General features: G+C 68.6%; 36 protein-coding genes and 1 tRNA gene (1 of these 37 running past the window's edge). 22 read left to right on the top strand and 15 right to left on the bottom strand.

Annotated features, from left to right (window positions below):
• The 3 genes from BR07_RS25670 to BR07_RS0119965 all read left to right on the top strand — a co-directional run.
• Positions 1-3,840, top strand: the 3' portion of a protein-coding gene (locus BR07_RS25670) for an IniB N-terminal domain-containing protein (protein WP_051613625.1). The gene continues 1,818 nt to the left of window position 1, outside the view; 3,840 of the gene's 5,658 nt are visible here — the last part of the coding sequence; its start codon lies beyond the left edge, outside the window; it ends in the stop codon at positions 3,838-3,840.
• 146 nt (positions 3,841-3,986) lie between these two features.
• A complete protein-coding gene (locus tag BR07_RS25665; RefSeq protein WP_051613624.1) occupies positions 3,987-5,909 on the top strand; it encodes a dynamin family protein in 1,923 nt (640 codons plus the stop codon).
• A complete protein-coding gene (locus BR07_RS0119965; protein ID WP_027506933.1) occupies positions 5,906-7,375 on the top strand; it encodes a dynamin family protein in 1,470 nt (489 codons plus the stop codon). The genes BR07_RS25665 and BR07_RS0119965 overlap by 4 nt, the downstream gene beginning before the upstream one ends.
• A 2-nt stretch (positions 7,376-7,377) precedes the next feature.
• Here the strand turns inward: BR07_RS0119965 and BR07_RS25660 are convergent, their stop codons facing one another.
• Positions 7,378-7,935 (bottom strand): hypothetical protein, encoded by a 558-nt coding sequence (locus BR07_RS25660; RefSeq protein ID WP_051613623.1) that lies wholly within the window; start codon positions 7,933-7,935, stop codon positions 7,378-7,380.
• A 223-nt stretch (positions 7,936-8,158) separates the two neighbouring features.
• Here BR07_RS25660 and BR07_RS0119955 point away from each other — a divergent pair, with 223 nt between their 5' ends.
• Positions 8,159-9,412 carry a lipase family protein gene (locus tag BR07_RS0119955; RefSeq protein WP_027506932.1) on the top strand — a complete coding sequence of 418 codons (1,254 nt, stop codon included), beginning with the start codon at positions 8,159-8,161 and terminating at the stop codon, positions 9,410-9,412.
• A 24-nt stretch (positions 9,413-9,436) separates the two neighbouring features.
• Here the strand turns inward: BR07_RS0119955 and BR07_RS0119950 are convergent, their stop codons facing one another.
• The gene (locus tag BR07_RS0119950; RefSeq protein ID WP_027506931.1) at positions 9,437-10,270 is read right to left on the bottom strand and encodes a hypothetical protein; all 834 of its coding nucleotides are present in this window, start codon (positions 10,268-10,270) and stop codon (positions 9,437-9,439) included.
• A gap of 151 nt (positions 10,271-10,421) precedes the next feature.
• On the opposite strand from BR07_RS0119950, the gene BR07_RS0119945 reads away from it, so the two are divergent.
• Entirely contained in the window at positions 10,422-11,138 is a 717-nt protein-coding gene (locus BR07_RS0119945) for an SDR family oxidoreductase (protein ID WP_027506930.1), read from the top strand.
• Positions 11,139-11,143: 5 nt separating this feature from the next.
• On the opposite strand, the gene BR07_RS0119940 is transcribed toward BR07_RS0119945, so the two are convergent.
• Both BR07_RS0119940 and BR07_RS0119935 read right to left on the bottom strand, forming a co-directional pair.
• A complete protein-coding gene (locus BR07_RS0119940) occupies positions 11,144-12,271 on the bottom strand; it encodes an ABC transporter permease (protein ID WP_027506929.1) in 1,128 nt (375 codons plus the stop codon).
• 1 nt (position 12,272) lies between these two features.
• Positions 12,273-13,130 (bottom strand): ABC transporter ATP-binding protein, encoded by an 858-nt coding sequence (locus BR07_RS0119935; protein ID WP_037186932.1) that lies wholly within the window; start codon positions 13,128-13,130, stop codon positions 12,273-12,275.
• 452 nt (positions 13,131-13,582) lie between these two features.
• On the opposite strand from BR07_RS0119935, the gene dnaK reads away from it, so the two are divergent.
• The 4 genes from dnaK to BR07_RS0119915 are packed head-to-tail and all read left to right on the top strand — an operon-like array spanning position 13,583 to position 17,707.
• The gene (gene dnaK, locus BR07_RS0119930) at positions 13,583-15,427 is read left to right on the top strand and encodes a molecular chaperone DnaK (RefSeq protein WP_027506927.1); all 1,845 of its coding nucleotides are present in this window, start codon (positions 13,583-13,585) and stop codon (positions 15,425-15,427) included.
• On the top strand, positions 15,424-16,032 hold the full coding sequence (gene grpE / locus BR07_RS25655; protein WP_051613622.1) for a nucleotide exchange factor GrpE: 609 nt from the start codon (positions 15,424-15,426) through the stop codon (positions 16,030-16,032). The genes dnaK and grpE overlap by 4 nt, the downstream gene beginning before the upstream one ends.
• Positions 16,033-16,075: 43 nt before the next feature.
• Entirely contained in the window at positions 16,076-17,257 is a 1,182-nt protein-coding gene (dnaJ, locus tag BR07_RS0119920; RefSeq protein WP_027506926.1) for a molecular chaperone DnaJ, read from the top strand.
• Positions 17,258-17,284: 27 nt separating this feature from the next.
• A complete protein-coding gene (locus tag BR07_RS0119915; RefSeq protein ID WP_027506925.1) occupies positions 17,285-17,707 on the top strand; it encodes a heat shock protein transcriptional repressor HspR in 423 nt (140 codons plus the stop codon).
• A gap of 3 nt (positions 17,708-17,710) precedes the next feature.
• On the opposite strand, the gene BR07_RS0119910 is transcribed toward BR07_RS0119915, so the two are convergent.
• The 3 genes from BR07_RS0119910 to BR07_RS25650 form a co-directional block, all read right to left on the bottom strand.
• Complete coding sequence (locus BR07_RS0119910; RefSeq protein ID WP_027506924.1) at positions 17,711-18,466, bottom strand: FAD-binding oxidoreductase; 756 nt, start codon at positions 18,464-18,466, stop codon at positions 17,711-17,713.
• Between the two features lie 13 nt (positions 18,467-18,479).
• Positions 18,480-19,955, bottom strand: coding sequence for an alpha,alpha-trehalose-phosphate synthase (UDP-forming) (locus BR07_RS0119905; RefSeq protein ID WP_027506923.1), 1,476 nt, complete (start codon positions 19,953-19,955; stop codon positions 18,480-18,482).
• 119 nt (positions 19,956-20,074) lie between these two features.
• Entirely contained in the window at positions 20,075-20,293 is a 219-nt protein-coding gene (locus tag BR07_RS25650) for a hypothetical protein (protein ID WP_037186929.1), read from the bottom strand.
• 112 nt (positions 20,294-20,405) lie between these two features.
• On the opposite strand from BR07_RS25650, the gene BR07_RS0119890 reads away from it, so the two are divergent.
• From BR07_RS0119890 to BR07_RS0119875, 4 genes are all read left to right on the top strand, one after another.
• Positions 20,406-21,218 carry an alpha/beta fold hydrolase gene (locus BR07_RS0119890; RefSeq protein WP_027506922.1) on the top strand — a complete coding sequence of 271 codons (813 nt, stop codon included), beginning with the start codon at positions 20,406-20,408 and terminating at the stop codon, positions 21,216-21,218.
• 31 nt (positions 21,219-21,249) lie between these two features.
• Positions 21,250-37,356: a non-ribosomal peptide synthetase gene (locus tag BR07_RS25645; protein WP_037186926.1), complete on the top strand. Its 16,107-nt coding sequence runs from the start codon at positions 21,250-21,252 to the stop codon at positions 37,354-37,356.
• A gap of 86 nt (positions 37,357-37,442) precedes the next feature.
• Entirely contained in the window at positions 37,443-38,816 is a 1,374-nt protein-coding gene (locus BR07_RS25640; protein WP_081821437.1) for a lysine N(6)-hydroxylase/L-ornithine N(5)-oxygenase family protein, read from the top strand.
• Entirely contained in the window at positions 38,813-39,061 is a 249-nt protein-coding gene (locus BR07_RS0119875; protein ID WP_027506921.1) for an MbtH family protein, read from the top strand. The genes BR07_RS25640 and BR07_RS0119875 overlap by 4 nt, the downstream gene beginning before the upstream one ends.
• A 3-nt stretch (positions 39,062-39,064) precedes the next feature.
• On the opposite strand, the gene BR07_RS0119870 is transcribed toward BR07_RS0119875, so the two are convergent.
• Positions 39,065-40,534, bottom strand: coding sequence for a threonine/serine ThrE exporter family protein (locus tag BR07_RS0119870; RefSeq protein WP_373425300.1), 1,470 nt, complete (start codon positions 40,532-40,534; stop codon positions 39,065-39,067).
• Between the two features lie 203 nt (positions 40,535-40,737).
• Between BR07_RS0119870 and BR07_RS26380 the strand changes: the two genes are divergently transcribed.
• The 3 genes from BR07_RS26380 to BR07_RS0119855 all read left to right on the top strand — a co-directional run bounded on the left by BR07_RS26380 (position 40,738) and on the right by BR07_RS0119855 (position 43,223).
• Positions 40,738-41,829, top strand: a complete 1,092-nt coding sequence (locus BR07_RS26380; RefSeq protein WP_155957117.1) for a GGDEF domain-containing protein — start codon at positions 40,738-40,740, stop codon at positions 41,827-41,829.
• Between the two features lie 160 nt (positions 41,830-41,989).
• Positions 41,990-43,126, top strand: coding sequence for a GGDEF domain-containing protein (locus tag BR07_RS0119860; RefSeq protein ID WP_027506919.1), 1,137 nt, complete (start codon positions 41,990-41,992; stop codon positions 43,124-43,126).
• Between the two features lie 25 nt (positions 43,127-43,151).
• Positions 43,152-43,223: transfer RNA gene (locus BR07_RS0119855), tRNA-Thr, on the top strand.
• Positions 43,224-43,364: 141 nt separating this feature from the next.
• Here BR07_RS0119855 and BR07_RS25630 read toward each other — a convergent pair.
• Entirely contained in the window at positions 43,365-44,369 is a 1,005-nt protein-coding gene (locus tag BR07_RS25630) for a tyrosine-type recombinase/integrase (protein WP_231476454.1), read from the bottom strand.
• Between the two features lie 296 nt (positions 44,370-44,665).
• Complete coding sequence (locus BR07_RS26375; RefSeq protein ID WP_155957116.1) at positions 44,666-45,163, bottom strand: XRE family transcriptional regulator; 498 nt, start codon at positions 45,161-45,163, stop codon at positions 44,666-44,668.
• A 273-nt stretch (positions 45,164-45,436) separates the two neighbouring features.
• Here BR07_RS26375 and BR07_RS0119840 point away from each other — a divergent pair, with 273 nt between their 5' ends.
• Positions 45,437-45,634, top strand: a complete 198-nt coding sequence (locus BR07_RS0119840) for an excisionase family DNA-binding protein (RefSeq protein WP_027506918.1) — start codon at positions 45,437-45,439, stop codon at positions 45,632-45,634.
• Positions 45,635-46,349: 715 nt separating this feature from the next.
• Positions 46,350-47,270: a ParA family protein gene (locus BR07_RS0119835; RefSeq protein WP_231476453.1), complete on the top strand. Its 921-nt coding sequence runs from the start codon at positions 46,350-46,352 to the stop codon at positions 47,268-47,270.
• Between the two features lie 378 nt (positions 47,271-47,648).
• Here the strand turns inward: BR07_RS0119835 and BR07_RS0119830 are convergent, their stop codons facing one another.
• Positions 47,649-48,683, bottom strand: coding sequence for an SDR family NAD(P)-dependent oxidoreductase (locus tag BR07_RS0119830; RefSeq protein WP_231476452.1), 1,035 nt, complete (start codon positions 48,681-48,683; stop codon positions 47,649-47,651).
• Here BR07_RS0119830 and BR07_RS26370 point away from each other — a divergent pair.
• Complete coding sequence (locus BR07_RS26370; RefSeq protein WP_231476451.1) at positions 48,682-49,182, top strand: TetR/AcrR family transcriptional regulator; 501 nt, start codon at positions 48,682-48,684, stop codon at positions 49,180-49,182. The genes BR07_RS0119830 and BR07_RS26370 overlap by 2 nt on opposite strands.
• A 406-nt stretch (positions 49,183-49,588) precedes the next feature.
• Here BR07_RS26370 and BR07_RS0119820 read toward each other — a convergent pair whose 3' ends face one another.
• Genes BR07_RS0119820 through BR07_RS0119805 form a run of 4 tightly spaced genes read right to left on the bottom strand, consistent with a single transcriptional unit; the run spans position 49,589 to position 53,667 of the window.
• Positions 49,589-50,944, bottom strand: a complete 1,356-nt coding sequence (locus tag BR07_RS0119820; protein WP_027506915.1) for an MFS transporter — start codon at positions 50,942-50,944, stop codon at positions 49,589-49,591.
• Positions 50,941-51,843, bottom strand: a complete 903-nt coding sequence (locus tag BR07_RS25615; protein WP_051613618.1) for a fumarylacetoacetate hydrolase family protein — start codon at positions 51,841-51,843, stop codon at positions 50,941-50,943. Before BR07_RS25615 ends, BR07_RS0119820 begins: the two co-directional genes overlap by 4 nt.
• 4 nt (positions 51,844-51,847) lie before the next feature.
• Positions 51,848-52,612, bottom strand: coding sequence for a hypothetical protein (locus tag BR07_RS26365; protein ID WP_051613617.1), 765 nt, complete (start codon positions 52,610-52,612; stop codon positions 51,848-51,850).
• The gene (locus tag BR07_RS0119805; protein WP_051613616.1) at positions 52,612-53,667 is read right to left on the bottom strand and encodes an NAD-dependent epimerase/dehydratase family protein; all 1,056 of its coding nucleotides are present in this window, start codon (positions 53,665-53,667) and stop codon (positions 52,612-52,614) included. Before BR07_RS0119805 ends, BR07_RS26365 begins: the two co-directional genes overlap by 1 nt.
• A 125-nt stretch (positions 53,668-53,792) precedes the next feature.
• Between BR07_RS0119805 and BR07_RS0119800 the strand changes: the two genes are divergently transcribed.
• The 3 genes from BR07_RS0119800 to BR07_RS0119790 form a co-directional block, all read left to right on the top strand.
• Entirely contained in the window at positions 53,793-54,953 is a 1,161-nt protein-coding gene (locus tag BR07_RS0119800; RefSeq protein ID WP_155957115.1) for a PucR family transcriptional regulator, read from the top strand.
• Between the two features lie 173 nt (positions 54,954-55,126).
• Complete coding sequence (locus tag BR07_RS0119795; RefSeq protein ID WP_027506912.1) at positions 55,127-56,284, top strand: iron-containing alcohol dehydrogenase; 1,158 nt, start codon at positions 55,127-55,129, stop codon at positions 56,282-56,284.
• A gap of 85 nt (positions 56,285-56,369) precedes the next feature.
• The coding region (locus BR07_RS0119790; RefSeq protein WP_027506986.1) for an ATP-binding protein at positions 56,370-57,671 on the top strand (1,302 nt) is incomplete at its 3' end.

Genomic DNA, 57,671 nt, shown 5'->3' with positions numbered 1-57,671 from the left:
GGCGGTTCCCTCGAGGCTCTCCTCGGTGCGGGCGGCCTGCTCGGTGGCGATCTGACCGCACTGCTCGGTGCCGATCTCGGTGCTCAGCTCGCTGCCGCGCTGGCCGGCGCTCTCGCCGTCGGCGGCGACCTGGGCGGCGACCTCGGACTCGCCCTCGGCGGCGTGCTCGCCGGACTCGTGGACGTGGCGGGCGGTCTCGACGTCGACGCGGTGGCCGGACTCGGTGCCACCCTCGCCGCAGCCCTCGCCGCAGCCCTCACCGGCGCACTCGGTGTCGGCGCAGGACTCACCGGTGGACTCGCAGCGGGCCTCACCGCTCAGCTCGGTGCCGCTCTCGACGGTGTCCTCGGCCTGGCCGGCGATCTCGACCTGCTCGGCGGACTCGGCGTGCTGGGCGACCTGAACGTGCTGAACGACCTCAGCGTCCTCGGCGACCTGGACCTCGCGGCCACCCTCGGTACCGCACTCTCCGGCGCTCTCGCCGCCGGCGGCGCGGTGGCAGCCAACCTCGGTGCCACGCTCGGCGCGGCCCTCGGCGGTGTCCTGTCCGGCGACCTCGGCGCCGAGCTCGTCGGCCTGCTCGCCGGTGGTCTGAACCTCGGTGCCGGCCTCACCACCCTGCTGGGCGGTGTCCTCGATCCGTCCGGTGCCCTCGGCCTCGGCGGCGACCTCGTCGCCACGCTCGGCACCTCGCTCGCAGCCGTGCTCGGTGCGGGCGGTCTGCTCGACGCCGATCTCGCGGGCCTGCTGACCGGCGGCCTCGCCGCGCAGCTCTCCGCCGCACTCGCGACGGCTCTCGCGGCCGGCGGCGACGTGGCGGCGAACGTGGGCCTGGCCCTGGGCGACGTGCTCGGCACGGTCACCGCGGGTCTGGACCTGGACGGCGTCCTCGGCGCCGACCTCGCAGCGGCGCTCACCGCGGCCCTCGGCCTCGACGGCGACCTGACCGGTGGACTCACCGCGCAGCTCGCCGGCGCGCTCGACGCCGCACTCGGTGTGGTCGGAGGCGCCGACATCACGGCTGCGCTCACGGGCGCACTCGCCGCCGGTGGCGACGTCGCCGCAGGACTGGGCGCGACACTCGGCACCACCCTCGCTGCCGTGCTCGGCGCCGACCTCGGCGCCCAGCTCACCGGACTGCTGGCAGGCGGCGCCGATCTCGGTACCGCACTGACCGCCGTCCTGGGCGGCGCTCTCGACCTCGACGGGGTCTTCGGCATCGGTGCCGACGCGGCCGCCGGCCTGGTCGGCACGCTCGGCACCACGCTCGCCGCCGCACTGAACGTCGGCGGCCTGACCGACGTCGACCTCACCGCACTGCTCGGCGGCGACCTCACCGCCGTTCTGGGTGCCGCACTCTCCGGCGCCCTGGGCGCCGGCGGCGCACTGGGTGGCGACCTCGGCCTGGCACTGGGCGGGCTCGTCGGTGCTGCCACCGACCTGACGGCCGGCGCCGATCTCGGACTGGTCCTCGCCGGTGCACTCGGTGTCACCGGCGATGCCGCCGCCACGCTCTCGGGCGCACTCGACGCGATGCTGGGAGCTGCGGGCGGTCTCGACCTCACCGCGATCCTCGGTGCCGACGCGGACGTCGCCGCCACCGTCGGAGCCGCGCTCAGCGCAGCACTGTCGGCCGGTGGCCCGCTGGCCGCGAACGTGGGCGCCGCCCTCGGCGGCGTGCTCGGGACCGCCCTGTCGGGCGACCTCGGCGCACAGCTCGCGGGTCTGCTGGGCGGCGGCGTCGATCTGGACGCCGCACTCGGCACGGTCCTCGGCGGCGCACTCGGACTCGGCGGGCTGGTCGATCTCGACGGGCTCGCGAATCTGGACGGGCTCGGAGCCGTCGGCGGTCTGCTCGACGCCGACCTGCTGGGCGGCCTGACCGGCGCACTGGACACCGACATCGTCGGTGCGCTCGCCGGTTCGCTCGGCGCTGCCCTCGGCGCCGGCGGGCTGCTCACCGGTGACCTGCAGGCACTGCTCGGCGGCGATGTGGCGGCGCAGCTGTCCACCGCCCTCGGCGTGGCTCTCGGCCTCGGTGGCGACGCTGCCGGTGAACTCGGACTCGCCCTCGGCGGCGTCCTCGCCGGCGTCACCGACCTGACCGCGGGTGCCGATCTGGGTGCCGCTGTCACCGCCGCTCTCGGCATCACCGGTGAGGGTGCGGCCACCCTGGCCGGCGCCCTGAACACGGCGCTCGGACTCGGCGGGGCGCTCGATCTCGACGGCCTGGTCGGCGGAGATCTGGCCGCCACGGTCGGCGCTGCACTCGGCGGTGCTCTGGCCGCCGGCGGCGATGTCGCCGCCACGGTCGGCGCCACTCTCGGTGCCGCTCTCGGGGGCTCCCTGACCGCCGATCTGCAGGCCCAGCTCGGTGCACTGCTGGCCGGTGGGCTGGACCTCGACGCCGCGCTCGGCACGGTGCTCGGTGCGGCTCCGGATCTCGATCTGGACGCAGACCTCGCCGGCCTGCTCGGCGGCGCTGTCTCGACCGGCCTCGGCCTGGTCGCGGGAGTCGGCCTGCCCGACACGGAGCTGCCGGACCTCACGGGCAGCCTGGCCGCGGCACTGGGACTGGGCGGCGCAGCCGCAGCAGGACTGGGAACCGCACTGGGCACGGTGCTCGGCGGCACGGTGCTCGCCGATCTGGATGCGAACGGACTGCTCGAGGGTGACCTCGGCGGCATCGTCTCCGCCGCACTCGGCGACGCACTGAACGTCGGCGGTGTCCTCGACCTGGAGACCGACCCGGTCGGCCAGTTCGGCACTGCGCTCAACGGGGCGCTCGGCCTCGTCGGCGGCGTGGACACCGGCGCCCTGGGCGACCTGCCCGCGACGCTGACCGCAGCTTTCGGCGTCGGCGGCACGGCGGGTGCGGAGCTCGGCGGAGCCTTCGGCGCTCTGCTCGACATCGCCGGCGGCGGCGATCCGGTGGCGTCCCTGGGAACGGCACTCGGAGCCACGGGTGACCTCACCACGATGCTCGACGCCGCACTCGACACGGCGGTCTCCGCCGGCGGCGCGCTCGACGCCGAGGGTCTGCCGATCAGCGGACTGCTCGACGCGAACACCGGCCTCGACGGCAGCCTCAGCGCACTGACCACCCTCACCGGTGGCCTCGGCGCCGTGGGTGCGGTCGCCGGCGGACTGGACGGCACCCTCACCGGTGTCGGCGGCGCGGTCACCGATCCCGACGCGGTCACCGGTGCGGTGGCGAGCCTGGGCGGCGGCCTCGCCAGCGGCCTCGGGCTGGGCCTGAACAGCGTCACGCAGGGCGGGCTCGAGCTCGGCTCGGAGCTGCAGGGCGGCCTGACCGGCGCTGCGACCGGCGCGGGCGGCGTCTTCGGCGGCTTCGAGATCTCGCCCGACGGCGAGGTCACCGGCGGACTGGACAACACGTCCGAGTTCACCGGCGCACTCGACGGCGGCATCGACGCCACCGCCGACGCGGTGGGCCAGTTCCAGAACTCCACCGACGCCGTGCTCGGCGGCGTCACCGGAGCGACCGACGGACTGGGCCTGAGCGCGGTCACCGACGTCACCGGCGACGCGCTCGGCGCAGTGACCACGGACGGCGGACTCGGCGGCGACATCGCCGGCGAGGCCACCTCCTGGCAGGACGTCGACGCCGAGGGTGCCTTCGACGGCCCCGCGGCGGCGGTCGGCGGAGTCGGCGACGGCCTCACCGACACCGTCTCCGGGCTCGGCGGCGGACTCACCGGTGGCCTGACCGACGGCCTGTCGAACACCCTCGGCGGTGGACTGAGCTCCGCGGACGACGGCCTCGACACCGGCGCTGTGGCCGATGACAACGCGGCCGACGCGGGAGACGCCAACTGATCACCCGCGCTCTGTAACACCGACGACCCCGTACGCGCTTATGCGTACGGGGTCGTCGGCGCTTACCGTGAGGGTCACACCGCCGCAGATGGTGAATGCTCACAGACGCGCTCGACCCGTTGCCACCGCAGACAGATCGGGACCACATGCAGAACGACGCACCACCCGCCGTGCAGACCGGCGCCGGGAAGACCCCCGCGCCGACGCAGGCGACGCAGCTGGCCGAGCTCCTGTCCCGGATGGGCGAGGTGGCGTCCGGTGCCGGTCGCCGCGACCTTCTCGACCGGTTGACGGCGGCGCGTGAGCGGGTGCTCGATCCGCGCCTGCGCATCGTCGTGGTCGGACCGCTCAAGCAGGGCAAGAGTCAGTTCGTGAACTCGCTGCTGGGCCTCGACGTGTGTTCGGTGGGCGACGACGAGACCACCGCGGTGCCCACGATGGTCGCGTACGCGGAGACCGAGCGGGCGGAGCTGGTGGTCGGCGAGATCGGTGCCGACCCGGTGCACATCGACATCCCCATGGCGGACATCCATGCCGTCACACCGACCGACCCGCGCGCGGAGGGTCGCGAGATCCTGCGCCTCGAGATCTCCGTGCCCAGCCCGCTGCTGAAGGACGGGCTCGTCGTCATCGACACCCCCGGCGTCGGCGGCCACGGCAACCCGCACGCCAACAGCACCCTGGGTCTGGTCACGTCGGCGGATGCCGTTCTGGTGCTGTCCGATTCGAGTCAGGAGTTCACCGAGCCCGAGGTGGCCTTCCTGCGCCAGGTGGTGACTCTGTGCCCGGCGGTCGCGTGCCTGGTGACCAAGACCGACCTGTACCCGCACTGGCGGCGCATCGTCGAGGCCGATCGCGGGCACCTCGCGCGGCAGGGCATCGACGTTCCGCTGATGCCGATCTCGTCGATGCTCCGCTCGCACGCGCTGCGGCTGAAGGACGATTCGCTCGACAAGGAGGCCGGCTTCCCGGCTCTCTACGACTTCCTCCGCGGTGTGGTGCAGCGTGCCGACGCCACCACTCGCAAGGCCGTCGCTCTCGACGTCCGCTCGGTGTCCGAGCATCTCGCCCTCGCCCTGGGCAGTGAACTCGCGGCGCTTCGCGATCCGGAGACCGCCGCCGCGGCGGTGGCCGGTCTGCAACAGGCGCGGGCCAACGCCGAGGACATGCAGAAGCGCAGCAGTCGGTGGCAGCAGACACTCAACGACGGCATCACCGATCTGGCCGCCGACATCGACCACGACCTGCGAGACCGGCTGCGCGTCATCACCCGTGAGGCGGAGGAGGCGGTCGACGGGGGAGACCCGGGCAAGGACTGGCCGCGCATCGGTGAGTGGCTCGAGGACCAGATCGCCTCCGCCGTGGGGGACAACTTCGTCTGGGCGCACGAGCGGTCCCTGTGGCTCGCCGAGACGGTCGCTCGGCACTTCGCCGAGACGGCCGATGCGCACATCCCGGCGATGAACATCGCGAACGTCGACGGCGTCATGGACCCGGTGACCTCACTGGGGGACCTCGAGTCCGGCCGGATGGGCATCACCTCGAAGGTGCTCGTGGGCATGCGCGGCTCCTACGGCGGCGTGCTCATGTTCGGACTCATCACGACGATGATGGGACTGGCGCTGCTCAATCCGATCTCGCTCGGCGCCGGAGTCCTGTTGGGCAGCAAGGCCTACAAGGACGACAAGGAGGCGCGGGTGCTCAAGCGGCGGGCCGACGCGAAGGTCGCCATCCGCAAGTTCACCGACGACGTCAGCTTCCAGGTGGGCAAGGAGTCCAAGGACCGCCTGCGGCTCGTCCAGCGCCAGCTCCGTGACCACTTCACCGACATGGCCGATCAGACGGTGCGCTCGGTGAGCGACTCGCTGCGTGCCGCGCAGGAGGCGGCGACCGGCGCCTCGTCCGAGCGTGCCGCGCGCACAGCCGAACTGGAGCAGTCACTGAAGAAGATCTCTGCACTGCGCAGCATCGCGCAGAAGCTCGACCCCGAGGCCGTCGAGGCCGCCGAGGCAGACAAGGTCGTCGAGGCGGCTCGTGCGGACCGCACGCAGATCGGTACCGGCTCGTGAGTGTCACGCTCGACCGTGCGCGGGAACTCGTCGCGGCGGCGCAGGCGGAGTACGTGCGGGAGCCGGACGTCCGGGATGCGTTGCGCGTCTGCGCGGACCGGCTCGACGAGCCGCTGCGCGTCGCGCTCGCCGGATCACTCAAGGCCGGCAAGTCGACGCTCCTCAACGCGCTCGTCGGACAGGACATCGCCCCCACCGACGCGACCGAGTGCACCCGCGTGGTCACGTGGTACCGCCGCGGGACGTCTCCCTCGGTGACGGCCCGGTACGACGGGGACCGCTCGATGAGCATCCCGGTGTTGCGACGGGGTGGTCGACTGTCGTTCGACTTCGGCGATCTCACCGCCGACCGCGTGGACCGCCTCGACGTCGAGTGGCCGGCGCGAACCCTGGCCCGCAACACCATCATCGACACCCCCGGCACGTCGTCGCTGTCCCTGGACGTGTCCGAGCGGACGTTGTCGATGTTGACGCCCGAGGACTCCGCGTCCGGCGCCGACGCCGTGGTCTATCTCCTGCGCACCCTGAGCGCGTCCGACACGTCGTTCCTCACCCGCATCAACGACGCGGTCGGTGGCGACTCCGGCCCCCTCGGCGTGGTCGGCGTCGTCTCGCGTGCCGACGAGGTGGGCGCCGGTCGCATGGACGCGATGATGTCGGCCAAGGAAGTGGCGTCCCGCTTCGCGGTGGAGCTCGAGAAGACCGGTCTGTGCCAGGCCGTCGTGCCCGTCGCCGGCCTGCTCGCCCTCGGGGCACGGACGTTGCGGCAGAGCGAGTTCGGCGCGCTCGTCGCGTTGGCCGACGCTCCGCCCGACGACCTCCAACTGGCGATGCTGTCGGCCGACCGCTTCTCCCGCCCGGACATGCCACTCCCCGTCGATGCGGAGACGCGCGCCGGACTCGTCGACCGTTTCGGGCTCTTCGGCATCCGGATGGCCGTCACGCTCATCCGCATGGGCACGCGCGATTCGCCCTCGCTCGCAAGGGAACTCGTCGAGCGCAGTGGACTCGAGGAGCTACGGCACATCATCGACGTTCAGTTCGGCGAGCGAGCCGACCAGCTCAAGGCGCACTCGGCCCTCGTCGCTCTCGATCGCGTGCTGCGCGCCTCACCGGCCGCGGGATCGCGCGCCATCATCGACGAGGTGGGATCCACCCTCGCCGACGTCCACGGGTTCAAGGAACTGCGTCTGCTCGGTCAGCTACGGGCACGCGAGGTGCGGCTGCCCGAGCCGGAGAAGGCGGAGCTCGCTCGACTGGTGGGTGCGCAGGGCACCGAGACGACGACGCGGTTGGGGCTCGATCCCGACGACTCGGTGGAACTGCAGCGCAAGACGGCCTTCGACGCGGTCCGCAGTTGGCGCTCCCGCGCGTCCCATCCGCTGCTCGACCGGTTCACGGCGCGGGCGTGCGACATCGCCGCGCGCAGCGCCGAGGGCATCCTCGCGGAGCTCGACCGCCGCTGAGATCAGCGCCGGACGGGAGCGGCCGCGAGCCATCGCCCGACGGCGGGGACGAACAGCGGAGCGGTGCCCAGCAGAGCGAGGGCCGCGACGACGAACGGCGCATACGTCGTGGGCTGCTCCAGCGCATCGGAGGTCGCGATCCAGAACGCGATCGATCCCGCGGCGGCGACGATGCCGACCAGGGTCAGCGTGGATCGTCCGGTGGGGCGTCGGCCGCGGATCTGCAGGATGCCGGCCAGTCCCACCAGGAGAACAACGGCGCCGACGGCAGCACCGGCGACGAGCGTGATGAGGACCGTCGAGTCGATGTCCTCCGCCGAGGTGCCGGGGGCGTCGGCCGAGAGGACGTCGGCGAGGCGCGACCGTAGTCCCTGGTGGTCGAGTCCCAGCAGCGCGCCGGTGGCCGCCAGGACGACGAGGCACAGACTCCACAGGATCACGGCGGCATCGACGGCGCGTGGGCGCTCGTCGGGAACCGGCTCCCGCATGGGCGTCACGTGCACCGACGGGCGGGGCGGCTTCGGGGGTTGCGAGCCTTCGACACTGTCCGACGCGTTCATGGCTTCAGGCTAGAGGGTCTGTTTCCGCCCGACCCTGTTGTGGTCCGGCCCCGTCCGCTCGGGCTCGGAAAGTGATCGAGCACGAAGTCCGCGGTCGGGGTCACACCGGCTTCTCGGAAGTGGGCCCCATCACTTACGGTCAGGGCGGTAGTGGGCCCGCCAGGGCCCCGTTGTCGATGGGATGAATGTGCGGAAACTGCGGTCTGCCGGCGTCGGTCTGGTGATGTGTCTCGGTCTGTTCGGCGCGGTGGTGCCCACGGCGACCGCCGAACCCCCCGGCCCGGCCTCGAGCTTCTACACGCCCCCCTCGCCGCTTCCCGCCGGGAACGACGGTGACCTCATCCGTACCGGGCCGTCGAATCTCGCACTGTCGCTTCCCTTGCCGCAGGGACCGATCCCCGGCACCGCGACGCGCCTGATGTACCGGTCGCAGGACGCCAACGACGCGCCGGTGGCCGTCACCGGGACGTACATCGACCCGTCGGCCGAGTGGACCGGCCCCGGTCCGCGCCCGCTCGTGGTGATCGCCCCCGGCACCCACGGCCAGGGCGACCAGTGCGCGCCGTCGCACCAGTTGAACAACGTCCTCACCTACACCCCCGTACTCGGACTCATGGTCGAGTACGAGCTGCTCTCCACCTACGCGTTGCTGGCCCGCGGCTACGGCGTCGTCATCACCGACTACGACGGTCTGGGCACGCCGGGTGCGCACACCTACGTCAACCGCGCCGCCGAAGCGCACGCGGTGCTCGACGCGGCGCGCGCCGCGCAGCAACTCGGCAACACCAAGGTCGGACCCGAATCCCCGGTCGGCCTCTGGGGTTACTCCCAGGGCGGCGGCGCCGTGGCAGCAGCCGTGGAGCTCGCTCCCGAGTACGCACCGGAGCTGGACATCAAGGGCACCTACGCCGGTGCCCCCGTCGCCGATCTGGCAGCGACGCTGGCCCAGGTCGACGGCACCATCCTCACCGGTGTCATCGGCTACACCCTGAACGGTCTGCGCCGGTCCAACCCCGAGTTGGGCCCGATCATCGACGCGTCGACCAACCCGGCCGGCAAGGCTGCGCTGGCGGCACTCGAGAATCAGTGCGTCGTGGAAAGTGCACTCACCGTGGGCTTCCACCGCACCAACGAGTGGATCACCACCGGCGAGTCGCTGTCGGACTACCTCAAGCGCATTCCCGAGGCGCAGACAGTTCTCGCCGAGAACAAGATCGGTAACCGCACGCCCACCACGCCGGTCTACATCGACACCGGCACGGGCGACGACATCGTTCCGCACGGCCAGGCCGTCGATCTCGCCGCAACCTGGTGTGGAAAGGGCTCGAACGTCCAGCTGAACACTCAGCAGCTGCCGTTCTTCCTCCCCGGGCTCGCGCTCGGCCACGTCCTGCCCGACTTCATCGGACTCGGCGCCGGCACCAATTGGCTCGACGCCCGGTTCCGCGACGTTCCGACAGCGGGCAACTGCGCCTGACCCGTCACCGCCGAAGCGCCTCGATCACAGTCGATCGAGGCGCTTCGTCGCGTTCCGGACCCTCGAGGTCGACGCGTCCTTCTCCGACGCCGCCTCGGAACGCGCGTCCTGCGCCGCCTCCAGGTCCTCGCGGGCCTTCTCGAGTTGCTCGGTGAGGGCGTCGACCGACTCCTGCAGGTCGTCGACGCGATGGTCGGCGTGCTCCAGCGCCTCGGTCGCATCCTGCAGCGCAGCCTCGGCGTCGTCGAGTTCGGCCTGTGCGCGGGCTCGCTGCTCTTCCATCTCCCGTTCGGCGGTGTCGTCGGGTTCGGGTTCCGGTTCTTTCGCGGGTTCGGGATCGACGGACACCAGCCCCATCGGGCCGAACCCGCTGTACTCGGCGGCCCCCAGCATCCGGCCGCGCCGCACCTCGTCGGCGATGTCCGCATCGGACAGCGCCGCATTCAGGCTCTGCGTCACCTCGCGCCCGACGTCCTCGCCGATCGGGTGACCGCGATCCTCCGCGATCTCCGCAGCCCGGCTCGCCAGCGCGCGCACCGCGCGTTGCCGCTGCTTCGTCAACGTGCGGAGGGTGGCACCCGACGGTCGACCGGCCGGCCTCCGGCCTTCCCGCAGATGTTGCTGCGCCTCACGAAGTGCTTCGCCGAGGTCGAGCAGGTCTGTGACGTCGTCCTCCGCGTCGCGCACCGTCACGTTCAGCACCCACCCGACGATCGTCGGTTTGCGCAGCGCACCGATCTGCTTGGCCAGGTCCTTGTCGCCGTCGGAACGCGCCTGCTTCTGCCGGCCGGTGCGCGCGGCGACGAAGTCGGACGGGTCCAGCCCGTACAGCTCGTCGGCCACCTCGTCGAACGTCATGCTGGTCGATTATGCCGCCACGCTGTTGTCATAGAGAGTATGGATGGCAAGTCGCGAAACTATCGATAGCGCGACGGGATGATGCTGCGGGCCCGGTGCGCTGAACCTTCCGTGGCCGCGAGAGACGGGGCCGCGGAAGGGACACACCGTCATGAGCACCCTGCAGAACACCCGCATCCTTCTCGTCGGCGGCTCGTCGGGCATCGCGCGGCGCATTGCCAAGGACGCGCTCGCCGCCGGCGCGGAAGTCGTCCTCGGCAGTCGACGCCCGGAGGCCCTGGCCGACACTGTCGCCGAGCTCGGCTCGGGCGCATCGGCGGTGCACCTCGACCTCGACGACGAATCGTCCATCGCCGCCGCCGTCACCACGCTCGGACCTCTCGATCACGTCGTGTCGCTCGCGGCGAACCACGCCAACGGCCCGGTCGCAGACCTCGACCGCGCCGCCGTCGAGCGCGCGTTCGCAGCCAAGGTCGTCGGACCGATCCTGCTGGCCAAGCACTTCGCGCCCACGCTGCGGGACGGCGGCTCGTTCGTGTTCTTCTCCGGTGTCGCCGCATGGAAGCCGGCGCCGGGCCTCGCCGTCATGGCCACGACCAACGGTGCTGTCGCATTCCTCGCGGAAGCGTTGGCCGTCGAACTGGCACCGTTGCGGGTCAACGCCGTCTCGCCCGGCATCGTCGACTCGGGTGCGTGGGACGGCATGGGGGACGGCAAGCAGGCGATGTTCGACGCGACGGCTGCCAAGAACCCCGCTCGGCGAGTGGGTCGACCCGACGACGTCTCGGCCGCAGTACTTCTCGCGCTCACCAACGGCTTCGTCACCGGAACCACCCTCCACGTCGACGGGGGTGGACGGCTGAGCTGAGCGCCTCAGGCGATCCGTACGCCCCTCGGCAAGGTGCGGGCCGGAACGCGGAGTCGGCGCGCGGCGACCGTGAGTCCGAGAGCTCCCAGGATGACATTGACGGCCAGCCCGAGGTACCAACTGTCGCCGATCTTTCCGGATTCGAACGCGACCTGCTCGTCGTAGAAGCTGCGGTTCGAGGCGCTCACGCGGTAGGTCGACACGGTGTCCGCGCAGGTCGGCTCCGTCAGGTACGGGCCCGTGCGCGCCGTCGAGAGCGTCTCGGCTATCGGGCGCGCCACGCTGGGATCGGGTGGCCGCTCGTCCGACGTCCAGACACGTACGCTCGGATTGTCATGTGGGGCCACCACATCCGGGAGAATGAGAAACGGGTTGGGCGCCAACAGCCACCAGATACGCTCGGTGTGCTCGTAGGAGCGCACCGTGGCCACGTCGCGACAGTCCGGAACGGTGTCGAACGAATCGTCCACGTACGTGTACTCGGCGCCCACCACCTCGTGGTCCTCCGCCGTGGTCGAGTAGAGCAGGCCGAACAGCGCCGGGAGGCCCAGCACGAGGAAGAACACGGTGGCCTGCGTCAGGACGGCCGAACCTGCCGGCCGAGCGGTCAGGGCCGAGTACCCCAGCCCGATCCCGCAGTAGCACAGAAAAATCACGCAGAGAACGATCACGCCCAGCACCGAGGTGCCGATGCCGTAGGGCGCGGCGACGATGCCCCACACCAGGTACGGCGACGCCACGGCGACGAGGGCAAGGCAGGACACCCACGACCCGAGAAGTTTGCCGACGGCCAACTGCCAGTGGCTGATCGGCGTCGCCTGCACCACGGCGAGCGTCGCGTCCTTGCGGTCACCGTTGATCGACGTCGCCGTGAGGGTGGGGGCGAGGACCACGCCGAGGAACAGCTCGACTCCCAGTACGACCGCGTAGAGATTGCGCGCCCAGCCGTCGTAGTTCGCATCGGCCTCGTCCACCGACAGTGCCAGATACATCGACCCGAACACGGCCAGCGACATGACCGTGAACGTGACGGCCAGGGTGACGCGCCACCGCGTGGTGCGCAGTCGCTGCCGGAGTTCGAGGCCGATCAGTACGCCGACCACCGACGACCAGCTGCTCATCCGTGCCGCCATGTCATGTCCTGTCCGCGTCGAGGGCGAGGTACGCGTCCTCGAGTTCCGAGTCGACGCGGGCGAACTCGGCGACGAGCACTCCCGAGTCGACGACCGTGCGCAGGTGTCGCGCCGCGGCCTCCTCGTCGGGGAAGCGCAGGATGTCGGCCGACGAAACAGGCCGGCCCACCGCGCGTAGTCGCCACGATCGTTCGGTGGCGGGTGCCGACTCCCGCGTGCGCCCGTCCGTCATCACGAGCACGTCGTCCACCATCTCCGACAGTTCGGTGAGGATGTGGCTCGACACCAGCACTGCGCATCCGTTGTCGGCGAGCCGGCGGACCTCGTCGCGCAGTTCGACTCGCGAGCGCGGATCCATGCCGGACGCCGGCTCGTCGAGCAGCAGGATGCGCGGTCGGTGGACCAGAGCGCGGGCGAACCCGAGCCGCTGCTTCTGGCCGCGGGACAACTCGTGCGCGGGTCGGTCGGCGCGATCGTCGAGGTGGACCTGCTGCAGCAGTTCGGCGGCGCGGGCACGGGCGTCCTTCGACGACAGCCCGTGCAGCCGTCCGAACGTGGACAGGATCTCGGTCGCCGTGAGGCTGTCCCAGGTGCCGAAGACGTCCGGCATCCACCCCACGGCCCGCCGGAGTGCGACCGTCTCGACCGAAGACCCGTCCAGCTCGAGGGTCCCGGAGTCGGGAGCCAGGAGGCCGGCGAGCATCAGCAGCAGCGTCGTCTTTCCGGCGCCGTTGGGTCCGACCAGCCCGGTCGCCCTGCCGGGGGTCAGAGTGACGTCGGCGTGGGCGACTGCTGTGTGGCGTCCGAACGTGCGGGTGAGACCTCGGGCCGTCAGGGTCGTGCCGGGAACCGGTGACATGCCGTGGACCCTAACCGTCGGACGCGCGTGCTCAGCCACACTCTCGCGTCGAATTCCGCGGATCTGCAGAAAGCCTCGCGATCGGGTGGGTTCACACGCGCCGACCATGCGTGAGTGCCCTCAACTCGCTGCCGGAGGCGGGATCCCGTCGATCCGGTCGACCTGTGGATGCTGAGGCACGGCCGAGTGCAGGTTTTGCCACATTTTCGCGTCGAATGCTGCCGATCCGCAGAAAGCCTCGCGATCGGGTGGGTCCAGACGCGCGGACCACAGCCGGCCGACCACTCCGGGAACAAACTCGCACACCCCTCCGTTGAGCCGTACGACTGCCATTGAGCGTGGGTCACTCAAGTACGACTTGACGGAGCGAGAATCCGGCAGGCAGACTTGAGCGCAGTTCGCTCAGGCAGACGCTCGAACGATCACAGCAGCATCTATCAGGAGGTCTTCACATGGCTCGTGCGGTCGGAATCGACCTCGGGACCACCAACTCGGTCGTGTCCGTCCTGGAGGGCGGCGAACCGGTCGTGGTGGCCAACTCCGAGGGTGCACGCACCACCCCGTCCATCGTCGCGTTCGCCAAGAACGGAGAGGTTCTCGTCGGCCAGTCCGCGAAGAACCAGGCCGTCACGAACGTTGACCGGACCATTCGCTCCGTCAAGCGCCACATCGGCACTGACTGGACCGTCGGCATCGACGACAAGAAGTACACGTCGCAGGAGATCAGCGCGCGCACGCTCATGAAGCTCAAGCGTGACGCCGAGGCGTACCTGGGCGAAGAGATCACCGACGCGGTCATCACGGTGCCCGCGTACTTCGAGGACGCACAGCGTCAGGCCACGAAGGAAGCCGGCCAGATCGCCGGCCTCAACGTCCTGCGCATCGTCAACGAGCCCACCGCCGCCGCTCTGGCGTACGGCCTGGACAAGGGCGAGAAGGAACAGACCATTCTCGTGTTCGACCTCGGTGGCGGCACGTTCGACGTGTCCCTGCTCGAGATCGGCGACGGTGTCGTCGAGGTCCGCGCCACGTCCGGCGACAACCACCTCGGTGGCGACGACTGGGACGAGCGCATCGTCACCTGGCTCGTCGACAAGTTCAAGGCTCAGAACGGCATAGATCTGACCAAGGACAAGATGGCTCTCCAGCGCCTGCGTGAGGCTGCGGAGAAGGCCAAGATCGAGCTGTCCTCGAGTCAGAGCACGTCCATCAACCTGCCGTACATCACGGTGGACTCGGACAAGAACCCGCTCTTCCTCGACGAGCAGCTCAGCCGCTCCGAGTTCCAGAAGATCACCGCCGACCTGCTCGACCGCACCCGCGCGCCGTTCCAGGCCGTGGTCAAGGACTCGGGCATCGCGGTCAAGGACATCGACCACGTCGTGCTCGTCGGTGGCTCCACCCGTATGCCGGCAGTCTCCGAGCTGGTCAAGGAGCTCTCCGGTGGACGCGAGCCCAACAAGGGCGTCAACCCGGACGAGGTCGTGGCCGTCGGCGCCGCACTGCAGGCCGGTGTGCTCAAGGGTGAGGTCAAGGACGTTCTGCTCCTCGACGTCACGCCGCTGTCCCTCGGCATCGAGACCAAGGGTGGCGTGATGACCAAGCTCATCGAGCGCAACACCACCATCCCCACCAAGCGGTCCGAGACCTTCACCACGGCGGACGACAATCAGCCGTCGGTGCAGATCCAGGTCTTCCAGGGTGAGCGCGAGATCGCGTCGCACAACAAGCTTCTCGGCTCGTTCGAGCTGACGGAGCTGCCTCCCGCACCGCGCGGTGTGCCCCAGATCGAGGTCACGTTCGACATCGACGCCAACGGCATCGTGCACGTGACGGCGAAGGACAAGGGCACCGGCAAGGAGAACACGATCAAGATCCAGGAGGGCTCCGGCCTCTCCAAGGAGGAGATCGAGCGCATGGTCAAGGACGCCGAGGCTCACGCCGAGGAGGACAAGACCCGTCGCGAGGAGGCCGAGACCCGCAACCAGGCCGAGTCGCTCGTCTACCAGACGGAGAAGTTCGTCAAGGACAACGAGGACAAGGTTCCTGCGGAGACCAAGGAAAAGGTCGAGTCGGCCATCGCGGAGGCTCGCACTGCCTTGAACGGCACCGACATCGCCGCCATCAAGGCAGCGGTGGAGAAGCTGAGCACGGAGTCGCAGGCTCTGGGTCAGGCACTGTACGAGTCGGCAGCAGCCGACGGAGCAGGTGCCGACGGCGCAGCCCCGACCGACGGTAGCGACGATGTCGTCGACGCCGAGGTCGTGGACGAGCCGGTCGACACGGACAAGAAGTGAGTGCTGAGGACACCGGGAAGGTAGACGCACCCGACGTCGACCCCGCCGTGGAGGAGTCCCTCGCGGGCTCCGCCACGGCGCCCCAGCCCGGTGACGTGGAGGACGAAGCAGAGGTTCTCGAGGCAGAGATGTCCGAGGGTTCCGTGGATTCCGAGACTGCGCCCGAGAAGGACGAGCTGTCCGAGCGGACGGCCGACCTGCAGCGCCTCAGCGCCGAGTTCGCCAACTACCGGCGACGCGTCGCTCGGGACAAGCAGGTGGACATCGACAACGCCAAGGCGTCGGTGTTGGCCGAGTTGCTGGGTGTGCTCGACGATCTCGATCGGGCGCGCAAGCACGGTGACCTCGAGACGGGGCCGCTGAAGTCGGTGGCGGACAAGCTCGAATCCGTCATCACCGCACAGGGTCTCGTCGCCTTCGGTGACGAGGGCGACGCGTTCGACCCTGCGCTGCACGAGGCCGTGCAGCACGAGGGCGACGGCAACGATCCTGTCGTCGGCAGCGTGTTCCGCAAGGGGTACAAGGTGCGTGATCGAGTTCTGCGCACCGCCATGGTCGCCGTCGTCGACGGTTCGGGCGCCGACGCGGCATCCGACCAGGCATAGTTCGACCACAACGAAGATGTGATGTGAGAGGAGGAGGCGACCGGTGAGCCAACGGGAGTGGATAGAGAAGGACTTCTACAAGGAGCTGGGCGTCTCCTCCTCCGCGTCGCAGGACGAGATCAAGAAGGCGTACCGCAAGCTCGCGCGCGACAACCATCCGGACTCCAATCCGGGGGACGCGAAAGCGGAGGAGCGCTTCAAGGCGGTCAGCGAGGCCAATGCGGTGCTCTCCGACCCCGCGAAGCGCAAGGAGTACGACGAGGCCCGATCACTGTTCGCCAGTGGTGGTTTCGGACGCGGCGGATTCTCGCCGGGCGGCGGAACCAACTTCGGCGGCGGGGGTACGGCCGGCGGGTTCGACGTCGGTGACCTCTTCGGAGGTGCCGGTGGCGGAGCCGATCTCGGTGATCTGTTCGGCGGGTTGTTCAACCGTGGCGCGGCCGGTGGTCGTACCCAGGCCGCGTCGTCGCGTCCCCGGCGTGGGAGTGATCTCGCGGCCGAGGTGACGCTCGACTTCCGTGACGCGGCGGTGGGAACGTCTGTCCCGCTGTCCATCACGAGTCCGTCGTCCTGCACCACCTGTCACGGGAGCGGCGCGAAGCCCGGCACGAGCCCGCGGGTCTGCCCGCGGTGCAACGGTGCCGGTGTGGTCAGCCGTAACCAGGGCGCGTTCGGCTTCAGCGAGCCGTGCGACGACTGCCGGGGCACCGGCTCGATCATCGACGATCCTTGCACCGACTGCCGCGGCACCGGCGTGCAGAACCGCACCCGGTCGGTGACGGTGCGGGTTCCTGCCGGTGTCAGTGACGGGCAACGTGTCCGAGTGGCCGGCCGAGGCGAGGCCGGTCTGCGCGGCGCTGCCGCCGGCGATCTGCTGGTGACCGTGCACGTGAAGAGCGACGCCGTGTTCGGCCGCACGGGTGACGATCTCACCCTCACGGTTCCCGTCGCGTACAGCGAACTGGTGCTCGGCACGACGCTGTCGGTGCCGACGCTCGACGGCCGAGTCGGTCTGAAGGTTCCGGCGGGAACGGTCGACGGCCGCACCTTCCGGGTGAAGGGTCGCGGCATTCCCAAGAAGTCGAAGATCGGTGACCTGTTGGTCACGGTGAAGGTGGCCGTGCCGTCCGAATTGGACGACGCGGCACGCGATGCCCTCGAGGCCTACGCTGCGGCGGAGAAGGCGAGTGGTTTCGATCCCCGCTCCGGGTGGCCCGGAGCCTGACGGTTCTGATGCGAGAGGAGAGATGAGATGACTCGGACGCCCAGCGATCCGCAGGATGCGCGCGACGCAGGCGCGGACCCGGATGCCCGGATCTTCGTCATCTCCGTCGCCGCCGAGCTCGCCGGCATGCACGCCCAGACACTGCGCACCTACGACCGTCTAGGACTGGTGACGCCGTTCCGCACCACCGGCGGTGGGCGACGGTACTCTCCGCGCGACGTCGCGCTGCTTCGCGAGGTGCAGCGTCTCTCGCAGGACGAGGGCGTCAATCTGGCGGGTATCAAGCGCATCATCGAACTCACCAATCAGGTGGAGGCGCTGCAGGCCCGCGTCACCGAGATGGCGACCGAGCTGGCCAAGGTTCATGCCGGGTACCGACGCGATCTCGTTCCGGTGCAACGCAGTAACGCGCTCGTCGTGTGGACACCGCGCAACCCGAAGCAGACCTGACCGTCACCCCGTGCGGATGTTCTCCGCCGGGGTTCCCGTCGTCACCAGGGCACGCGTCGTGAAGCTCGACATCGCCGGTGATCCGCACACCAGCACGCGCTGCGACAGGTACGGCCCGCGCCGCGCCACCACCTCTCCGACGCGTCCGACGAGGTACTCGTGAGGTGCGAAGCCGGAGTCGGGTGCCGTCTGCAGCCGCACGGCCTCGGCGGCATCGAAGAACTCGTCGCGGTACGGCGGGTCCACGGGCTCGTCCACCACCGGGATCACCGTGAGCCATGGCGCTGATCGCGCCATCAGGGACAGCATGTCGGCGGCATAGAGATCGCGGGGGTGCCTGCCTCCCACGTAGAGCCGCACCCGCGGAGGTCGTGGCCGACGTGCCAGGCCCAGCAGCAGTGCGCGCATCGGTGCGAGACCCGTTCCGCCCGCGACCATCACGACGTCGTCGTCGGTGTCGTCGACACGGAGGTCGCCCGCCGGGTCGTCGAGAGTCCAGATGTCGCCCTCACGGGTCTCGCGGACGATGCTGCGACTGACCCAGCCTGCCGGTACCTCGCGAATGTGGAACTCGTACTTGCCGTCTCGCGACGGGGGTAGGGCGGGGGAGTACCGACGAGGCAGGTGCGGCGAGGTGGGCACCGTCACGGCGACGGACTGCCCCGCGGCGAACGGAACAAGTTCGCCGACGAGGCGGACGATCAGGAGATCACGGCGCAGCCGATGGCACTGCACCACTTGCGCTTCGACCACGGTCACCGGTCTTCGCGCATCACATCGTCGCCTGACCGATGTCCCGGTTGGAGATCATCTGGTTGGGCTCCTCGTCGCCGGTGCGTCCCAGCGCGGCGAGGAACGACCGCGCCCAGCGATCGACGTCGTGCGCGAGGACCTGCCGCCGCATCGCCCGGATGTGGCGTCGGCCCGATTCCGGCGTCTGCTCGATCGCGGCCATCATCGCGTCCTTGACGCTGTTCAGGTCGTGCGGGTTGCACTGGTACGCCTGGCGCAGTTCGGCTGCGGCGCCGGTGAACTCGCTGAGCACGAGGGAACCGCCCAGGTCGCTGCGGCACGCCACGTACTCCTTGGCGACGAGGTTCATGCCGTCGCGGATGGGCGTCACCAGCATGACGTCGGCGGCCACGTAGTAGGCGATGAGCTCCTCGCGCGGAATGGGGCGGTGCAGGTAGTGCACCACCGGATGCCCGACGCGGCTGAACTCGCCGTTGATGCGCCCGACCATGCCCTCGATCTCACCGCGCATCTGCTTGTAGCTCTCGACGCGCTCGCGGCTCGGTGTGGCCAGCTGGATCATCACGACGTCCTCGGGATCCACCCGGCCCTCGGTCAGCAGTTCCAGGAACGCCTCGAGACGGACGTCGATGCCCTTGGTGTAGTCGAGTCGGTCGACGCCCAACATGATCGTCTTCGGATTGCCCAGCTCTTCGCGCATCTCTCGTGCACGATCGCGCACCGGCTTGCGCCGCGACTTCTCGTCGAGATCGCCCGAGTCGATGGAGATGGGGAAGGCGCCCACGCGCACGGACCGGAAACCCACCTGCACCACACCGAGTTTGGAGCGGACTCCGATGTTGCCGCGCGAGGTCGGCTGGCCGGCGAGACGCCGTGCGAGGTAGAGGAAGTTCTGCGCGCCACCGGGCAGATGGAAGCCGATGAGATCCGCGCCCAGCAGACCCTCGACGATCTCGGTGCGCCACGGCATCTGCATGAACAGCTCGACGGGCGGGAACGGGATGTGCAGGAAGAAGCCGATCGTCAGATCGGGGCGCAGCATGCGCAGCATCTTCGGGACCAGCTGGAGTTGGTAGTCCTGGATCCACACGGTGGCGTTCTCGGCGGCCGCCTTGGACGTGGCCTCGGCGAAGCGTCGGTTCACCTCGACGTAGGCGTCCCACCAGCTCCGGTCGTAGACGGGCCGGACGATGACGTCGTGGTAGAGCGGCCACAGGGTGGCATTGGAGAAGCCCTCGTAGTAGTCGGCGACCTCCTGCTGCGAGAGCGGGACCGGGACCAGCTCGAGGCCGTCGTCCTCGAACGGGTCGACGTCGACGTCGGGGACACCGGCCCATCCGACCCAGGCGCCGTTGTTGCTCCGCAGGATCGGCTCGAGCGCGGTGACGAGACCACCGGGGCTGCGCTTCCAGACTCGGGAACCGTCGGGCGCCGTGTCGAGGTCGACAGGCAACCTGTTGGCGACGACGACGAAGTCCGAACCTGATGCGGTCACTGCTGATCCTCTGTCTCGACGTCGGGGCGCGCGGTGAGGCCGGCAGCCTGCCGCGACGGTGTCAGCACGTGCTTACCCCACTCGCCGAACGCCAATCGGAGTGCGGGAGCGAGCGGCGCTCAGGCGCGGACGGGCGGGTTGATCCCCAGCATGGACAGCAGCATGCGGCACTCGTCGGCGTCTGTTGCGTAGGCGGCGACGACGCGACGTGCCATGCGGGCGGTCTCGTCGGACAGGGTCTCGATCTCTTCGTCGGCGATGTCGGTCTCGGCGGGCTCGGTGGCCATGCGGGTCTCCTGGGGTCGAACGATGTGGTGGTGCAGCCCGGTGGGGCGCACTCGCGTACCTGAACTCTACGAGTTCGCGCTCGTTCCCGGCAAAACCGGACGCGCACCGTGACCGGTAGCGTCTGCCCCGAACAGCTGTCGTATCGGAAGAAGGACATCCGCCATGCCCATCGGCACCATCAACGGCATCCGCCTCAACTACACCGTGACGGGCAAGGGTCCGCTCGTCGTGATGGTCATGGGGACGGGCAGCCCCGGCCGGGTGTGGCAGCTGCATCAGGTGCCGGCGCTCACGGCCGCGGGATTCCGAGTGTGCACCTTCGACAACCGCGGCATCGCCCCGACCGACGAGTGCGCGGGCGGCATGACGATGGACGATCTGGTCGCGGACACCGCGGCGCTCATCGAGTACCTGCGGTCCGGCCCCGACGAGAAGGCAGCCGTCGTGGGCACGTCGATGGGTGCGCGCGTGGCGCAGGAACTGGCCTTGACCAGGCCCGACCTGGTGTCGCGAGCGATCTTCGCGGCCGGTCACGCCCGGCTCGACGAGTTCCAGAAGGTGCTCGGCGCCGGCGAGCGCGAGCTGGCTGACAGCTCGGCGACGCTGCCGCCGAAGTACGCGGCCGCGGTGACGGCGGCCCTGAACCTCTCTCCCGCGTCGCTCGCCGACCCCGCGAAGGCACGGGACTGGCTCGACCTGTTCGAGTTCTCCGTGCAGCCGCTGACCCCGGGCCAGCGTGCCCAGCTCTCTCTGGACGAGTCGTTCGACCGCCGGTCCGCGTACCGCGACATCACGGTGCCGTGCCTGGCCATGGGCTTCGCCGACGACCGGATGATTCCCGCCTACCTCTCGCGCGAGGTGGCCGACCTGGTTCCGGGCGGTCGCTACGTCGAGATCGCCGACGCGGGGCACTACGGATACCTGGAGAAGCCCGACGAGGTCAATCAAGCGATTCTCACGTTCCTCCGCGAGTAACGCCGGGCGAGCGTTAGGTTAGCCTACGTTCATGTCTCGGGGATCTGTCGTCACCACCGCTGTGCTGCCGTTGACCGCTGCTCAGACGGAGGTCTGGACCGCGCAGCACCTGCTGGGTGACCGCACCGACTTCGTCATCTCGCTGCTCGTCGAGATCACCGGCCCGCTCGACCTCGACCGTGCGTGTGACGTCATCCGGTCGGTCATCGCCGACGCGGACGCGCTGCACGTGCGATTCGACTTCTCCGGTCCCGAGCCCGTGCAGTACCGCAGTGACGACGAGTGGTCGGTCGGGGTCGTCGACCTACGCGCGGCTGCCGACCCGATGGCCGAGGCGAAGGCCTGGATCGCGCGCGACATCGCGTCGGCGGACACCAGCGGCGCCCGCGATCTCTTCGCGACGGCGCTTCTCCGCCTCGGGGACGAGCACGTGCTCTGGCACCAGAGGTATCACCACGGCATCGTCGACGGCTTCGGCATGTCGATCATCTTCAACGAGGTCCGCGCGCGCTATGCGGATCCTGATCGGGGAGTCGCACCCGCGGGCAGGCCGGATGCCGCTCGTCCCACCGTATCCGCGTGGGCTCTCGAGCCGCTGGTGGTGGCCGATGCGGAGTACCGCGCGTCCGAGGGTTTCCGTCGCGACCGCGACTACTGGCTCGACCAGATGGCCGACGCCCCCGAGCCGCCGGTGCTGCTGCCCGACGTGCCCGACACGGGGTCCGCGGTCACCGAGCGGGTCTCAGTGCCGATCGACCGCCTCACCCCGCTGTACGACGTCGCCGAGACGGAGGACATCCGACGCACCCGCCTCGCGCCGGCGGTGTGGATCGCGTACCTGTCCGCGGTCACCGGCCGTCACGATCTCGTCGTCTCACTGCCGTCGACCGCCCGCGTGGGCCGTCGTGCGCGGACGACGCCGTTCATGGCGTCGACCATCCTTCCCGTGCGACTGCGACTCTCGCCGTCGATGACGGTGGCCGACGTCGCGCGGGAACTGCAGCGGGCATCGATCGGCGCGGTCCGGCACGGGCGCTTCCGCGGGGAGGACATCGCTCGGGAGCTGCGGGACTCCGGCGACCGCATGGTGCACGGGCCGGGCATCAACGTCCTCATGGTGGAGCACGGCATCGACATCGGCGGTTCGCCGGCGCACATGCACAGCCTCCAGACCGGACCGGTGCGCGATCTCGACGTCACCGTCACCGGCGGCCGGGACGACGAGCCGCTGGTCTTCGACCTGCGCTCGCGCCCCGGTGCGCACGACGCGCTGATCGGCCACCGGGACCGCTTCGAGTGGGTGCTCGATCAGGTTCTCGCGCAGCCGGATCGGACACTGTCCTCCCTGTCGACGATGTCGGAGCCCGATCTCGATCGCCTACTGCACACCTTCAACGACACCGCGGAACCGTCCGTGTCGACGTCGGTGCCCGCTCTGTTCGCGGCGCAGGTCGCCGCCACCCCCGATGCGGTGGCCGTGGTACTGGGCGAGCGGACGCTCACCTTCACCGAGCTCTCGCAGCGGGTGCACCAGCTCGCTCATGCACTTCTCGACGCGGGCCTGCCCCGCGAGGGTGTCGTGGCCGTGTCGATGCCGCGCTCGATCGAGATGGTCGTGGGAGTGCTGGCCGCGATGGTCGCGGGCGGTGCGTTCGTCCCGCTCGATCCGGACTGGCCGGCGGATCGCCGCGAGCGGGTGCAGCAGGATGCGGACACCCGCGTCGTTCTCACCGGTGCGGGCCACGAGAAGGGCCGGTGGACGGTCGATCTCGACGACTGGAAGTTCGGGGACAGGCCGACGTCCGCACCGGACATCGTGGTGCACGGCTCGCAGCTCGCCTACGTCATCTTCACCTCCGGCAGTACCGGGACGCCCAAGGGTGCCATGATCCGCCACGAGGCCATCTGTGCCCGCATGGTGTGGCAGCGCGATCGGGTGCTCGGTTTCGGACCGGGCGACGCGTCGTTGTTCAAGGCGCCGTTGTCCTTCGACATCTCGGTGAACGAGATCCTGCTCCCGTTGCTGTCGGGTGGCACCCTCGTGATCGCCGAACCGGGGGGCGAGCGGGACGGTCTGTATCTCCTGGATGTCATCTCGCGGCGCCACGTCACCTTCGTGTACCTGGTGTCGTCCATGCTCGACGCGCTGCTGGCCCTCGACACGGACGGATCGTTGTCCGGCCTGCGGCACGTGTGGTGCGGCGGTGAGGTGCTCACTCCGGAGTTGTTCGCGCGCTTCCGCTCTCGACTCGGCACCACGTTGTACCACGGGTACGGGCCCGCGGAGGCCACCATCGGTGTGTCCCATGTGATCTACACGGGCGACGCTCCTCGCATCGCCACGTCGATCGGCCGCCCCAACCCGAACACGCGCCTCTACGTGCTCGATTCGTTGCTGCGCCCGGTGCCGGTCGGCGTCGGGGGAGAGCTCTACGCGGGCGGGTTCCTCCTCGGTCGTGGCTACGTGGGCGCACCGGACATGACCGCGTCGCGTTTCGTGGCCGATCCGTTCGGCCCCGCCGGCGCCCGGCTGTACCGCACCGGCGACCGCGCACGTTGGGCGGAGGACGGCACCCTCGACTTCCTCGGCCGGGTGGACAACCAGGTCAAGATCCGCGGCATGCGCCTCGAGCTCGAGGAGGTGGAAGCCGCGCTCGGCTCGTGCCCCGGTGTGCGACGCGCCGCCGTCGACGTGCGCCGAACCGGCGCGGGCGCGGCGTTTCTCGCCGCCTGGATCGTGCCGGACGGCGCCGCGCTGACACCCGAGGTGCTGCGCACGCACTGTGCACGCGTCCTCCCCGAGTACATGGTGCCGTCCACCTACGTGGTGCTCGATGCCTTCCCCACCACCGCGAACGGCAAGGTCGATCGGCGGGCTCTGCCCGATCCGGAGCAGGTGCGCGGCGACGCCGTGGCCCCGCGGACCGAGCGGGAGCGCGTGCTGTGCGAGGTGATGGCGTCGGCGCTCGGTGTGGAGAATGTGGGTGTCACGGACGACTTCTTCGCCCTGGGCGGCGACAGCATCGTGGCGATCACGGTGGTCGCGCAGGCCCGCGAACGAGGGCTGGCGATCGGCCCGCGCGACGTCTTCACCCTGCGTACCGCCGAGGCGATCGCCGGCGCGGCTCCGGCGGAACTGGTGACCGTCGACGACGATCCTGTCGGCGAGGTGGTGGCCACGCCCATCGTCGCGCGGACACTCGAGCACGGCGGCATCGGCGCCGCGTTCCACCAGACCGCCTCCGTGGCATTGCCTCCGGGCACCGACCCTGTACTCGTGTGTGCGGCCGTCGAGCTCGTCGTCGCCCACCACCCGGCGCTGCGTGCCGTGTGGAGCGAGGGTCTGACCGTGCCGGCCGACACCGTGTCCCCCGAGTTCGGCACGGGTTCCGTCGCGGACACCGTGGCCCGCCTCGATCCGATGCGGCCGGGCGGCATGGTGGCCGTGTCTCTCGAGGCCGACACGCTGATTCTGTCGGTGCACCATCTCGTCGTCGACGGGGTGTCGTGGCGCATCCTGCTCGGGGATCTACTGACGGCACTGGGTGCGCTGATCGAGGGCCGCACGCCCACGCTGCCACCGGTCACCACGTCGATCCGCCGCTGGGCGAGCCTGATCGCCGATGCTGCGGACGCCGGCCACTTCGACCACGAACTACCCTGGTGGCGTGAGGTTCTGACGACCTCGAGCGACACTGTCGGTGCTCGCACACTCACCGCGGCCGATCGACTGTCGGCGACGCACACGGTCACCACCCCCGCCGACGTCACGGCGGCTCTGCTGACCGACGTCGCCACCGCCTACCGCACCGGGCCCACCGAGGTGCTCCTCGCAGCACTCGCCCGCACCCTCGCGTCGTGGGACGGGTACTCGGCGCCGTGGGTGGTCGTGGACGTGGAGGGACACGGCCGCGACGTCGAGGTCGTCGAGGCCCCCGCGGTCGATCTGACGCGCACCGTCGGGTGGTTCACGACCGTCCGTCCCGTCGCGCTACCGACCGGTCCGGACCCGGACGCCGATGTCCTGCTGCAGATTCGGGACTCGCTGCGCTCGGCACCTGCGTCGGGCGTCGGATACGGCGCACTGCGGTACCTGCGCCGCGAGCCCGCCCTGGCGGAGGCCGCGGCGCCGAGCGTCCTGCTCAACTACCTCGGCCGCAGTACCGACGTGGGGGTGTCCGTCACCGGGGGCTCCGATCCTGATCAGCCTGCGGCGCACGCGCTGACGATCGACGTGATCGAGACCGGGGGACAGCTCGTCTCGACCCTGCGCTGGGTGCCGGGTGTGGTGGACGACAGCATCGTGGATGCGTGGACCGCCGCACTCGACCGCGTCGCCGGATCTGCGTCGAGCGCTCGCCGAACCCCCGCCGACTTCCCGCTCGCCGCTCTCGGCGCGGACGACGTCGCGGCGCTCCCGGACGACGTCGAGGACGTCCTGCCCCTCACCGCGGTGCAGGACGGCATCTACTTCCACAGCACCTTCGGGGACGCGGGTAGGCCGGAGGCCGGTCGTCGTGCGGACCCGTACGTCGTGGGGCAGGTGGTCGAGATCAGTGGCCCGGTCGACAGTGCCGTGCTCCGCACCGCGCTCGAGCACGTGGTGGCTCGACACGCATCGCTGCGCACCAGCTTCCGACCCCTCGCCGACGGGCGCGTGGTCCAGGTGGTGCACCGCACCGTCGATGTCCCGTTCACCGTGTCCGACAGCACCGTCGACGAGGTGCTGGCCGAGCACGCCGGTGCCGGCATGGATCTGGGCACCGCTCCGCTGGTGCGCTACACCCTCGTCCGCCACGACGAGACCCGCTCGTCCCTCGTGCAGTCGATCCACCACATCGTCGCGGACGGATGGTCGATCCCGATCATGCTGCGCGAGATGCTCGCTCACTACGGGGACACTCCGGCTCTTCCGGCGGTCACCGCGCCCGCGGCGTGGGTCCGCCACCTCGCCGAGCGCGACATCGACGCGTCGGCACGGGTCTGGCGCGCCGCACTCGCGGGTGTCCGCGAGTCGGTACCCGTCCCGGCGTTCGGCGCCGCCGGCAGCGGTACCGCATCCGTGCGGGTCGACCTCTCCTCCGACGTCACCGCCGTGGTGTCGGGACGTGCGCGCGATGCCGCGGTGACGCAGGGTTCCCTGCTGCACGGGGCCTGGGGTCTCGCGCTCGCACGCGCCACCGGTCGACGTGACGTCGTGTTCGGGTCGACGGTGTCCGGACGGTCGGCACCGGTCGCGGGTATCGAGTCCATGGTGGGGCTCTTCATCGACACCATCCCGGCACGATGGAGACTGCGAGCGGACGACACCGTCGCCTCCGCGGTACAGCGCTGGCAGCAGGAGCAGGCCGATCTGCTCGATCACCACCATGTAGGCGTGCCGACTCTGCGTCGTGTCGCGGGCGTGGACTCGTTGTTCGACTCGCTGGTCGTGGTGGAGAACTACCCGTTGGGCGACACCGCCATCGCCGATCCGTCCGGCACCATCGCGTTGACGGGCATTCGGGTGGAGGAGAACTCGCCGTACCCGTTGACGCTCATGGTGATCCCCGGCGATCGGTTGACGCTGGAGCTGAAGTACGACGCGGCGCTGGTCTCGGCAGCGACGGCGCAGTCGATGCTGGACACCGTCGTCGCGGTCGCGACCGCACCGGCCGACACCCTGGTGTCCGCGGTGACGGCGACGGACCGTCCGGCGGTCGTCGACCCGCCCTCGTCCGACAGTTCGACCACCCTGGTGGATCTCCTCGAGGTGCAGCGCCGGACCACCCCGAACGGCGTCGCCCTCGTCCACGGCGAGGAGTCCCTCACCTACGCCGAGCTGCACTCGCGCGCCGAGCGGGTCGCCGCCGGCCTTCGCGAGCGTGGCGCCGGTCCGGGATCGGTGGTGGCGGTGGCGCTTCCGCGCTCGATCGATCTGGTGGTCGCACTGCTCGCGGTCGTCCGGTCGGGCGCGGCGTACCTGCCGCTCGATCCGGGGTACCCGGCCGAGCGTCTGGCCTTCATGATCGAGGACGCGCATCCCGCCGCGGTGATCGGCGGCGATCTCGCACCGTTCGAGGCCGAGCCGACGGCAGCACCCGGGCCCGCCCCAGCCGACGCCGCGTACGTCATCTACACCTCGGGATCGACCGGCCGTCCCAAGGGAGTGGTGGTGCCGCACAGCGCCATCGTGCCCCGCCTCGAGTGGATGCGCGATCACACTCCGCTCGCCGTGGGCACCCGAGTGCTGCAGAAGACGCCCTCCAGTTTCGACGTCTCGGTCAGCGAGTTCTTCGGACCGCTGGTGTCCGGAGCGACGCTCGTGCTCGCGGACCCGGATGCGCACCGCGACACCGCCCGTCTCGTCGAGGTGATCCGCGCGCAGCAGATCACCTGGGTGCACTTCGTCCCCTCGATGCTCGACGCGTTCCTCACCGATCCGGACGTCGCGACGTGCACGTCGCTGCGCGTGATCGTCTGCAGCGGGGAGGCACTGTCCGCAGAGTCCGCGCGCCGCGTCGGCGATCTGCTTCCACACGTGCGCCTGGACAACCTCTACGGCCCTACCGAGGCGGCCGTCGACGTCACCGCCGCGCAGGGCGTGCAGAACCACCCCGGCGACGCGGTGCCCATCGGATCTGCGATGCCCGCCGTCGGGTTCCGCGTACTCGACGGGTGGCTGTCGCCGGTGGGACCGGACGTGCCGGGCGAGCTGTACCTGGCGGGTCCGCAGCTGGCGCGCGGGTATCTTCGCCGCCCCGGTCTCACCTCCACCAGGTTCGTCGCCGGGCCGGACGGGGAGAGGCTCTACCGCACCGGCGACATCGTGCGGTGGCGCGACGGGGCGCTGGACTACCTCGGTCGCGCCGACACCCAGGTCAAAGTGCGGGGCTTCCGTATCGAGCTCGGTGAGATCGACGCGGCGCTGCGCTCGCATCCGTCCGTCGACCGGGCCGCCACGGTGGTGCGCACCGACCGCGGGACCGCGCAGATCGCCGCCTTCGTGGTGGGGTCGGTGGACGAGGCCGCACTGCGGTCGTACCTGGCCGACCGTCTGCCCGAGCACATGGTGCCGACGACGCTGGCCGTGGTGGCTGATCTGCCGACCGGGCCCAGTGGCAAGCTCGACCGGGCAGCGCTGCTGGCCGCCCTACGTTCGGACACTCCGACCACCACGGAGACGGAGTCGGGTCCGGTCGCGCTGCTGTGCACCCACTTCCACACCGTTCTCGGTGGAGCGGCGGTCGGTGAGGACGACGACTTCTTCGCCCGCGGCGGCGACAGCATCCTGGCCATCCGGCTCGTGAACCTGGCGCGGGGCAGCGGTCTCGAGATCAGCGCCCGCGACGTCTTCGAGAAGCGCACTCCGCGTGCGCTCGCGGAGGTCGCACGGGTCGAGTCTCCGCAGGCCGCCACGGTTGCGGAGTCCGGTGTCGGGGAGGTGCGCCCGCTCCCCGTGGTGCACCGGCTGTCCGAGTGGTCCGGTAGCAACGATCGGTTCAACCAGTCACTGCTGCTGGTGGTTCCGGCTCCGGTCGAGGAGACCACGCCGCAGCGCACCGTCGATGCGCTGGTCCAACATCACGACAGCCTGCGCCTCGTCCTGACCCGTCACCTCCGCGGTGTCTGGACCACCGCGGTGCGCCCCGAGGCCTCGGTCACCGTGCACCGCGTCCACGCGGTCGATCTCGACGAGTCTGCGTTCGCCGACCTCGTCGCGCGCGAATCCGATGCCGCCACCGACCGTCTGGCTCCCGAGGCCGGCGCCGTGCTCGAGGTCGTGTGGTTCGACCGTGGCTCCGAGCCCGGCCGGCTGCTGCTCGTCGCGCATCACCTCGTCGTCGACGGGGTCTCGTGGGGCATCCTCGTCGAGGACCTCGCACTGGCGTGGATCGCGCACGACAGCGGCCAGACCCCGACGTTGGACCGAGTGCGGACCTCACTGCGGGAGTACGGGCGCCTGCTCGACGAGAGTGCCCACAGCCCCGCTCGTCTCGCGGAACTGGACCACTGGACCGCCGTCACCGCGCCGGGCGGCGCGCTCACACCGGCAGACACCGACCACGCCGTGGTCGGTCAGGGCGACGTCCGCACCGTCGACGTGTCGTCCGAGGTCACTGCCGAGGTGCTCGGCAGTGTGCCCGCTCTCGTGCGCGGCGATGTGACCGACGTCGTCGCCGCAGCGCTCCGGCTCGCCCTCACCCGGTGGTCTGTCGACCGCGACGTACTGGTCGACCTCGAGCGCCACGGTCGGTCGGACGCGGCGGATCTCTCGCGCACCACGGGGTGGTTCACGTCCATCGCTCCGGTCCGGCTGCGGCCGGGAACCGATCCCGTCGCGGTGCTCGCGGAGACGAAGGAGGCCCTGCGTGCGGCGCCCGACGGTGGCCTCGGATACGGGCTCCTGCGCTACGGGAATGCCCGCACCGCAGCCCTTCTCGCGCGCGGTGAGCAGTCGCAGATCCTGCTGAACTACCTGGGCCGGGTGCCGGCCGCCGGGTCGGCCCCGTTCGACAGGGCTCCGGAGACCGTGCGTACCGATCCCGATGCCGACATGGGCGGTCCCTACCGTCTGGTGATCAACGCGCACGTGACGGACGGTGCACAGCCGACTCTCTCGGCCCAGTTCGCCTGGTCGTCCGCGCACCTGTCGTCCGAGGCGGTCACCTCGCTCACCGGCGAGTTCCGCACGGCGCTCGGAGATCTCGCGGAGGCCGCCCGCACACACGACGGGCCGCCGATCCTCACGCCGTCGGACGTCCCTCTCGTCGACCTCACTCCCGACGAGCTGACGGCGCTGACCGCACAGGGATCCGTCGAGACCGTGTGGCCGTTGACTCCTCTGCAGGAGGGGCTGGTCTTCGAGAGTCTGTCCGCGGGGGAGCGCGACATCTACACGGCGCAGTTCGCGCTGGACTTCGATCACCGCCTCGATCTCGATCGGCTGCGTAATGCCGTCGCCGGGCTGCAGCGCCGCCACCCACAGCTGCGCGCAGGGTTCACGCAGACGGCCGCCGGTGTGCCGGTGCAGGTCGTGTCGTCGTCGTGCGAGGTGCCCGTCCGCGAGGCACACGCCGGAGACGACGACGAGGCCGAGCGGTGGATGCAGGAGGACCGCGACACCCCGTTCGACCTGTCGACACCACCGCTGTGGCGGGTGCTCGTGCTGCATCTCGACGGTGGGCGCGATCGGTTGGTGATCAACCGGCAGTTCCTCGTCTGGGACGGCTGGTCCAACGGTGTGGTGGTGGGAGAGTTGCTCGCCCGCTACGAGAATCCGGGGCTGCCCGCGCCGGCGGACACCGCGTTCGAGCGGTACCTGACGTGGCTCGCGGAACGCGACCGCGTCGTGGCCCGCACCGCGTGGGCGACGGCGATGGCCGGTCTCGACGAGCCGACGCTGGTGGCGCACCGCGCCGCGCCGCCGGTCGGTATCCCGTTGCGCCGACGCGACGAGCTCGATGCGTCGACGACGGCCGCGCTCGTCGCCGCCACCCGTCAGCGCGGTGTCACGCTCAACGCCGTGGTCACGGCCGCTCTGGCACTGGCGATCTCGTCGGCCACCGGCCGCACCGACGTGGTCTTCGGCATCACGGTCGCGGGCCGACCGCCCGAGGTCGAGGGACTCGACACCGCACCAGGGATGTTCCTGTCGACGGTGCCCGTCCGTACCGTGCTCGATCCCCGCGAGAGCGTCGACGCCCTGGTCCGCCGTGTCCAGGGCGACCGCGTGGAGGCGATGGAGTTCGATCACCTCGGTCTCGCCGAGATCATCGAGGTGTCGCCGCACCGCACTCTGTTCGACACGCTCTGCGTGGTGCAGAACTTCGTCTCCGAGGACTCGGCGGCGTCCCTGAACGCGGCGCACGGTGTCGCGGGCACCGACAGCATCGACCACACGAACTATCCGCTCACCGTCGTCGTCACGCCGGGCGCTCGGATCGCCGTGACGGTCGAGTACCGGCCGGAGGCGATCGACGTCGAGCGCGTCGACCTGATCGCGGACGAGTTCACCCGCCTGGTGGCCGGGTTCGCGACCGAGGGGTCGCGTTCGGTTCTGCCGGCGCTGCCACGCCTCGACCGACAGGTCGACGAGGTTCCCGATCTCACCGTGACCGAGATGCTGCTCCGCACAGCACAGAAGGATCCCGACGCAATCGCACTCGTCGCCGGGTCCGAGCACCTCACCTACGCCGGGTTGGCCGGCCGGGTGGAAGGTCTGGCGCGCGTCCTGCTGGGCCGCGGTGCGGGACCGGAGACCGTGGTGGCTCTCGCATTGCCTCGCGGTCTCGACATGGTGGTCGCGCTGTTCGCCGTGTTGCGCACCGGCGCGGCCTATCTGCCCCTCGAACTCGATCATCCCGATGCTCGCATCCATGCTCTGCTCGACGACGCTCGTCCGCTGTGCACCGTGACCACGGATGCGGTCGGTCGCCGACTGAGCGGACGTGACGGCATCGTCGTGCTCGAGCCACTCCGCGACGAGTCACCGCTCACCGCAGCCGAACTGGGGGTGTTCGCGCCCGGAACGCCGCATCGGCTCGATCACCCGGCCTACGTCATCTACACGTCCGGGTCGACCGGGACGCCCAAGGGCGTCGTCACGCCGTACCGCGGACTGACCAACATGCAGCTGAACCACCGGTCCGCGATCTTCGACCCGGTGGTGGATGCGGCACACGGTCGGACACTGCGGATCGCGCACACGGTGTCGTTCGCGTTCGACATGTCGTGGGAAGAACTCCTGTGGCTCGTCGAGGGTCACGAGGTGCACGTCGCCGACGAGGTGCTGCGCCGCGACGCCAATGCCCTGGTCCGTTACATCGACGAGGAGCGCATCGACGTCATCAATGTGACCCCCACGTACGCATCCCTCCTCCTCGAGACAGGTCTGCTCGACGGGCATCGACCGGCGCTCGTCCTGCTGGGCGGTGAAGCCGTCGGCGACGACGTGTGGTCCGCACTGCGATCCACCGACGGCGTGCTCGGCTACAACCTGTACGGCCCCACGGAGTACACGATCAACACTCTCGGCGCGGGTACCGACGAGAGCGAGACGCCGACGGTCGGGTTGCCGATCCGCGCCACCGAGGCGCACGTGCTGGACGGCTGGTTGCGGCCCGTACCGGACGGCGTGGCCGGCGAGTTGTACATCGCCGGAGCCGGACTCGCCCGTGGCTACGCGGGACGGTTCGGCCTCACGGCGGACCGCTTCGTCGCCGATCCCTTCGGGACGGGGGAGCGCATGTACCGCACGGGTGACCTCGTGCGTCGCCGCGTCGGAACGGGACTGATCGACTACCTCGGCCGCACCGACGATCAGGTCAAGATCCGCGGTCACCGGGTGGAACTCGGTGAGGTCGCCTCGGTCGTGTCGTCGGTGGCCGGCGTGCGCCGCGCCGCGGTCGTCACCTCGACGGGGCCGGGCGGGCTGGCCCGGTTGATCGCCTACGTCGACACCGACGCGGATGCCGAATCGGTACGGGCGGCCTGCGCCGTGGTCCTGCCGGACTACATGGTGCCCACCGTCGTGCTCGTCTCGTCTTTCCCGATGACCGTCAACGGCAAGCTCGACGTCGCCGCACTGCCGGCGCCGGACGAGAGTGCCGTCGACGCTGTGCCGCCGCGGACCGAGGTCGAACGCGTGCTGTGCAACGTGTTCGACGACGTGCTCGGCCGCCGCGGCACCGGGATCCACGACGACTTCTTCGATCTCGGTGGCCATTCACTTCTGGCGACTCGCGTCGTCGGCCGTGCACGGACCGCGCTCGGCACCGAGCTGAGTGTGCGCGATCTGTTCGCCGCGCCGACCGTGGCGGGTCTCGCCGCGCTAGTCGGATCGCGAGGCGATGACGCGCGGCCGGCTCTGCGTCGGTACGACCGGCCGGATGTCGTGCCCATGTCGGCTGCGCAGCAACGGCTCTGGCTTCTGCATCAGCTGGATCCGGACTCGGCCGCCTACAACTTTCCGATCGTCCTGCCGCTCCCCGAGCAGGTGGACGAGGATGCGTTCCGGCTCGCCCTCGCCGACGTCGTCGAACGGCACGAGTCGCTCCGCACCGTCTTCGGCGATGCGGACGGCGTTCTGGCGCAACATGTCCTGACGACAGCGTCACCGGAGTTGTTCGTTCACGAAGGCGATGCCGCCGCCGTGGTCGCCGAGATGACGGCGCGGCCGTTCGATCTGCGCCGGGAGATCCCGATCCGTGCGGCGCTGATCCGGAACGAGGACACCTCGTGCGTCGTCGTGCTCGTCCTGCACCACATCACGACCGACGAGTGGTCGGACCGGCCACTGCTGGCCGACCTGATGGCGGCCTACTCGGCGCGACTGTCCGGTGACACGGATGCCCGCCCTCCGCTGCCCGTGCAGTACGCGGACTACACGCTGTGGCAGGCCGACCTGCTCGGCGACGCCGCAGATCCGGAGTCGCTCGCGGGGCGTCAGCTCGCCTACTGGCAGTCCGCCCTGGCCGGCGCTCCCGACGAGATCGAACTCGCGACCGACCGACCGCGTCCGCCGCGGCCGAGTCATCGCGGATCGGTGGTGCGTCGCACCGTCGATCCCGAGACCGTGCGCGCCCTGCGGACACTCGCGCGGAGTCTCGACGCGAGTGTCTTCATGACCCTGCACGCGGCGTCTGCGGTGCTGCTGCACCGGATCACCGGGTCCGACGACATCGTGCTCGGCGCCCCGGTGGCCGGGCGCGGTGAGGAGGGGCTCGACCAGCTCGTCGGGTTCTTCGTCAACACGCTGGTTCTGCGCACCGCGGTCGACGGCCGCTCCACGCTGCAGCGGGCGGTGGAGGAGGCGCGCAGCGTCGACCTCGAGGCCTTCGCGCACGCGGATGTGCCGTTCGACGCGGTGGTCGCGCGGGTCGCTCCCGAGCGCAGCATGTCGCGGAACCCGCTGTTCCAGGTCATGATCAGCCATCACACCGGTCCGCTCGGCGACGGTGACGCGGCGCTGATGACACCGGCGAAGTTCGACCTGGTGTTCAACTACACCGAGGATCTCACCTCGGACCGCCTGGTGCTCGAGCTCGAGTACGCCGAGGATCTGTTCGACGCGTCGACCGCCGAGGCCGTCACAGCACGTCAGCTCGCAGTGCTCGACGCACTGGCGACCGACGCCACGGCGGTGGTCGACGACGTCGACATCTTCCTGCCCACCGAGCGCGACGACGTCCTCCGGCGCTTCAACGACACCGCCCGCGCGGTGCCCGAGGAGTCGCTGTTCGAGTCGTACCTGCGGTGGGTCGAGACCACTCCGGACGCGATCGCTGTGGTCGACGAGATCACGACGTGGACATACGCGGATCTGCACGAGCACGTCCTCGACATCGCCGCGGAGTTGCAGCGGCGCGGTGTCGGCCCCGAGGCCGTGGTCGCGGTCGCGGTGCCGCGGTCGGTGTGGACCATCGCGGCGACCATGGGGGTCCTCGCGGTGGGCGCGGCGTATCTCCCGCTCGACCTGAAGCACCCTGCGGACCGGCTCGAGTACATGGTCACCGATTCCGGGGCGACCCTCGCCCTGACGTCGGCCGCGGCCACCGCGCAGGTGCCGTCCGCGGCCGAACACGTCCTCGTGGAGGACATCCCGCCGTCGACCGGTGTCGAGCTCGCGCGACCGGCCTCGCTCGAACTCGCGGCGTACGTCATCTACACGTCCGGTTCGACCGGCCGCCCCAAGGGTGTCGTGGTGCCGCACGAGGGCATCTCGTCACTCGTGGCCACGGCGGAGGACCGCATGCGACTCACCACCGGATCGGTGGTCCTGCAGTTCGCGTCGGTAGGCTTCGACGTCGCGGTCTTCGAACTCGCCATGGCCCTGTGCACGGGATCGCGACTGGTGATCGTGCCCGACGATGCGCGTGTGGCGGGTCCCGAGCTCACCGACTTCTGCGCCGAGCACGGGGTGACCCACGCGATCATCCCGCCGTCGCTCATGGCGGCGCTCCCGCCGGGATGCGCACTGCCCGAGGGGTGCACCGTGCTCGTCGGTACCGAGACGGTGCCGCCCGCGGTGATCTCCGCCTGGTCCGAGCATCTGAACCTGCTCGCGGCGTACGGACTGACCGAGGCGACGGTCAACAACACTCTGTGGCAGGCTCGTCCGGGCTGGACGTCCTCCGTGCCCATCGGCGTACCCGATCCCAACGAGCGGGCGTACGTGCTCGACGATCGGCTGCGGCCCGTCCCGGTCGGGGTGTCGGGGGAGCTGTACATCGCCGGCCGCGGGTTGGCGCGCGGGTACCTCGGGCAGCCGGGGCTCAGTGCCCACCGATTCGTGCCCGATGTCGCCGCTCCCAGCGGCAGGATGTACCGCACCGGCGACCGGGCACGCTGGCGTGCCGACGGCAATCTCGACTTCCTGGGGCGCGTCGACGACCAGATCAAGGTGCGGGGGTTCCGGATCGAGCCGGGCGAGATCATGGCCGCGATGGCGTCGTTCGACGGTGTCGATCAGACCGCCGTCGTCGTGCACGAGTCGTCCGAGGTGAGCCGACTCGTCGGATACGTCACCGGGCGTGACGATCTCACGGGGGCCGCGGTGCGGACGCACGCGGCGACGGTGCTGCCGGACTACATGGTGCCCACTCTCGTCGTGGTGGTCGACGGGACGTTGCCGTTGACACCCAACGGCAAGTTGGACCGAGCTGCGTTGCCGCAGCCGGAGTGGTCGTCGGTGGTCGGCGGCCGCGCTCCCACCACGGACGTCGAGCGTGCGCTGGTGCGCAGTGCCGCAGCGGTTCTGGGCCTGGACGAGCTGGGGACGGACGACGACTTCTTCGCTCTCGGCGGTCATTCGATGGCCGCGATGCAGTGGGTGTCGGCCGTCCGCGCCGAACTCGACGTCGACATCTCGGTGCGCGACGTCTTCGAGGCGTCGACCGTCCGCGCCTTGGCGGAGCGACTCGCCGATCGCGGTGGACACGAGGGACCGCACCTGACCGCGCACCCGGACAGGCCGGATGTCGTGCCGCTGAGTCCGATGCAGGAGACCAGGCTGCAGAACGGGCACGTGGTGCAGGCCGACCACGCTCTGGTTCTCGAGCTGCCCGACGTGGACGCGGCGGTGCTCGCCGCCGCGGTCCGCGATGTCGCAGAGCGGCACGAACCGCTGCACTCGGTTCTGGTGCCGGGCGAGGGGTCCGCCCTCGGCGACCCGGTGGCGCTCGAGACCGTCGACGTCGGGGCAGACGACATTCGCCGCCGCGCCTACGAGATCGCACAGGAACCCCTGGATCTCACGCAGCGACCGGGTCTGCGAATCATGCTCTTACAGAACGATTCCAGGGAAAGAATAGTTCTCCTGGTCATGCACTACTGGGCCGTCGACGAGTGGTCGGTCGTCCCGTTGCTCACCGATCTGATGCACGCTGCGCAGGCGCGCTCCGGTGCCGGGGCGCCGGAGTTCACGCCGCTACCGCTGCGGTACGGCGACGTCGCGCGCTGGGCCGTCGCCCGACGGGATGCCGACGACTCGGCGATCACATCGTGGCGCGAGACCCTGGACGGTGTGCCGAGTCGGGTGAGTCTTCCGATCGCGCTGGGGGAGTCGGGGTCCGACGCCGTCGCGATCGACATCGATGTCGACGTGGTGCGAGCGCTGCGCACCATCGAGGGTGCGGGTCTCGTGTCGGTTCTGCATGCTGCCTTCGCGCTCGCTCTCACCGACCTCGGTGCGGGTGAGGACCTGGCGATCGCCACGATGGTCGCCGGCCGCGACGACGAGAGCACGCACGCCATGGTGGGTGCGTTCGCCGACGTCGTGCCGATCCGCACGCGAACAGGATCCGATCTGGCGACGGTGGCTCGTCGGGTGCAGGCGGAGACCGTCGCGGCGCTGAGCCGTTCCGGTCCTTCCTATGTCGACATCGTCGAGGGCGCCGGCGTGCCGGAGATGCACCGTCCGCAGTTCCTGGTGGTGCACCACCACGTCGCAGATCTCGGCGACGCCGGCGCGGCACTCCTGCCGATACCCGTCGGTCGACCGTGGGCCGACCTGACGCTGAGTGTCCACGAGAGCGAATCGGACCACGACGCTGCACTTTTCGCGCAGCTGCAGTTCGCTGCGGGTGCCGATCGCGGGACGATCGGTCGGTTCGTGGAACGGCTCACTCTGCACCTGCGATCGGTCGTCGAGGGCTAGTGGACCAGCAAAGGCTAGGCTAAGCTGACCGACGGTCCCGACGTCCACGCGACGATCCGATCCGGGACGGAACGGGTGGGAGAAGCATGAGCAGTCCAGAAGTACTCGACGTCGTGGGTGTCGGTTTCGGACCTGCGAATCTCGCGCTGGCGATCGCGATCGAGGAACACAACGAGACGTGCGCGGAGCACGAGCGCGTCCGGGCGGTGTTCGTGGAACGTCAGGAGAGCTTCGGGTGGCATCCCGGCATGCTGCTCGACGGCGCGACGATGCAGATCGCGTTCCCGAAGGACCTGGTCACGTTCCGCAATCCGCGGAGCGGGTTCACCTTCTTCAACTATCTGTACGAACGCGACCGGCTCGTGGACTTCGTCAATCACCAGACGTTCTTCCCGACGCGGCACGAGTTCCACGACTACCTGTCCTGGGCTGCCGACCGGGTCGACGCCGACGTCCGCTTCGGCACGTCGGTCACTGACATCACGCAGGACGGCGACGTCCTGACCGTCCGGTGCGACGACGGCACAGTCGTGCGCACCCGCAACGTCTCCGTCGGCGCCGGGTTGACCCAGCGGGTCCCCGAGTGGGCATCGCTGTCCGCACGGTGCTTCCACAACCACGACTTCCTGCCACGTATGGCCGAGCTGCCGAAGCCGACCCGCGGACGGTTCGTGGTGCTGGGCGCCGGCCAGTCGGCAGCCGAGGTGGTGCAGTACCTCCATGGTCACTACCCGCACGCCGAGGTCCACAGTGTCTTCACGCGGTACGGCTACAGCCCCGCCGACGACAGTCCCTACGCCAACCGCATCTTCGATCCGTCCGCGGTCGACGAACTGCACCGGGCACCGGCCCTCGAGCGGGAGCGGCTCATCGCGCTGCACCGCAGCACCAACTACTCGGTCGTCGACATCGAGCTGATCGAGGAGCTCTACCGCGCGGAGTACGCGGAGCGCGTCAGCGGTCACCGCCGGCTGTTCATGCGCCGCGCGTCCACCATCGACGGCGTGGTCGAGACGGCCGACGGCATCGAGGTGACCATCCGGGACAGCATCGACGGCATCGCCGACACCCTCGACTGCGACGCACTCGTGCTCGCGACCGGCTTCCGGCCCGCGCCCCTGCGCCCGCTCCTCGGCGAACTGGCGCCCGAGGACGGCGGCCCCCGCGTCGTCACACGCGACTATCGCCTGCTGGCGACACCGGAGGCCGACACCGCCGGTGCACCCGGTGTCTACCTGCAGGGCGGCACCGAGACCACGCACGGCATCACGTCGTCGTTGCTCTCGAATGTCGCGATCAGATCCGGAGAAATCCTGAACTCCATCGTTGCGAGGCGTGCCGGTGGCGCGGTCCTTGCTAGGGTCGACACCGGTTCCACAGGCGCGGCGACCCGCGCCGAGACCGACAAGGCCCGCCGGGAACGCCCGGCATCGACGTTTGCAGTGAGCGAGGCAAGATGAGCACCAACCCGTTCGACGACGAAGACGGACGCTTCTACGTGTTGGTCAACGACGAGGATCAGCACTCGTTGTGGCCCACCTTCGCCGAGGTGCCCCAGGGATGGCGCGTCGTGTTCGGCGAGGAGAGCCGGGCAGCGTGCCTGGAGTACGTCGAGAAGAACTGGACCGACATGCGTCCCCGCAGTCTCCGCGAGGCCATGGAAGAGGACGCCGCGGGTCGTCACCGCGTCGAGAATCCCTCCTGATCTCTACTTCCAGCGCGCCGCGGACCGTCTCCGCGACCTGACCGGAAGCTTCGAGCGCACCGAGTCCGCGCGGCCCAGTCTCATGATGGGTCGACGCAGGGACTCGGTGCGTTCGACTATGCGGGGGCGGCGCAGTGTGCGCGCACCCCATTCGCCCAGCGTGACGCCGCCGGCCAGTGCGCCGCCCGTGCCCACCGCCGCCAGCAGTGCGCTGAGGCCCAGCAACGTCTGATCGTTGAGCAGGGCGAAAAGGCCGCGGTACACCGACAGACCCGGCAACAGCGGGGTGATACCGGCGACGGCGACGATCAGCGGCGGGATCAGGGCTCGGCGAGCCATGAGACCACCGGCGAAGCCGACCACCGTCGCGGCGATCGCGGACGAGAGCACCGGCCCGAAACCGACCTGCTGCGCGATGAGGAACACCAGCGCACCGGCGAAACCGCCGGCGAACGCCGCCGTGAGACCTCGGCGCTCCGCGTAGCAGGCCAGTGCGTAGAAGAGGGCCGCGAAGGCGCCGGCCAGCACCTTGGTGGGCACCTGGGCGAGGTCCGGAGGCGCGACGTTGCTCATGACCGGCAGCTCGGCGCCCAGCAGCGCCGCCAGTCGCAGGGTCGTCGCCACGCCCGCGATGATGCCGCCCGTCATCATCAACAGCTCGAAGAAGCGGGCCGCGGCGGTGATCGGGGCGCCCGTGATGGCGTCCTGCACCGAGCCGACCAGCGACAGCCCCGACAACAGCACTGTCACGCCGGCCGCGATGACCTGGGACGGCAGGATCGAGATGCCCAGTTGTTCCTGGAAGTTGTACAGCGTGATGGCGGGCGCCGACGCGATGAAACCGCCGACCACCTGCTGGAAGAAGAAGGGCAGACCGGCACGGTTCAGCACTCGGCCGACGCGGTCGATCACCATCGTCGACAGGAAGCTCACGGCGGCCACCAGCACACCGCCGCCGAGCAGGACGGAGATCGCCGCGGCCATGCCCGCCCACGCCAGGGTGGCGATCCACCGGTTGTAGGGGTGCGGTGCCCGGGTGACCTCCTTCAGCTCCGCCAGCGCGACCGCCGGTGTCGGCACCTCCAGGCGGATCTTGCGGGCGAGAGCGTCCACGTCGGCCAGGCGCGTGAAGTCCATGGACCGGTAGTGCACGATGCGCATCGTGCTTGCCGGGGGGAGGGTCGGGCCGCGGTAGGCGCTGATGACGATCGAGTTGTAGGTGACGTCCACGTCGCACCGGGCGAGGCCGTACGTCGAGGCGATGAACTGCACCTGGTTGGCGGTGTCGATGGCACCGGTCCCGGCGGCCAGGGTCACCTCACCGACACGCACCGCGAGGTCGAGCACCTCCGACACGCTGGCGTCGTCGGTGAGGTCGATGGGCTGGAGCGGACTGGGTGCACCCGCCGGGGTGTCGACGATGGCGCGTCGCTCGCCTGTCATGCGTCGTAACGTCGACGCGAAGCCCTGCAGGTAGGTCATTCCTTCTCTCGGTCCGCTCTGGTGTCCGGTTGTCCCGACGAAGGTACCGGGTCCACCCGGGTGTTCCCTGACCGAGGCGGCTCACGCCCGCACACCGTTTTCGGCGTCCGGATGCGCCCACTCGTGGCACAGTGCTGGAACCACGTCGACCGTCGGGGGGCGACGACGTCCGACCCTGCAAGGACGGCCACACCGTGCGCGTGCTCCCCGGAATCTCGGCGGCCGACGTCGACTACGAGAGCGTCGTGGCGTACCACCGCCACGGCACCGCGATCCGGCGAGCGCCGTACCTCATAGCGTTCGCATGCGTCCTGCTTCTCGTGAAGACCGGTGCGGATCTGGCCACCGTCCGAGGTGCCGGGTTCCGTCCGACGGTTCTCCTCGTGTCCGCAGCGGTCACCGCCGCTCTCGCGCTGTGGTGGCTCCGCGGACGAATGCCGGGTCGCTACGGATCGGTCGCGTTCGTGGCCGTCGCCGACATCGTCGTCCTCGCCCCGCTGGTGATGCTGCCGCCGTCGTCGGTGATCGTCGTGCAGAGCGTGCTGTTGCTCGCTGTCGGCAACTATGCGAGTGCGTTCCACGGCCTGCGCGTGTACCTCGTGCACAGCATCCTCGTCCTCGGGGCGACGACGGCGCTGGTGCTGCGAGCGCTCGCCGTGGGGTCCGAGAGCCTGGTCGTCGTGGCCGCGACCGCTGTGGTCGTCGCGTTCGTCGTGTACGGCGGATCCACGCTGAACCACGTCTTCTTCACCCAGCTTCGCGACGACGCGGTGCGGGCCTATCACGATCAGCTCACCGGGCTGCGTAATCGTCTGGGCCTGCTCGTCGACGTGGAGAAGCAGATCCATGACGCCGCCGGCACGCCGGTCGCGGTGTCGATCCTGTGCATCGATCTCGACGCGTTCAAGTCGATCAACGATCGGCACGGCCACGCGGCCGGCGACGAGGTGCTCAGACGCGCGGCCGGTCGGATCGCCGCGGTCGCCGGGGACGCCGTCAGCGCGCGGACGGGCGGGGAGGAGTTCGCCCTCGTGGTCGTCGGTGTGGGTGACCCCGGGCCGCAGATGGCGAGCGCCCTTCTCGACGCCATTCACCGCCCCGACGATCCCACCCCCGTCACTGCGTCCATCGGTGTGGCCACCGTTCCCCTGCCGGACGGCCGCGTCGATACTCGGGACCTTCTGGACACGGTCCTCGCCTCTGCTGATCGAGCCATGTACGAGGCGAAACGGTGCGGTGGGCATCGCGCAGCCGTCGCGACGGGCGATGACGCGCACTGCCTCTGACGATCGGAAACCGTCCTAGACCTCGTTCGGTCGGTCTTTTTCGGGCTCTGTTCCCGCAATGACCGTGTCGACCGGGGACCATGTGCCTACCATTGCGGTCGACGACGGTGTGGGGACCACCGTCGACACTGTTGTCCGTTTCGATGCAAGGCTGGCTCGAGTGCGTGTTCTCCGCGAGTGGTGGTCGTCCGACATCGACTACGCGTGGGTCGCCAATTACCACCGGACCCACGCCTACCTGAGGTCGGCGCCGTACTTCATCAGCGTGGCCTGCTTCCTGCTCGCAGTGAAGACGGTCGCGGATCTGGTCACAGCCCGTGACGCCGGACTCGGCGCATCCGGGTGGGTGTTCGCCGTGGCCACCGTCGTCTCCATCGCGCTCGGTCTGATGTGGGGGCGCGGCCACTTCCTCTCCCGGACGTGGTCGCTGCGCTTCGTCATCATCGGCGACGTCACCATCGCCGCGGTGCTGTTCGCGTTGCCGCCGTCCCAGATCGTCGTCATTTCCGCCGCGCTGTTGGTGACGGTGGGGAACTACGCCAATGCGTTCCACGGCGTGCGCGTCTTCGTCTGCCACGAGGCCTGGGCCATCGGCGTCGCCGGGCTGCTGTTCCTCCGACTGGTGACCACCACGTCGGTGGAGGTGTCCGCCGCCGTGTCGACCCTGGTCACCGTCCTCGTCGTCCTCTTCGCCGCGTCGTCGCTCAATCACCTGTTCTTCACCGCACTGCGTGACGACGCGGCGCGCGCGTTCTACGACCAGCTGACCGGTCTACGGAACAGACGCGGGTTGCTCGTCGACGTCGAGTCGATGCTCCGCAGCGCGCGACTCGCACCCGCAGACGGCGCCACCGTCGTGTCCGCCGTCTGCCTCGATCTCGACGCCTTCAAGTCCGTCAACGACCGCTTCGGCCACACCATCGGCGACGACGTCCTCCGCAGCGCTGCCGCCCGGATCGGTCGGGTGTCCTTCGACGCCGTCTCCGCTCGTATCGGCGGCGAGGAGTTCCTCGTCGTCGTCGCCGGCGACGAGTCGAGGGGACCGGCCGTCGCCCGCGCGCTGCTGCACGCCATCCATCGAGACGACGACGCGACACCGATCTCCGCATCCATCGGGGTGGCCTCCCTACCCCTGTCGCAGGCCCGCGGCGACACCGCCGTGATGCTCAACAGCCTGCTCGATCGCGCCGACGCCGCCATGTACCAGGCGAAGCGACAGGGCGGGAACAGGGTCAGCGTCGCCGACCCCGGAACCGACGGGGTGGGCGGGCGCCGACAGGAGGGGCTCTCGTTATGATGGTGCCGCTCGGTTCGCCGGGCACGCCTCCTTAGCTCAGTGGTAGAGCACTCGCCTTGTAAGCGAAAGGTCGTCAGTTCAATCCTGACAGGAGGCTCAAGCTTTAGACCCCGCGACCTGCGGTTATGTGATTCGGACCGCTTCCCGGAAATGGGCCGCAGGGCGCCGATGTCACGAGTTGTCACAAGTCGCTCGGAACTGCTCCACAGAGGGTCGAAATCGGGGCGTACGGACGTGGTCAGTTCCCGTGAAGGTCTGACATCGTCTGGAGGCTCTGGGCCGCTATCTTGAGGGCGTCGTTCGGGGCGTGAGCGTACGTGCGCATCGTGAAGGCAGAATCCGCGTGGCCCAGCCACGCCGAGATGACGGCTATGGGAACGTTCTGCAGGTGCATCAACGTCGCGCAGGTGTGGCGCGCATCGTGCAACCTGATCTGCGGCACCCCGGCGCGCTTACACGCCGTCTGCCAGAAGTTGGACAATGTGTCGGGGTGGTAGGCGTGGCCAAGTACGTCGCACACGATATGGGTGCCCGGTCCATAGTTCGCACCGGCAGCGGCGCTCTCGAGGTCCTGACGCTCACGGGCGGCAATCAGAGCGGCGGTCAGCACCGGGGTCAGGGGAAGAACGCGGTTCGACCGTTCCGTCTTGGTCAGTCCGTCCCCGGCCTGACCGGCGACAGACACTCGGTTGTTGCGGATCGACATGACGCCGGCGTCCAGGTCGACGTCGGACCACCGAAGACCGCAGATCTCACCGCGGCGCAGGCCGGACAAGGCCAGGTTCCACGCGTGTCCCACTCGATCGGTCTGCGCGAAAGCCAACATCTGGCGCATCTCCTCGACAGAGAACGTTCGCATCTGCGGCTGGGTGCGCGGCAGTCGATCCACCAACAAGGCGACGTTCCGCACCAGCAGTCCCTGTTTGACGAGGTCGGTCAGCACCGCCGAGATGATGTTGAGCATGGGATTGATAGACTGCGGGCTCCACGGTCGACGCACCGAATGGGGTGTCATCGGTGTTCCGCCGGCGGCGAGTGCGGTCACAAGCGAGTCGAGGTGGCCCTTGGTCAATCTCTGTACCGGCATAGGTCCATGGAATTGCCTCAGCGGTTCGAGCGCGTGCCGATAGGCGTTCTTCGTCGTGGGTCTCACCCGCCGGCCCGCGAGCCATGCCTCGCCGACTTCGTCGACGGACAGAGCGCTACCCGAGACGTGAACACCCCGGTTGACCTCGTCGGTCACGCGGGCCAGATACGCGCGAGCGTCCTTCTCGGTGTCGAATCGCCGTCGGGACTGTGATCGCGTCGTGTGCAGATAGGTGGATCCGTCAGGTCGCAGGCGCGGTACCTCTCGAGTCCCCGCATCGACAGTGACCTGGTAGCGAACAACTTCTTTCGCCGTACGGCGATCGGTGACCGAGATTTTTCGGATCTGCGGGGGTAGTTGGTTTCTAGCCATCGACCGACTGAGCCGAACTGGCAGCGATGTTTCTCAGTGCTCCCGCCGGGATCCGCGTCGATCGCGTACTCGATGAGCGATCAGCCACGGGGGAGTCCATCTCCGACGGTCATGCCGAGCCCGGCCATGGTGTCCCGATGCGCTGCCGTCTGCTTGAGCGCGTTCTCGTAGATGATCTCCAGGGCTTCGATCTGGTCGGGCGATTCGTTGTTCTCGAGTGCCCTTTGCAGCTGCTTGCGTGCGCTACGCATCGCGGTGATCGTGCGGTGCCATTCGTGAGTCAGCGTCGTACGGTCTCTGCGGGCATCGAACTGGCGGCGCACGAACACCGGAACCGGCTGACCGGTTGCTTCGTCGGACCATCCCGAATCCTCGCGCATCAACAGGCCGCTTTCTCCTCCCACCCACCTGACGGCGTCGTGGGATTCCTGGGGAACACCAGGGAGTACGTCCACAGTTCCGCGGGGAAGATCAGGGAACAGCAGCTGGGCGGGCGCCACTTCGAGCGCTGCGGCCAGTGCGAGGAGATCAGCGACATCGAGCCCCCTCCGCCGCCCTGTCTCCAGGTCGGAGATCACCGCCCTCGATATGTGGTGGCCGAGCTCGGCAGTGCGGTCGGAGAGTGCCTGCCCGGACATCGGCGGGGTCGCCGACGTCCGGAGCCGGCGGACCTCGGCCCCCGTTCGATCCACGATCGCTTGGGCCCAGCTTTGCGTCATGAACACGCACTGTACCGCCTTCTGCTGGTTCTCTTGCGGTGATTACACGCGTCCGCTAGTTGGTGGTGGAACCACGTGGACGCACCGTATTCAGCGGAACGGATGTGGTGAATCAACGCAGCGGAGGGTGTCATGACGAGACAGCTGTTCAGCGTGCAAGAGGGTATGGACCGCACCGGCTTGGGCCGGTCCAACTTCTTCAACAAGCTCGCATCCGGTGAGATCAAAAGCATCAAGGTAGGCAAGCGCCGCCTCATACCGGATACCGCGATCGACGAGTACATCGAACGCCTCGAGGCGCAGGCTTCTTTGTCGACGGATGTCGCATGAGCTGAGGTACGCCCCGAACAAAACGACGCCCCCGGCGCAACTCGGTGTTACCAGCACCGAGGCCGAGGGCGTCCAAACCGCCTCGCATCAGATCGGAGGTTCTTGCATTCGACCTTAGGTCATTCCTGCTCGTCCTTCAATGATGATTATTGACGGGACGAGCCGCACATCAGCTATTCGGCTGATGGTGCTGAACGCTGGGCACCCTTTATGCCCGCGTCCGTCGTTCTCTGGCAGAGCCCGACGGTAACCAGCCTGCCGCCGTTGACTGTGCACCCTGTAGCGATCCCCGGAGACCGGCCCCGGGCACCATGCCGTCGACTGATCATTGATGACGTGGCGATACCGAAAGCCACGCGCCCATCCGGGTGCGGGGCCAGAGGGCGTGGAGCGGACAACGTGGGTGCGGACATTGGGGGTCACCCCTGGGGGGTTCGGGCGTAGCAGCACGTAGTCCGATGAAGTAGACGGGACCACGCTCCATACCAACAGTTTTCAGGTTCACTGCTCGGAGACCGAATCTGTGGATCCGGCCAACGGTCGACTCCGGTGCGCGTTCGTTGACAACAGTGAGAGTTACCAGTGATTGCAGTATCGGCGGTGTTGTCACCATCGACCGCTACCCCAGTGATGGTGGCATTGCTGGTATTACGTCCCGTGCGGGTGTCACGTCCCAGTCGGTCATTACCGGTATCGGACTCTTCACTGGGGTGGCATGTATGGAGGTACGCGCCGCCACTTCTCCATCACTTACTTTCCTTCCTCACCCGTATTGCAGGTATTGCGGGTACGGGAAGTCTCTTTCTTCGAAATCCCGACACATGAGAGGACACACATGCCACACAACGTGATCGCGTTCTGCAACCAAAAGGGTGGCGTAGGCAAGACGACGACCACCTTCCACATCGTGGATGCTGCCCGTCGCTCCGGCCACCGAGTTCTGGCACTGGACATGGACCCACAGGGCAACCTGAGCACCGTGCTTAATGCCGGTGAGCCGGCACCTGGCGACGCAGGGATGGCGGACGCGTTGTCGGACCGGTCGGCCGCCACCCTCGCCGACGTCGTGGCGCCGTCCATCTGGGATGGTGTGGATCTGGTCGCCACCGACCCGAACTCGGAATCGCTCGCCTTCGTGCGGGATGAGCTGATTCTCGGCGGCGCAGGACGCGAGCGGCGACTCCGCGATGCGCTGGAGCCACTCGCTCCGAAGTATGGACTGGTGGTGATCGACTGCCCGCCGAGTTTGGACCTGTTGACGATCAATGCTCTGGTGGCAGCCCGGCGAGCACTCGTGGTCAGTCAGTCCGCGCTCTTCTCCGCGAACGGTCTGGCACGGCTACGACGCACGATCGACGTGGTGCGCCGCAGCTACAACCCGACGCTGGAGCTGGTGGGAGCGATCATCAACCTTCACGAACGCAACACCATCGCTGGTCGCGAGCAACTGGCGGAGATCGCCGACTGCATCACGATCGTTGGCGACCCTGTACCCAAGCGGGTCGTGTTGAAGGATTCCTCCGAGGCGCAGACCAGTCTGCTCGACTGGGGGACGACGGACGCCCGCAATCTGGCGAGCATCTACCGCCGCACGTCGGAGTTGCTCATGGAAGGTGTCGGCCATGGTTCGTCCTGAGCGTCTGAAGAGCAGCCTGGGCAACTCGAGCCCACTTGACCCGGTGTCCGAGGTGGCTTCAGGTACGGCCGCCGCTGCTCCAGCTCCACCGGCGGGGGACAAGCCAGCCAAGACCAAGCGGACCTTCTACTTCTACGTCGAGACCAGTGAGCGGCTTCTGAATGCGGCCGAAGCGCTGATTGCTACACCGGGAGCACCTCGCGGACCATCCGACCTTGCTGCAGAGGCGGTAGAGCGATACGTCGACTATCTGGAGGCCACCCACAACGAGGGCAGGCCGTTCGCACAGAGAAGTGGGCCGCTTCAGCGGGGGCCGCTCGTTCGGTAGCTCGCTATGGCAACGCCGGTTGTCGGGCCCGTTAACAAAAGGTGAGGTGCTCACGTCGGCATCGAGACCGACGTCATGTCCTCCGACATCGTCCACAGGCGCCTCGCCAGATCGTGATTGCGGGCACGCGCGGACCTGCCGATAGGTTGCGCAGCCCCGCGCATGTGGCCCCAGTGCCGGGGACCGGTAAAGGTTCCCGAAGGTAAATCAGCGGTCATCGCGAGCAGTACCGGCTGCGCACCAGCAGCAGACGATTGCCCGAGGACGGGAACCAGCCGGTCCCACAACCCCACTTTGTCATCGGCGGTGCGGGAATAGATCGCCGTTTTCACCAACCCGGGATGCGCTGCAAACGCTGTGACCGGTGATTTTTGTTGCTGCAATCTGCGTGTGAGTTCCGCTGTGAACAGTACGTTCGCCAGTTTGGAGTCGGCGTACGCCCGCGAGGCGCGGTAGGGACGACGTGTCCAGTTCAGATCGTCGAACTCCAGGCGGGCAGCCCGTTCCGCCTGAGAGGCGACGGTCACGATGCGGCCGCTGACACGGGGCAGCAGTAGTGCCGTCAACGCGAAGTGCCCGAGATGGTTGGTCCCGAACTGCATCTCGAATCCGTCGGTGGTGCGCTCGAGACGCTGGCACGACACACCAGCGTTGTTGACCAGGATGTCGATCGGCTCGGTGACCGTGGCGCCGAGCCGATGTACAGAGCTCAGATCGGCCAGGTCGACGTGGGCTACGAGGTGTCGATCGAGACCTCCGTCCAGTGCCGAGGCCACCGCGCGCCCTGCCTCGAGGTTTCGCACGGCGAGGATGACCCTGGCGCCGTGTTCAGCGGCCGCATCGGCGACGGCGCGTCCGATTCCACTGGTGGCGCCTGTGATGAGGACGGTTCGGCGGGACAGTGTCGTGAGGTCAGGAAGAAGTGCCATGATCGAAATGTAGGCACTAGATACTTTGTTGTCAATGGATACATCGGGGTATGCTGACGATATGCCGTCCCCGTACCACCACGGATCGTTGCGCGCTGAGTTGTTGACCACCGCACGACAGGTCCTCCTTACCGACGGCATGCGCGGGGTGACCATGCGTGGTCTGGCTGCGCGACTCGGAGTCAGCCACGCCGCTCCGCGCCGGCACTTCGCCGACCTCGACGCTCTACTCGATGCAGTGGCCGCAGAAGGATTCGAGGAACTGACCGAGATCCTGAACAAGGCCGCGACCGGCACCACCAGTCGCGAACGATTGTCGGCCTACGTACGCGGACATATCGGTTTCGCATCCGCGAACGGTGCTCTGGTCGAGCTGATGTTCTCGAAAGAGGCCCGAGTGGCACATTCGTCGGCAGATGCTGCTGCCGCGCGATTCTTCGCTGAGGGTCGGAAATTGATCGGAGACACTGCATCGGGTCCGCCCGGCGCGTTGGTCTACATGTTGACTGCGACGACCGAGGGTATCGGGTCGTTGATCGTTTCCGGGCGATTGCCCTCCGAGCGGATCGACGACGTCATCGACCTCGTCGTGGACGTGCTACTGCCGGTCGTGCAAACGCAGATCACCCACTCTCACTCGACTGCGCCGACATGATGTCGAGCGCTTGGCGAGCTCAGCAGGAATCAGGCTCGATGTGTGTCCTACCCGTCCCCGGACGATCAGTCGGTCGGGATCGGGAACCCCGGCAGGCCGGCGCGAACCACGCCACCCGAGTGCACGCACAACTCGACACGGCGGGAGGTCACAGGCAGTCGCGCGACCGCTGATCCAGGCATCAAAGTTCTGCACGCCTACCCGAGGCCTCGTTTTCTGGTGTCGCCGTCTTCGACTGGCGTACTCGCCTGACATATGGCGGTGGCGGCGCCTGGTGGCCGGAGCCTCGCGAACCATGGTGCGATGACAGTCGAACCGATTGGCCGCTGTAGACACAGTCGGGGTCGGCTCCGCCAAAACCGGCACCCCCGAACGCCTGAGACGGGTCCGGGGGTGTCGAGTACTTCTACGAGCCGGTGGTGATGACCTTGTCTCTCGTGTCCGGGACGAACAGGCATCCGATCATGCCGACGATGGCGCCGATGATTCCGAAGCCCATTGCGCGGTGCACGTTCCCGTCCGCTGCCATGAGTGCGAAGAGGGGGAAGAGGCCGGATCCCACTCCTCGGGCGACGTAGTAGGTGGCGCCTGATCCGAGCGCCCGGTACCGGGTGGGGTAGAACTCGGAGATCCAGGTGCCGATGACGCCGAATCCTGCGTATCCGATTGCCGCGCCCGCGAGGGCGGCGGTGGCGACGGTCCATGTGTCACCTGTTCCCTGCGGTGTTTCCGTGTCGGACCCGATGGCCAGGAACAGTCCGAACCCGAGTACGCCCACAGCGCAGGACCAGAAGGTGGAGCCTCGGCGACCGATTCGATCGGAGAGTGCGCCGAAGGTGATGTAGGAAGCGATTCCGAGCAGGGTTCCGATCGACAGGACGATGGTCGACCATCCGAGTGACAGGCCGGCGTATTCGCGGAGGTAGGTGGGACCGAATGTGATGTAGCAGTAGCTCGCTGCGAAGATTCCGGTTGTGGCCAGGGTGAGGATCAACCCGCCGAAAATGACGCGTGTCCTGTGTTCGGTGGGCGGGGGCACGGGTGTGGCGGTCCGCTCGTCCGATTCGTCCACGTGGGTCTGTTGTGGACTGGGCGCGGTGTCGGCATCGCGGGCGGCGCGCCACAGTTTGGATTCTGGCAATGAGCGGAAGGCGACGACGCCGATGCCGACGCTCATCGCGCCGATGATGACGAACCCTGTACGCCATCCGTTGTTCGATCCGAACGAGGTGATGGTGGCGAACAGGATTGCCTGTGTGATGAGTGTGCCGCAGATGAACATGCCTTGAAGGACACTGCCCATCAGGCCGCGGTTCTTGGTCTTCCAGGTCTCGGTGAACATCGCGAAGATGACACCGAAGGCACCTCCCATCGCGATGCCGGCGACGATGCGGGTGATGGTGAACAGTTCGAAGTTGGTCAGGAAGGCGCCGAGGATGGCGAGCGTTCCGTAGATGGTGGTGAAGGCGACGTAGGTGGGGCGCCGCCCCCATTTGTCTGCGGTCCATCCGAAGATGAAGCCGCCGGCGATCGACGCGATGCTCTGCAGGGTGATCACGGTGACCACTGCTTGGGTCGACACGTCGAACGAGTTGGACAGGTCTCGCAGGGGGTAGCTGAGGAGATTGAGTTCCATGCTCTCGATCAGCGCGCCGATGATGGCGAACGTGAGGACTACTTTGCGTTCTCGTGGTGTGTAGGCGTTCTCGGCGTTGAGTTTCGCCGCGGGCAGTGTTGCGTCGGAAACTTCCGGTGTGCTCATCGGACGCTCGCGGCGTGCGTGACTGGGGTCTCACTCGCGTGGACGGGATCGACCACCGTGTTGGTCATCTCACCGATACCTTCGATGGTGCTGACGATGACGTCACCGGCGCGTAGATACCGTTGCGGGGAGCGGCCCAGACCGACGCCTGCTGGAGTACCTGTGAAGATGAGGTCCCCGGGGAAGAGGGTGACGCGAGCTGAGATGTACTCGACGAGCTCGGAGACAGGGAACACCAGGTTCGACGAGGTGCCGTCCTGCATGATCTCTCCGTTGACTGAGCACTGAAGTGCGAGCGAGTCCGGGTCGTCGAATTCGTCTGGTGTGACGAGGACTGGGCCGATCGGGGCGAAGTTCTCGAAGGACTTCCCGAAGCTGTACTGCGGGTTGGCCCCCTGCAGCTGTACGTCGCGATCGGAGATGTCCTGCCCCACGGTCACACCCGCGACGTGGCTCCAGGCATCGGCGCGGTTCACCTTGTCGCAGCGGCGGCCGATGACGACCACGAGTTCGACTTCCCAGTCGACGCTGGGACCGGTGAGCGTGATGTCTGCATTCGGTCCTGCGAGTGAGGACGCGAATTTGGTGAACAGCAGCGGGACTTCGGGTAGTGGGGAGCCTGCTTCGGCGGCGTGGTCGACGTAGTTCAGGCCTACTCCGAAGATCTGGCGCGGTCGGGGACTGACGGCGCCGGCAGCCGGCTCTCCTGTGCCTGTGGCGTCAGCGTCGTGCGACGGTGCGTGGGAGTCGTGCTGGAGGCACCAGGCGACGAACTCGTCCCACCTGTCGTAGATGTGTTCGATTCGGTGATCGAAGAGGCCGTCGCTGGCGGTTGCGACGTCGATGGCGGCGTCTGCGGTCAGCAGTGTCAGGCGGTCGTCGTGGTTCGCGATACGCATGGGTTCAGTTGTCCTCTCGGGATGTGGGCGGGGTTGTCGCCCGTTGGTCGCTCACGAGTCGGTAGGTCGACCACCGGGCGGGTGAACCCAGTGCGGACACGGTGTCGATGAATGCGTCGATGGGTGCAGGTTCGAGTGATCCGTGGCGTTCCACGATCACGAACAACGAGACGGTGGACTCGTTTTCCGGTGCCTGGCGTCGGTCGCCGACGGCCTGTCCCTCGGCGGTGTCGTCCTTGGCCGACGTCGCGACCGGGTCGGATTCGTAGATCGTCACTCCGTCGGCGACCCCGTCGTCGATGATCGAGCGGGCGACGTCGACCAGGTTCCGAACGATCGCGTCGGCGCCATCGGGACTGCAGGTGATGCGTCCGAGCAGAACGTCGCCTGTGCGGCCGACTCCGCGGCGATGACGAAGGCGACCGACGGTGCGTTCGTTCTCCTTGAACAGTGCCACGGCGGCCGTGGTGCGTGGTGTCGGCGAGTTCAGTGCGGCGAGGTATTCCGAACTGGTCAGGGTGTCGACGGTGTCCGTCTCGTAGATCGACAGGAACTCCGCCAGCTGCCGGCCGCGGTCCGGATGCTCGACGAATCGCCGTGCTGTGCGGAAACCACTCACTGCCAGCCGTTCCGGGAAATGCTCGGTGGAGTACCAACTGTCGAATTCGGTGAGGTCGGCGCGGTCCACCGCGATCACGTTGATCAGTGCGCCGTCGGGTGCGTCTGCGGCGGCGGTGGACGAGACGTCGCGGTCCATCTGCTGTGTCATCAGAACAGGCCCTGGCGCTGCTGGAACTTGGTGGGCTTGCCGAGTGTGTCACCGCTGTCGGCGACCCACGCCGCCACTGCGTCGATCATCGTGGACAGCGTGGTCGTGGGGAAACCGAACTCGGCCTGAAGTGCGGAACCGTCCATGACGTAGGCGGTCCCGGTCTCGCGTCCGGAGAAGATGGGCTCGCGCCCGAGCTTCTCACCGAACCGATGCGCGAGCCATCGGATCGAGACGATCTCGGGACCGGTGATGTTGAGCCGTCTCGGGGGTGACTGCGTGAGTGTCAGTGAGCGGATGGCGTAGTCGGCGACGTCGCGCTGCCAGATGACGCTGGCATGGCCCATTTCCAGAGGTATCTCGACGCCGTCCTTGACTGCCTGGGCGATCTCCTGCAGTACTCCGTATCGCGTCTCGATGGAGTACCCGAGCCGGAACAGGAGGACGGGCGTACCGAATTGCTTGGAGTGGTGCTCGAAGATGCGTTCCCGTCCGACGCACGAGGCGGCGTACTCGCCGATGGGGCCGGACGGGTCGTTCTCGCGGGATCCCCCGGTGGTGACATCGGCGAGCGGGTAGGTGACGAGTGTGGAGAACGCGACGATCCTGCTGTCGCGGTACCGCGTCGCCACACGGCCCGGCAGATAGGAATTCATCGACCAGGTGAACGATTCGTTGCCCGTCGTACCGAACTTGTGGCCTGCCATGTAGATGACGTTCGCGGCGTCCGGAAGCTTCTGCAGCTGCTCGTCATCGGTCAGATCAGCGGCTACGCACTCGACGCCGTTCCGTTCGAGGAACTCCCTGCTGCGCGGATCGGTGAAACGAGCGACACCGAACACATGCTTGTGCACACCGGCTGCTTCGGCGGCGCGCTTGGCCATCGCCGCCACGCTGGGACCCACCTTCCCTCCGACACCGAGAACGACGATGTCGCCGTCGATCGTCGACATCGCCTCGATCAGATCGGGCGACGGCGTGGCGAGTGCGTCCTCGATCGCGTCGACACCGTCGAACGCGGCGGACGGGGGACGGGACTCCTGGGTGATACTCATCTGCACTCCTTCTGTGATGTGACCTGTGACATATAGCGTGGTCGCACACGAGCCGGACCGACACCGATGCATGCACCACTGTTCACCGCACGGTGAGTGTGGGGTTCCCACAGTATGGTGGTCCTGTGGCTGAACTCAGAGGCACGGTCGAGGTGTTGACCCGAGATGCGTCCGATCTTATTTGGAACACCTACCGCGGCTACACCAGCGAACTGTTCGACCACACCGAACTCGAGCACTTCGTTCGCATGAACGTCGTCGTGGTGTTGGGGTGCCTCGAGCGCAGCGACAACCCGAGCTCCTCGGAACTCGCCCACGCACGCGAGCTCGGCGAGCTCAGAGCCAGGCAGGGTGTGCCACTGGAGTCGGTGATCCAGGCATTTCGATCCACGGAACGTGTGGTTCTGCTGCACGTGCAGCGGTCGCAGACCGAACCCGCCGAGACGGCGCGCACAGAGCGCGCTTTGTCGTGTTTCGACGCTCTGACCAACTCGATGATCGATTCCTACCGCGACGCGTCGTCGGCGCTCGACGCGATCCGATCCCGAGCCGAGGAGGAGCTGACCACTGCGCTGACACGAGGACTGTCCGTCGAGCAGTCGGACATCGACCGGTGGGCAGACGTGTTGAACATCGAGTCGGACCGCGCCTGTGTGTGCGCCGTCCTCGACCTCGCTGACACCGCAGACCCGCTGGCCGATCAGCGCTTTCGCCGGCGCGCAGTCACCGCGTTGGAGGCGTCCGTGCCCGGGACGGTGATCTCCCGCGCGGGCGACGGGTTCGTGGTGCTGTTCCTCCGGACCGATGACGGACGCCCGCCGTCCTCACTGGAGGCAGTGCTGAACGACCTGGTGAAGGCCCGTGACTGTACCGGTGCCTACGTGGGCGACGTGGTTGCGAGTCTGCGGTCCGGCCACGACTCGTATCGACATGCGATCAAGGTCCGCGAGGTGGCCCGTAGGAGCGGTGAGGCCCATCGTGTGTGGCATCACCGGGAAGCCCTGCTCGATGTCCTCCTGTGCTCGGACCCGGCAGCGCGCAGAGAGTTCGTCCACGACCGGATCGGAGCTTTGTCGAACCGACCGCAACTTCTGGACACCCTTGATGCTCTAGCGGAGTGCAACCTTTCGCAGGCACGTGCCGCCACACGGTTGTTCGTGCACGTGAACACTGTCGCGCTCCGGGCGAAGCGCATTCACGAACTGACCGGCCGTAACCCGCTGGTGTTCGCGGATCTGCTCGAACTGCATCTCGCCGCGCGCCACAGGCTCGACGACGCTTCCTGAGCCGGCCACGGGTAGCGCCGCAGACCAATAGGATGCGGTTCGCCGGAACGGCGTCGCGTTAAGGCTGAACGAGGGGAGAGGCCGCCGCACTATGACGGGCGCGTGCACATGTGCACGCGAACGGGCGAGACTGCCCTTTGACCGGTGCTCAATCGCACGACACGATGGCGGACATGCCTTTTCACATTTCCTTTCCCCGCTTCCTGCGTATGGGACCCGGCGCCGTCGAGGACCTCGGCCAGGTACTCGACGACCTCGGAGTCGAGCGCCCCCTCCTCGTGACCGACAAGTTCATGGTCAGCACGGGTGCAGCGGACCGCGTCATGGGCATCATCGCGGCCGCCGGCAAGACCGGCGCGCTGTTCGCCGAGACGGTTCCCGACCCCACCACCGACTCCCTCACCGCCGGGGTCGCCGCCGTCGCAGCGCACGACGCGGACGCCGTCATCGGCTTCGGCGGCGGGAGCCCCATGGACACCGCGAAGGCACTGTCGGTGCTGAGCAAGGGCGGCGGCGTCATGCGCGACTACAAGGCACCCGGCCCGTACACCGGACCGGCGCTGCCCATCATCGCCATCCCGACCACGGCCGGAAGCGGTTCGGAAGCAACGCAGTTCACCGTCATCACCGACAGCGAGTCGGACGAGAAGATGCTGTGCCCCGGCCTGTCCTTCCTCCCCATCGCCTCCGTCGTCGACCCCGAACTCACGATGTCCATGCCGCCACGCCTCACCGCGGACACCGGTGTCGACGCGTTGACCCACGCCATCGAGGCGTACGTCAGCACGAAGGCGAACCCGATCTCCGATGCGTTGGCCCTCAACGCCATGCGCACCATCGGACGGTTCCTCGTACGCGCGTACACCGACGGGGACGACGCCGAGGCGCGCGCCGCGATGATGGCCGCATCCACCCAGGCCGGCATGGCGTTCTCCAACGCCAGTGTGTGCCTGGTGCACGGCATGAGCCGACCCATCGGTGGCCACTTCCATGTCGCACACGGCTTGTCGAACGCGATGCTGCTGCCCGCCGTCACCGCATTCTCCATCCCCGGCGCCCCGGAGCGGTACGCGGAGTGCGCGCGGCAACTCGGCGCCGCACATGAGGGTGACAGCGACGACGTGGCCTCGGCAGCGCTGGTCACCTACATCGAGAACCTCTGCGCAACAGTCGAAGTACCGTCCCCCAGCACACACGGTCTCGATGCGGACAAATGGGAGAAGCTCGTCCCGTTGATGGCGGAGCAGGCACTCGCCTCGGGCTCGCCGAACAACAACCCGGTGGTCCCCACGGCGCAGCAGATCGAGGAGCTGTACCGGCAAGTGTTCTGAGCTCGACGGGTGGATTGAACGTGTGTGAGCAGCTGACCAGTGCGTGAGCGCGGCTGACGTCGGCATGAAGAGGGGCGTAGTACAGATGTTTTCGAAGGTGTTGGTGGCCAATCGCGGCGAGATCGCGATCCGTGCGTTCCGTGCGGCGTACGAACTCGAGGCGCAGACGGTGGCGGTGTTCCCGTTCGAGGACCGCAATTCGGTGCATCGGACGAAGGCCGACGAGGCGTACGAGATCGGTGAGCCGGGGCATCCGGTGCGCAACTACCTGTCGGTGGATCTGATCGTCGACGCGGCGGTGCGTGCGGGTGCGGACGCGATCTATCCGGGGTACGGGTTCCTGTCGGAGAATCCGGAGTTGGCGGCGGCGTGTGCGGCGGCGGGGATCACGTTCGTGGGTCCGTCGGCGGAGGTGTTGGAGCTGACGGGGAACAAGGCGCGGGCGATCGCGGCGGCGAAGGATGCCGGGTTGCCGGTGTTGGCGTCGTCGGAACCGTCGACGGACGTCGATGCGTTGGTGGCGGCGTCGGAGTCGATGACGTTCCCGGTGTTCGTCAAAGCGGTCGCGGGCGGCGGTGGCCGCGGTATGCGGCGGGTTGCGGAGCCGTCGGGGTTGCGTGCGGCGATCGAGGCGGCGGCGCGGGAGGCGGAGTCGGCGTTCGGTGACGCGACGGTGTTCCTGGAGCAGGCGGTGGTCGAGCCGCGGCACATCGAGGTGCAGATTCTCGCGGACACCCACGGCGATGTGATCCATCTCTTCGAGCGTGACTGCTCGGTGCAGCGCCGTCACCAGAAGGTGGTGGAGCTGGCGCCGGCGCCGAACATCTCGGACGAGCTTCGTGCCCGGTTGTGCAGTGACGCTGTGGCGTTCGCGCGGAAGATCGGGTACTCGTGTGCGGGCACGGTGGAGTTCCTGGTGGACCGGGACGGTAACCATGTGTTCATCGAGATGAATCCGCGGATCCAGGTCGAGCACACGGTGACCGAGGAGATCACCGATGTCGACCTGGTGCAGTCGCAGTTGCGGATCGCCTCGGGGGAGTCACTGGCGGATCTGGGGTTGCGGCAGGAGGACATCCGGATCCGGGGTGCGGCGATGCAGTGCCGCATCACGACGGAGGACCCGGCGAACGGGTTCCGCCCGGACACCGGCCGTATCACCGCGTATCGGACGCCGGGCGGTGCGGGCATCCGTCTCGACGGCGGGACGACGTTGGGTGCGGAGGTGTCGGCGTACTTCGACTCGATGCTGGTGAAGCTCACCTGCCGTGGTCGCACGTTCGAGGACGCGGTGGCGCGGTCGCGGCGGGCGTTGGCGGAGTTCCGTATCCGCGGTGTCTCGACGAACATCGGCTTCCTGCAGGGACTTCTGCAGGACGAGGACTTC

The sequence above is a fragment of the Rhodococcus sp. UNC23MFCrub1.1 genome, assembly GCF_000686025.1.
In the GTDB taxonomy this organism is placed as follows: domain Bacteria; phylum Actinomycetota; class Actinomycetes; order Mycobacteriales; family Mycobacteriaceae; genus Rhodococcoides.
This window is presented reverse-complemented; position numbering and strand designations above follow the sequence as displayed.

Bases quoted from the DNA above. Each gene is read 5' to 3' on its own strand.
- BR07_RS25665 (WP_051613624.1), top strand. From the start codon at position 3,987: ATGCAGAACGACGCACCACCCGCCGTGCAGACCGGCGCCGGGAAGACC.
- BR07_RS25660 (WP_051613623.1), bottom strand. From the start codon at position 7,935: ATGAACGCGTCGGACAGTGTCGAAGGCTCGCAACCCCCGAAGCCGCCC.
- BR07_RS0119955 (WP_027506932.1), top strand. From the start codon at position 8,159: ATGTGTCTCGGTCTGTTCGGCGCGGTGGTGCCCACGGCGACCGCCGAA.
- BR07_RS0119950 (WP_027506931.1), bottom strand. From the start codon at position 10,270: ATGACGTTCGACGAGGTGGCCGACGAGCTGTACGGGCTGGACCCGTCC.
- BR07_RS0119945 (WP_027506930.1), top strand. From the start codon at position 10,422: ATGAGCACCCTGCAGAACACCCGCATCCTTCTCGTCGGCGGCTCGTCG.
- BR07_RS0119940 (WP_027506929.1), bottom strand. From the start codon at position 12,271: ATGGCGGCACGGATGAGCAGCTGGTCGTCGGTGGTCGGCGTACTGATC.
- BR07_RS0119935 (WP_037186932.1), bottom strand. From the start codon at position 13,130: ATGTCACCGGTTCCCGGCACGACCCTGACGGCCCGAGGTCTCACCCGC.
- dnaK (WP_027506927.1), top strand. From the start codon at position 13,583: ATGGCTCGTGCGGTCGGAATCGACCTCGGGACCACCAACTCGGTCGTG.
- BR07_RS0119915 (WP_027506925.1), top strand. From the start codon at position 17,285: ATGACTCGGACGCCCAGCGATCCGCAGGATGCGCGCGACGCAGGCGCG.
- BR07_RS0119890 (WP_027506922.1), top strand. From the start codon at position 20,406: ATGCCCATCGGCACCATCAACGGCATCCGCCTCAACTACACCGTGACG.
- BR07_RS25645 (WP_037186926.1), top strand. From the start codon at position 21,250: ATGTCTCGGGGATCTGTCGTCACCACCGCTGTGCTGCCGTTGACCGCT.
- BR07_RS25640 (WP_081821437.1), top strand. From the start codon at position 37,443: ATGAGCAGTCCAGAAGTACTCGACGTCGTGGGTGTCGGTTTCGGACCT.
- BR07_RS0119875 (WP_027506921.1), top strand. From the start codon at position 38,813: ATGAGCACCAACCCGTTCGACGACGAAGACGGACGCTTCTACGTGTTG.
- BR07_RS0119840 (WP_027506918.1), top strand. From the start codon at position 45,437: ATGACGAGACAGCTGTTCAGCGTGCAAGAGGGTATGGACCGCACCGGC.
- BR07_RS0119835 (WP_231476453.1), top strand. From the start codon at position 46,350: ATGTATGGAGGTACGCGCCGCCACTTCTCCATCACTTACTTTCCTTCC.
- BR07_RS26370 (WP_231476451.1), top strand. From the start codon at position 48,682: ATGCGTGGTCTGGCTGCGCGACTCGGAGTCAGCCACGCCGCTCCGCGC.
- BR07_RS0119830 (WP_231476452.1), bottom strand. From the start codon at position 48,683: ATGGTCACCCCGCGCATGCCGTCGGTAAGGAGGACCTGTCGTGCGGTG.
- BR07_RS0119820 (WP_027506915.1), bottom strand. From the start codon at position 50,944: ATGAGCACACCGGAAGTTTCCGACGCAACACTGCCCGCGGCGAAACTC.
- BR07_RS25615 (WP_051613618.1), bottom strand. From the start codon at position 51,843: ATGCGTATCGCGAACCACGACGACCGCCTGACACTGCTGACCGCAGAC.
- BR07_RS26365 (WP_051613617.1), bottom strand. From the start codon at position 52,612: ATGACACAGCAGATGGACCGCGACGTCTCGTCCACCGCCGCCGCAGAC.
- BR07_RS0119805 (WP_051613616.1), bottom strand. From the start codon at position 53,667: ATGAGTATCACCCAGGAGTCCCGTCCCCCGTCCGCCGCGTTCGACGGT.
- BR07_RS0119795 (WP_027506912.1), top strand. From the start codon at position 55,127: ATGCCTTTTCACATTTCCTTTCCCCGCTTCCTGCGTATGGGACCCGGC.